Below are 57671 nucleotides of genomic sequence, written 5' to 3' on the forward strand. Positions count from 1 at the left end.
TTGGACCAGTAGGTTCAATGATGTTGAAAGTTTACTTTAGTTGTATAGAGCACTTTAAAAATGGACGAGAAGCGTCTGCCTGTGCAGGATTAACGCCTGTGCAGCATAGCTCTGGTGGCAAAGAAAAGATTGGCTCAATTTCAAAAAAATCAGCAAACAAGAAGTTACGTAGCACGTTATATCAAGGTGCACTAGCGGTTGTTTCAAATGTTATAAAAAGAGCAAGTCGCACAGAAAAGGATGAATGGCTTAAAAAGTTGATTGCAAGACGCGGTAAGAAAGTGGCAGCAATAGCATTGGCGAATAAAACAATCAGAACTGCATTTGCCATGCTAAAGAAAAACGAATGTTATCAGCCAAAGTTGTTAACAGCTTAAATTATTGTCAATAAAGAGCGTTTAAAACCAGGGTAAGACTGACCTTTAAGAGACTGTTCCGTGTTCAGGTAGAAAATACCGTCACAGAGAAAAGTCATAAAGGGGCGAATACATTAAAGTGACCAGGGGTAGCTCCCCAAATAGAGTCCGTATATAAGCCAGCATCTAATCTTTATTTAATAAATACTCCGTTGACAAAAAACGGGGAGTCCATATAAGAACACAGAGAGCATAGAGGAAGAGAACTGAGTTTTCTCTTAAGCGAAGCGCCTCTTACCCTCTTTGTGCGATTAGATCTTCGATGTAGGCGTGAAATTTATTTCGCGCGCATTCTAGTAGGTCGTGCTTTAGCGCGTCATTGGTGAAACGTATGCAATATCTTGTCGCCATAAATGACGACCTACATTAACATAATCGCAACTCGCAACTTTTACTACATCTTATTCATCTCTTTCCAACTGGCTTTTAGACTGTTGGCAAAGCTGATGAACTTTTCTTTCATGGTACGTTTAACTGAAATCTCGACTGAGCCTAGCCATACATTACCTTCAATGGTAATGGTTGGGCCTTGGCCTTTATTTAAGGCGACTGATCTGTTCTCTACACTGCCAATAACACTGAACAGCTTTGATACCACATTGACATGTTCTGGCACATAGATTTCGTCGTTACCTAAAATACAGTTCACGTAAATAGTGACATGTTGGTGCTGGAAAATCGCTTCGCTAAAATCGAGCTCAATTGAACCTAAGCAGTTTGTAAGGTGAATTTCTTTTGGCACTACCCACTGGCCGCTGCGCTCATTTGAACCCAAAATACTACGAAGCTGCAGACTTTCGTTATCGCTGCTGTGGCCATAATGAGGTTTAAATTGCGCATGCTTTTGCGATTTGTAGTCAATATCAGCTTTTAGCTCTAAGTCAGCAACAAGTTCAACGAGTACTTCGTTGCTGGTGGCTTCCATTGCTTGGTCTAAGCGGCGTTCAAATGCTTCAGCTGAAATAACAGCATGACTGTAGTTATAAATGAGTTGATCAATTACTTCTTCTCTTACTTGATCGATTGGGCGATCTTCAAGTTTAACGGCCATGGTAGTTCCCTGTTGTGATTATCAAAGTGATTTTTATGTTATTCGTAATAAAGCAAAGCTTAGGCCAAATTTTATTTTATTATAAATCAATATGTTGTGTTTTATAGTGTCAACGTTACTTAGTTAAATTAACCACAGATTAATAAAATCAGCAACTAAATGGTTATTTTTGCAATATAGTGAACTTCTTACCGAGCAGCCTGTAAATCTTTACCGAATTGAATATAAATAGTCGCTGAATGAGGGCTTAAGGTATTGAAATTAAACAAATAAATAGTTGGCATTATAGTCGCATTAGTAAAAGTGTCTTAAATCAAAAGGAGAAGATTATGAACACTTTTAACAAATCTATGATTGCCGCTTTAGTAATTGGTGCAACAGCAAGTATGTCAGCTCAGGCAAGCAGTTGGGAAAATGAAAGTAAAGATGCTTGGATTGATGGTAAGGCAGAAACTGTGCTTCTTATGAACACAAACCTTAACAACTTTGACATCAACACTGATGTAACGAATGGCAAGGTTGTACTTACAGGTAAAGTTGATAGTGAATTAGATAAAGAGCTTGCTGAAGAGCTTGTTCTTAGCCTAGATGGCGTTAGCTCTGTTGATAACAAACTAACGGTTGTTAAAAACATGAAGGCTAAGAAAATGAAAGCAGATAAAGCTGATTCAACTGAAAGCGATTTAACAGATGCGAAAATCAGTACTGTAATCACAACACGTTATTTATTTAACTCAGAAGTAGGTGGTACAGACATCGATGTTGATACCGATAACGGTGTAGTAACACTTAAAGGTACCGTTGAGTCTGATGCTGAAAAGCAATTAGCAATCAGTATCGCTGAAAACGCTGAAGACGTTCGCAAAGTAATCGATGAATTAACGATTGTTGCTGAATAACAGCAAGCCTAAATTAGCCCAGCTTTGGCTGGGCTAATAGATTTCAAGGAGTGAGTCATGGATTTAATACGTATTATTTTATCGGTTTTAATTCCACCTCTTGGCGTATTTTTACAGGTAGGTTTAGGTGCGCAGTTCTGGATTAATATTCTTTTAACCTTATTAGGGTACATTCCAGGTTTGATTCATGCTGTGTATATCATCGCTAAGCGATAATTACCGCATTAATCAGCAAGGATGAGTCAGGGAGCACAGCAAGGAGCAGCTGTAGGAGTAAAGGACGATAAACCGCAAGGAGTTTACAGTATGGACAATGTAGCACAGCAAAAAGGACAGCAAGGAAGTAACAAAGCGTTATGGAGTAGCGCACAATGGCAACGCTTTATGGATAAAGTGAACGGAGATGACAGCAAGGAATAAGCTCAGGCTTGGAGCCAAACAGGATGAAGCTAGCGTAAGGAGGTGACTATATGGAACAAGTACAAACGCAACCAACACAAGGATTGACCGACAAAGGAGTTGCTTTATGGAATAAGCAACAGTGGCATGAATTTATGGAACACGCGAAAGCGGTTGCGCCACGATTAACAGGGAAGGCTGACGATAAAAACCCGATGTCATCTTCAGGTGACATCGGGTTTTTAATAACTTCGGCAATTTATCTTTATAACTTAAACTGATTTACTGTCTTATTTAAAGACGCTGCCAATTCATTTAAATCACGTGCTTCATCTGCCAATTCATGAGCATGATCCGCAGTGCTATTAACAAGGTGGTTAATAGCCGCCAGGCTATTATTAATATCTTCTGCAACCACAGTTTGCTGTTCTGTTGAAGTCGCAATTTGATGACTCTGATCTTGTACATTTGTCACTGATTGCGCGATATCTTGCAGTGCTTGCAATACAATTTGCGTTTGCTCAACGGAGCCTTCAGCACGCTCTTGACCCTGTTGCATCATAGTTGATGCTTGTTGAGCAATTTGCTGTAAGCGACTGATCATATTTCGAATATCATCCGTTGACTCTTGCGTTCTGCTTGCTAGTGAACGAACTTCGTCAGCCACAACAGCAAAGCCTCGCCCTTGCTCACCGGCTCGTGCCGCTTCAATTGCTGCATTAAGTGCTAGTAAGTTAGTTTGCTCTGCAATTGAGTTGATTACGTCGATCACAGCGCCAATGTTGCCACTTTCTTGTTCAAGACCTGCAACCACTTTAGATGCTTCGCCGATGTGGCTTGCAAGCGCAGTCATTACTGACTGAGCTTGTGTAGAGCGCTTAGTGCCATCAACTGTAATGGCTTGCACTTCTTCGGCTGCATTATTGGTATGCTGCGCATTACGTGAAATTTCGAGTACTGTAGATGCCATTTCAGTAACAGCGGCACTTACACTATCAACTTGTTGTTTTTCTTGCTGAATTTCATCATTGGTTTTTTGCGATACAATTTTCAGCTGACTAGCTGCTTGGCTCAGCTGCTCTGCTTGCGCAGCAGTGTTGAGCATCATTGCACGTAATTTATCGATGAAGGTGTTCATATGATGAGCAAGCTGGCCAACTTCGTCCTGACTATGAATTTCAATTTTTTGTGTTAAATCGCCATCGCCTGATGCGATATCACGCATGATGTAAGTCAGTTTTGTAAGAGGTTTGGTGATCATTTGCGTGGCCCAAAAGATCATCGCAATGATAATCGCAAGGATGATGATTAATGATGTAGTGGTTGTCATCACCGCATCGTTAACTGGCTCATTAATCATGCTAGTTGGGATCAAAATCCCGACATACCAATCAAGATATGGACTTTCTAGTTCAAGGCGATTGTATACAACGTAATATTGCTCACCTTTAAATGTGACATAGCTGCTACCATCTTTTTGGCTTTTCATCGCGCGGTTTAATTCGCTAAAGCCTGATGTGTCGCTAAATTGTTTTTCGAGGGCATCTAAGCCTTCTTTACCATTAGGGCCTTCGTCAGTCACAGATAATTTATGGCCAGTACGCTCAGAGAAGTGAACAACCTTTTGATTGCCATCTAGCAAAAAGCCAAAACCTTGGCCATTAAAGCGAATGGCCTCAACCATGTCGTTGATATTGTTGAGCTGTAAATCAACCCCACCAAAACCAACAAGTTTGTTTTGTTTATTATAAACTGGTTGTTGTACAACCGCTGAGGCATTACCTGTGGTTAAATCTACAGAAATAGGGCCAACATAAAGTTTGTTGATCTTTAAAGCATCTTGCCACCAACCACGTTTATAAGCGTAATAAGGCTGGCCATTGTAGTGGGTGGTTCGCTCGTTTTCTTTAAAGTATTCGCCTGTTGTTGCTGATGCAAAGAAGGCCGATAGAATGTTGTCATCGTTACCACTGATACGAACAAAATCTTGATTAACGTTGTCGTATCCTGGTTGGTTATCAAGGCTTTGATCACGTTTAGTCCAGTTGTCAAACCAGTTTACTAAATGCGGATTTGTTACGAAGGTTTCAACAACTTTACCGTATTTAGCAAAGTAACCTTGCATTGACAGTCGTTCGCTTTGTAAGTAGCTATCAGCTTCGCGTTGAATCGCTTTGCGAGATAGGTCAGCAATATGATTAACAAAGAAACTAGACGCGATGATCAGTAGTACACTAATCGTCCCGCCAATCAGCAGTAATATTTTTTTACGTAAAGAGAGATTGTTTAACATAGGTGCACGTATTTTTATTATCGGTTAGAGTTATCTATCTAATCATATTTGCGCTTAAATCGCTACTTTGCAAAACGGTAGTTATTAATAAAATATTACAAAATACATAGGGTAAGTTACTAAATGGTTGTGAATGATAATAAAATGGTGGTGCTAGGTGCAGGTTGGTTGGGGCAAGCTCTTTGTCTTAAGGCAAAGGAATTGGCGTGGCAGGTGCAGGGGACACACCGTAGTCGCGATCACGAACATGACTTTCAGCGTCAGTTTGCACTTGAAGATGGTGTACTTAAACATGACGTATCACTTGAAGGAGCATGGTGGGTGTGTGCAATTCCACCGCGTAGCCGCAGCTCAGAAAGTAATTATTTAGATACATTGCAAGCTGGGCTTGAACTTGCCAAGCAGCTAAAGTGTAAAGGTTTTATTTTATGTTCTTCGACAGGTGTTTACCCAACTGACAATGGTTGTTACGACGAAAGCACAGAAATTAACTGCCAATCAGCACGCCAACAAACATTATACGATGCGGAGCAATTAGTGCTAAATGCGGGTGGCAAGGCATTGCGCTTAGCGGGACTTGTAGGCCCCGAACGCGACCCAGGTAAGTTTGTTGCAGGAAAAGAGCTGTCTAGCTCAAGTCAGCAAGTGGTGAACATGGTACAACAGCAAGATGTAATAGCGGCGATTTTTTCAGTGCTTGAAAACTGGTCTAACGCCAATAGCATTTATAATGTTGTAAACCCAGCGCATCCAACAAAAGCGGATTACTACCAGCAAAAATGCTCTGAACTGGGTAATCAGCCACCGACATTTACTAGCCATGATAAAGGCGAGCGCCTCATTGATGGCTCGGCGATTGAGTCACTGAGTTTTCGTTATAAAGCGCCTATTTAGTTATTTTTTAAAAGTTAGGTGGCCGCCTAGTCGGTATTTACTGCCCGGTGAGACTAAGCGTGCAAAGCTTACAATGCCATTTGCTGACCACGTTCGGCGGATCACTTGCAAACAAGGCTCTTCATTGTAGAGATTAAGCCATTCGCACATTTCTTGGTTAGGCATAATCGCCTCAACCGTATGTCTGGCCTCAGTTAATGGCGCACTGGTTGATAAATACTCATGGGGGGTTAGGCTGTTGAAATCTTGTTGTAAGTAATCTTTTGCCAGAGCCGGGTTCACAAAGCGCTCTTCTACTTGCAGAGGTTGCTCGTTCTCGTTGTGAACGATGACGCTACGATAAACGTGACTGTCTACATCAACGCCCAATGCAATTGCAATAGGGGCAATTGCACGTATTGATTCCATCACTAAAATTGTACAGCTGTAATCACTGTTACGAGCTTTAACTTCATCAGCGATGTTTTTAATTTCGAGCAATGATGATTGTGACTTAAAGCTTGCTACAAAAGTCCCTTGGCCTTGGCTACGAGTTAGTATACCGGCGTCTGTAAGTTCAGATAACGCGCGTCTGGCCGTCATGCGGCTAACCTGAAACTGGCTGGTTAATTCGTTTTCTGAGGGCACGCGGCTATTTTCTTGCCATTGACCCGATCGAATGTTTTCCAAAATATATTCTTTTATTTGCGCAAACTTAGGGACGCTCATTGTGAAAGTGCACAGGTAAGTTAACAGTGTGTTACAAGGTGGCATAATTTTCTTGTATATACAAGATGAGTTGTTAAACTTTAAGCTAATTTGATTAGGCGCTTTAAAGCTCGCAGCAGATATAAGTATAGGTGAAAAATGCATACAACGAACGATAGCCAAATGCACTGGGATTTAGTGATCACAGATGCCAATATTGCCACCATGGATCCTGCAGTTGATGCGCCATACGGTGCTATAGAAAATGCAGCGATCGTAGTAAAAGAAGGTAAAATTGCTTGGTTAGGTTCGCAAGCTGACTTACCAAACTTTGATGCATTAGCAACACCGACTATCTCAGCTAAAGGGCAATGGTTAACACCGGGATTAATTGATTGCCACACTCACTTAGTGTTTGCCGGTAGCCGCGCTGAAGAGTTCGAGCAACGGTTGCAAGGTGTTAGTTATGAGCAAATTGCTGCTAATGGCGGCGGTATTGCAAGTACAGTACGAGCAACGCGCGCAGCAGACCACGAAACCTTATTTGTCAGTGCGAAAGAGCGTTTAAATGCGTTATACGCAGAAGGCGTGACTACGGTAGAGATCAAATCTGGCTATGGTCTTGACTGCGAAAACGAAATTAAGCTACTCGAAGTGGCTCGCTTATTAGGTGAAAATCATCCGGTTGATGTTAAAACCACATTTTTAGGTGCTCACGCATTGCCACCTGAATATAAAGGCCGTAGTGATGAGTACATTGATTTGGTTTGCGGTGAGATGCTTGACCGTGTTGTTGAAGCTGATTTAGCTGATGCGGTTGATGCATTTTGTGAAAATGTCGGTTTTAGTAACGAGCAAACTCGCCGTGTATTTGAAGCGGCTAAAAAGCACAACTTACCCGTTAAGTTGCATGCTGAGCAGTTATCTAATCAACATGGTGCAGAACTTGTTGCTGAATTTAATGGCTTATCAGCCGACCATATTGAACATTTAGATGAAGCAGGCATTCAAGCAATGGCCAAAGCAGGCACTGCGGCAGTGCTGTTACCGGGGGCATTTTATTTCTTACGCGAAACAAAATATCCGCCAATTGAATTACTTCAGCAGTATCAGGTGCCTATTGCTATATCAACCGACTTCAACCCAGGAACGTCACCATTGTGTTCATTGCATTTAATGATGAATATGGCCTGTACTCTTTTTCGTATGACACCAGAGCAAGCGCTTGCAGGTGTAACACGTAATGCCGCCAAAGCCTTGGGTCTTGATGATCGAGGTGTATTAAAAGTGGGGGCACGCGCTGATATTGCTCACTGGCAAATATCCCACCCTGCGCAATTAAGTTACCAATTCGGCGTAAATAAACTGTTAAATCTGTGGATTTTGGGTAGACTTAGTTAGAAGTTATTTTTACGTATTTTTGGATTAGATGTCATTGATTGCCAGTTTAGCGAGTAACGGTGTAGGGCTCGTAAATTTAAGTAGTGATGCAGTGCCTGTGTTTTTAGCAGGCTGCGTTTTTATGGCAATGATTTGTGCGTTGTGTGTCACTCGTCATCCAATACTTAGACTCAGTTTAGTTGTTAATGGTGTGCTGGGGTTGGCAATCCTCAACTCCGCTATTCCTTGGTTAATCATTTTATTAGCAATGAGTCTTTGCTTTCATTTATGGCAAGCTTTTCGAACAAATAACTGGTTAGCGATTATTTTTACTGTCGCTGCGGCGATTACGTTTACAGTTATGTATTCTGCCCACTTATTGCTCGAAACTTCCGCGTATTGGTTAGTGATTTCAGTTATTGTTTTATCTGTGTCTGGCTTTTTTAATTTTGAAGAACCAGAAGAAAGTGAAGAAGTCATAGTTGATACTCCTTACCATGATGAAATAGACAGTACTCCACTAACTGGCTTGCCAGATCGCAGCGATTTACGACGTAGCTTTGCTAGCTGGGTTGAAGAACACTCGCATAACTGCGCCCTTGTTATGCTGCGTTTAGAGGGATTTGAAAGTGTTAACCAGCATATAGGTCGGGACTTTGGTGATTTATTACTTGCTCAGTCTGCTACTCGTATTAAACAGCAATTAGACAATGATGCAGTGCTTAATATTAGTAGTGGCGCTGGCAATATAGAAAAGCTTGCTCACTTAGGTGGATTAAATTTTGCCTTCATTTGCTCTCTTGAGGAGCAAAAGCATTTGCATGAGCAACTTATAAGTCAAATAAAACAAGTGACCTTAAAACCCTTCAATGTGGCAAATTGCACTATTGAGGTGAAAGTGCGAGCTAGCTACGTTAGCTGTAACGAGCCTGAATACAGTTTTGAAAACCTTATTTCTTTCGCTAACCTTGCACTTGATTCAAACCCAGATCGGGCTATCGTGCCATATCATCCACAAATGATGATTGAGCAGCTAGAGCAGCAAGCAAGGCTACGTGAGCTGGCGCACTTAGATTTTGCTAGTGAGCTTGAGTTGTATTTTCAACCAGTGGTTCGTAATAGTGACAACAAAATAGAGTTTTTAGAATTATTGTTACGCTGGCAGCATCCAAAACAAGGGATCTTAGCAGCTAACAAGTTTATTGATGATATTCGTGTTGCAGGCCTTAGCTATCCAGTTGCTGCTTATGTGATTGAGCGAGCAGCAGAGCTTGCTATGGCATTACGTATGGAAGGCATGCAGCTGCCACTCAGTATTAATGTTTTTGGTCCTGAGATGCTGCATGAAGAGTTTATTGAATTTGTAGACCGTATTGCCACCGAGCATCATTTAGAACCCGGCGCTTTAATTATTGAATGCCCGCTTGATCTATTTATGAGCTTGGATGATCAAGGTAAAGCCATGGTTGCAAGGCTAAGTAGCATTGGTATTAAACTGTGTGTAGATGGATTAGGTGATACCCCTGTTTGGCTATCTAAACTACCAAATTTGAATGTTGAGTATGTTAAAGTTGCAGCATCGCTTACCGCAGATTTTGCTCACCAAACTCAAATACGTAGCCTCGTTTCAGGGGTGGTGGCTATGCATAATCAAAATAATGCTAAAGTGATTTGTGAAGGGGTGGAAACCTTAGAACAACTTAATTTTATTAAGTCATTAAACACCTATGCAGCGCAAGGTTATTATTTTAATTACCCGCTTAGTAGTGTAGGTATGGTGTCATGGTTAAAGCAATGGCATTTAGAGCATCAGTAATGAAGCGAGCGAGTTTCTAGGGGAAAGTTAGCGAGCTGTTTGACTCGTTACATCGCGTTTTATCTCAAACCTTGCTTCCAATTTAAGGGGCGCGGCATAAAGCCGCTGCTACAGTTAGGGGTGAAACTTGTTTCGAGCTGACCTCCCCAAAAATCAGTCGTTATCTCGTTTCTCGCATCTTTCTAACTTGCCTCTCTTGCCTGCAAATACGCATTCACTAGGGCAGTGATAATTTGGCCGGCATCGTTCATGCCTGCTTCTAAACTAACAGGGTGTTGTGATGGTGCACCTTCACATAAATGAAGGTAGCGAGCAGTTGTTTGGCTGGCTGCTAAATGCACAAAGTGTTCTGCATCACTCACACTAAAGCCGCAATTGGTATAAGCGCTAACTGGCATTAGCGAAATACTGTCTAAGTCAACTTCGACGCCTAATGGGGCATTATCGAATTTATTAAGTGCTTGTTTACATGCGGTTGATAAGTCTATATTGCGACGAACTTGAATGTCTTGATAACTATCAAACGAGAAGTTTGCTTGAGTTAACGCATTCATAATTGCTTGATTATTCTTAAATTCGTGCAAACCCATCACATGATAATCAGCGAGATGATTTTCGCTGTAGGCATACCTAAAGCCATTACCACTATGGCGACCTTCACAGTCTCTAAAATCAGCGTGAGGGTCTAAGTTAATGGCGTTTACTGGTTTGCCATGCTGCTTACTAAGGGCACGTAATATACCTAAGCAGTTGTTGTGTCCGCCACCTATCACAATGGGCTCAAGGCCAGCTGCAAAAATCATTGCCAGTACTTGCTCAACACGGGTGTCGATATCGCCACACAGTTCACGTAGTTTGGCTAAGTCGGCGTTGTTTTTATTATCAAGGTTAGCTGCTTGTTGGTTTAAATCATCAAGCGCAACTTCACCAAGTAACAATACACGCTCATGGTTTAAAAATTGGTTATGAGTTTGATTCAAAAAGCGCTTTAAGAAAGCTAGCCATGCTTGCTGTGCACCGCCATTACCTAGGTTAGCACGAGGCCCAATATCTTCACACACGCCAACTAAAACGTAACGAATACCAAATTGTTTGGCATCAATAAGAGCCTGAGCGGCGTTTACATGTGTATCAAGAAGAGCAAGAGCTTGCCATGCTTTTTGTTCATTGGCGCGGCGGACACATAAATGCTTTACCGCCGCTTCATCATAAATTTTAAGGGGATTTATCACTGAGATTAGTCTTCTATTATTTCTAACTCTAATTCTTCAGCAGATAATATAATGCCGGTACTATCGGCGTAAACAAAGTCACCATCAAAGAAAGACACACCGGCAAAATTAACGCCTATACCATCTTCGCCTGCGCCTTCACTGTCTGCAGCAACTGGAATAGAAGCAATTGCTTGAATGCCTAGATCTAGCTCTTCAAGTTCGTCAACATGGCGAATAGCACCGTAAACGATAATCCCTTGCCAGTTATTCTCAAGGGCGATTTCTGCTAGTTCAATATCTATTAGTGCGCGTCGAGTTGAACCACCACCATCGATCAAAAGCACACTATCGGTTCCGTCCGTAGTTAAGATATCGCGGATCAGCTCGTTATTTTCAAAACATTTAACAGTTTTCACTCGGCCACTAAAGCTTGGGCGTCCACCAAAATTGATAAACATTGGCTCGAGCACATCGACCACGTCGGCAAAGTGATCGCATAAATCAGAAGTGCTGTAATCCATTTTTTCATCCTCTAAAGAGACTGTCTGTTTAGTACCCAGTATACCTTGATACAACTCAATAACAACGACTTAATACTGGTTTATTCGTTTAAATCAAAGGAATTTCGTTATCGCAACATTAGTGTCTCAAAAGCGTCACCTAATTGTTATTTTTACCGCCTAAGCTGAGATGAGTATAAAAATTAGACGCAAAGTATGACAAGGAGCTTACCATGGCAAACAACATGCTTACTAAATTGGCCAAAGTGGATGAACAGCTGTTTTTAAGTGTGTTTAACGACGCTTCGCCAAATTGGCTCAGAAAGTCAGCGCTTGGTTTATCAAAAAGCGGTGATGGCGGACTTTATGTGGTGTTGTTCCTTGGGTTTTGGTGGTTTACCGAACAACTTCATTTTCAGCAGCTTGCGATGAGTATATTGGTTGGCTTTGCAATTGAGCGACCCATTTACTTTTTAGCTAAAAAGCGAATTGCGCGGGTAAGACCTTGCGACTGCTTAGTGGAAGGTGCGTATTTAGTGCCAAGTGACCAGTTTAGCCTACCGTCGGGGCATAGTGCTGGGGCATTTGTTATAGCGACTATTTTAACCATGTATTTCCCTGAGCTTACTGTGCTGTGGCTTCTTTGGGCATCGGGAGTTGCAGCATCTCGGGTGATAATCGGTGTGCATTACCCTGCAGATGTAATTATTGGCGCAGGTATGGGGTCGAGTTGTGCAGTTTTAGCAGTCATGGTGGTGAAATCTATATGAGAATTTTGTACGGTATACAAGGAACAGGTAACGGACACATAACCCGCGCTCGCGTGATGGCAACCACCTTTAAAGCATTAGGGGTCGATGTTGACTACGTATTTTCCGGGCGCAAAGAGCAAGATTACTTTGATATGGCTGATTTTGCCGACTTTAGAACATTTAGAGGTTTATCATTTACCAGTAAATCAGGACAAGTTGATAGTTTAAGAACATTAAAAAATGCACGTCCTTTGCAGCTAATTAAAGATATTAAAAGCTTAGATTTACGTCATTATGATTTGGTTTTTAATGACTTTGAACCTATCACAGCGTGGGCAGCAAAACAGCAAGGTATTCCGGTTATTGGTATGAGTCATCAGGCTGCATTTTTGTCTGATAAAGTGCCAATGTTTGGTCGAGCTTTCTTTCGTCGTGCGTTGATCCGTAATTATGCCCCCGCGAATGTCTATCTCGGTGTTCATTGGCAACCTTATGCTGAGAATATTATTCCTCCTTTCATCGCGAGTCATCACCATGACAATCCTGTGATGGTTGAAAATAAAGTCTTAGTGTATTTACCGTTTGAGAACCTAGACAGTGTTGTCGACTACTTAAAGGACTTTCCTGAGCGTGAGTTTTACTGCTATCACCCCGATGCGCAAGATTGCTCAATCGGTAATATTCATCTGCGAGCGCCGTCACGAGTTGGGTTTCTTAACGATTTAGCTAACGCTGGTGGTGTGATTGGTAATGCAGGGTTTGAGCTTGCAAGCGAGGCATTACAGTTAGGTAAAAAGCTGTTACTCAAACCGCTTGGCAAGCAGTTTGAGCAGGGGATTAATGCACAAACGCTGCTAGGCATGGGAGCTGCCCATGTTATGAGTTACCTTAACCCCTATGCGATGGATGATTGGTTGCAATCACCACAAAATAAAAGATTGAACTTTCCGAGTGATCCCGCGCCATTAGTTGAATGGGTAAGGAAAAAGCAGTGGCAGAAATTAGATAAGTTACACCAACATTTATGGCAAAAAGTTAACTTACAGTAAATACAGTTTGTTTGTTGGTTCCTTATATTGGAAAATGCATCGCCTTTTCAGGCTACTTTTTATTAGCTGCTTCAAATAGTTTAGCTATACTTTGAAATGCATGTTGCTATAGGGCACTTTGAATGAATGTATTACAAAATTTAACTATAAAACGTCGTTTACAGTTAAACGCGCTTGTTGTTGGCCTTGCAATGGTTGTAATGCTGTGTGTAATTATTTTTGAGTCACGCATGATGCTTAAGCTCAATGAAACAATTCAAAATGCAGAGGAACTCGATATTCATGAGCTTGCCATGCGCAAGCATGAAAAAAACTTTTTGTTTTACAAAAATATCGACAGCCTTGAGCTTTTTGAAAATGAGTATACCCAGTTAAAAACCAAAATTGCTCGCCTAGATGAGTTAGTCGACGATCTTGACATGGATAGCACTAAACTTGATGAGTTTAAAGGATTAGCAAAAACTTACTATGACGACTTCAATGAGGTTGTGGTACTACAAAAGAAAATAGGTCTACACCCAAAAGATGCTTTATACGGAGAGCTAAGAAGTGCTGTGCATCAAGTCGAAACATTGCTTGATGACCGCGATAACTACAGATTACTGACATTTATGCTACAGCTGCGCCGTGCCGAAAAAGATTTTATGCTGCGCTTTGATTTGAAATATATGACTAAGTTCGATGAGCTGATTGCCAATTTCAAAACAGAAATAAAGAGTGCCGGGCTAGATGCAAACTATGAAAATAAGCTCATCAGTTTGCTTTCGACATATCAAGCTAAGTTTAAAGCCTTAGTTGATGCTCAGGTTGCGCTCGGGCTAGATTTAGAGTCAGGTGCATTAGGTGAAATGAAGCGCAGTGTTGAGATGAGTGATGCGATTGTTAATCAATTTACTGAACAAACTAAACAGTTCGTTGAATCGAGTGCTTCACAAGCTCAATTAATTGCCTTCGTTGTATTTATTCTCGCTAGTATTATTGTGATGATACTCGTGTACTTAACCAGTCGCTCTATCATAAAACCTATCGAGCGTGTTTATCACACAATTAACGAAATTCGTCGCAATAACGATTTAAGCATGTCGATTTCTCAATCAGGTAAAGATGAAATTACCACCATGACGATCGACTTTAATAGCTTGATCAGTGATTTCAAAAAGCTGATTTATGAAGTTAATACCGCGCTAAGTACCCTTAACGTGGCAACTGAGCATTTATCAGAAACGACAGCAGCAACAAGCTCAGGTATGCAAGAGCAGCTTCATGAAGCAGATATGGTTGCTACAGCTGCCACTGAAATGCAGGCGACGATTCAAGATATTTCTCACAACACAGAAGCGGCTGCGAAAAAAGCTGAGTCAACTAACTTAAGTGCGCAGCAAGGTCGTTCAGAGGTTGAATCGACGGTGGTGCAAATTAATCACCTATCAGATTCACTCGGGAATGCTTCAAGTGTGGTGTCGCAGTTAGAAAAAGACGCTGAAACGATTGGCTCTGTGTTGGATGTTATTCGTGGTATCGCTGAGCAAACTAACTTACTGGCACTCAATGCGGCCATTGAAGCTGCGCGTGCTGGTGAGCAAGGTCGTGGCTTTGCGGTCGTTGCTGATGAAGTACGTTCACTTGCCCAGCGTACCCAAGACTCAACACAAGAGATTGAGAGCATTATTTCTACCCTACAAGGTCGCACACGAGAAGTGGTGAGTATTATGCAGCAATGTCGTACACAAGGTGGCGAAAGCGCGGCGCAGGCAAGCAAAGCCGGTGAGTTACTGCGTTCAATTACCGAAGATGTACAAACCATTATGGATATGAGTACTCACATAGCCACAGCAATTGATGAACAAAGCCAAGTGGCTTCTGAGGTCAATAAAAACGTGGTACGCATTCGTGATATCGCTCAAGAGGCATCGGGTCACGCGGCAACTAATGCACAAACCAGCGAAGAGGTGTCTGAGCAAGCACGTGTGCTTTATCAGGCAATCGATAAGTTTAAAGTTTAATAATTACTTGATACTTTATACTTTACATAAAAAAGCGCGGTGATGGTTTCGTCATCGCGCTTTTTTGTTGCTTGGGTGTGTATACCGCGACAAGGTATTAAGGCACAAACTTAATAGGCACGCTGTCTTTGTTGGCTTCGTGCTCTGTGACTCTGGCTTGATATTGTTGCCAAAGCGCATCATGATTTGCTTGTAAATCAGCTAAGTAATGCCAGCTAAACAAGCCACTATTATGATTATCGCTAAATACCAGTCGAATTGCATAATGGCCAACCGGCTCAATTTTACTAATTCCTACTTGCTGTTTGCCAAGCACCAGTTTCATCTGCTCATTACCGTGGCCTTGTACTTCAGCAGATGGTGAGTGAACACGCAGAAATTCAGCACTAAATTGGGCAATAGTCTGATCATCAAAATGAACATCTAATACTTTACTAACGCTGTGATAATGCACTTTAGTGACTTCTTTCATGTGAGCCTCGAATCTACGATTTATATACTAAAAAGCCTCCAACTGGAGGCTTTTTAGTATAACGCTAATTTGTTGATTAAAGAATGAAACGGCTTAAGTCTTCATCTTCAACAAGTGCACCTAAATGCTGTTCAACGTAATTGGCATCAATTGTTAGTGTTGAACCCGCTTTTTCTGAGGCATCAAATGAAATTTCTTCCATTAGTTTTTCCATCACTGTGTGTAAGCGACGTGCACCGATGTTTTCGGTTTTTTCATTTACCTGCCAAGCCGCTTTCGCGATACGCTCAATTGCATCATCGGTAAACTCAACCTCAACTTGCTCAGTTTTTAACAGCTCACGTTGTTGCTCAGTTAATGAAGCATGAGGCTCAGTTAAGATACGTTTAAAGTCATCAGCACTTAGTGCTTCAAGCTCAACGCGGATTGGTAAACGACCTTGTAGCTCTGGGATCATGTCTGACGGTTTAGCCATTTGGAATGCGCCAGATGCAATAAACAACATGTGGTCAGTTTTAACCATGCCGTGTTTAGTGCTTACTGTTGAGCCTTCGATTAATGGTAGTAAGTCGCGCTGTACACCTTCGCGGCTAACATCAGGGCCAGACGCTTCACCACGTTTACAGATTTTATCGATCTCATCGATAAACACGATACCGTTTTGCTCTACCGCGAAGATAGCTTGCTCTTTTAACTCTTCAGGGTTAACAAGTTTTGCAGCTTCTTCTTCAACTAATAGTTTGAAGGCTTCTTTAATTTTTAACTTACGCTTACTGCGCTTGTCGCCACCCATGTTTTGGAACATGCTTTGTAGCTGGTTGGTCATTTCTTCCATACCAGGAGGTGCCATGATCTCAACATTAGGCTGAGCTTGTGCAACATCGATATCGATTTCTTTATCGTCTAATTGGCCTTCACGTAATTTCTTACGGAAAGATTGACGAGTCGAAGAGTTTTCTTCAGTTTTTGATTCACCAAAGGTGTCGCGCGCTGGTGGTAGTAGGGCATCTAAAATGCGCTCTTCTGCCGCTTCTTCAGCACGGTGCTTAAACTTCTTAGTTTGCTGTTCGCGGGTCATTTTAATTGAAATATCAACTAAATCACGGATGATAGTTTCAACTTCTTTACCAACATAGCCCACTTCGGTGAATTTGGTTGCTTCAACTTTAATGAAAGGCGCATTAGCAAGTTTTGCAAGGCGGCGAGCAATTTCAGTTTTACCCACACCAGTAGGACCAATCATTAAAATGTTTTTTGGTGTTACTTCGGCGCGTAGCTCGTCGCTTAGTTGCATACGGCGCCAGCGATTACGAAGCGCGATTGAAACTGCTTTTTTAGCTTTAGCTTGGCCGATAATGTGTTGATCTAGCTCGTGAACGATTTCTCTTGGCGTCATCTCAGACATGGCAGTTCCTATTACAATTCTTCAATAGTTTGGAAATTATTCGTGAATACGCAGATGTTGCCGGCAATAGTTAGGCTTTTCTCTACAATTTCACGTGCACTTAGGTCGGTGTTTTCAAGAAGCGCTGTGGCTGCTGATTGTGCGAAGTTACCACCACTGCCAATCGCAATTAGGTCATTTTCTGGCTGCACAACATCACCGTTACCTGTGATGATCAATGACGCAGTTTCGTCTGCAACTGCTAAGAGTGCTTCGAGTTTTCGAAGTGCACGGTCACTACGCCAATCTTTGGCCATTTCAACGGCTGCTTTAGTCAGGTTACCTTGGTGCATTTCTAGTTTACTTTCAAATCGTTCGAAAAGGGTGAAGGCATCAGCAGTACCGCCAGCGAAACCAGCGATTACTTTGCCATTATAAAGACGTCGAACTTTGCGGGCGTTGCCCTTCATTACGGTATTACCAAGTGAAACTTGGCCGTCGCCACCAATTACGACCTTGTCGTCGCGGCGTACACTTACAATAGTGGTCATGATTATTCCTCATCATCGAGCGGCAAAGCCGCTCGTAAAAAGCGATTGATGAGGTGTTTATATGGGTGAATGAACTAAAATCAAGTCCAAAGCCAAATTCCGCAGCCCATTATTTTGATACGTTTAAGTTTATTTTTATCACTTTCGGCCAAACGTTTGGTTTCGTAAGGGCCTAAACGCACTTTATACCAAACACCATTGCTGCCTTGGGTTTTCTTTACCTCGGCAACCAAGCCGGCAAAAGCGATTTTAGCTTTTAATGTTTGTGCTTGCTCTAAGGTTCTAAAAGAACCGCATTGCATTACATACGGGCCCTTTTGTTCAATCTCTTTTACTTCAACCTGAACTTCGTGCTCTTTAATCTCTTTGATAAATTCAGGTGTTTTAGGTGGCGGAATAACTGTTTCTTCTTGTTTAGTAGGATTGGCTTGTTGTTCCACAAGTTCAGGGTCAGCATTATGTTTGATATACCATAAGCCATAGCTAAACCCGCCTACTAAAATAAGCGCGATTAAAATTAGAATAATAGGAAATGGCTTTTTCGCCGGAGCCTGCTTTTTATTTCTATTTGCTGGTTTTTTATTAATGTAATCGTGTTGTGCCATGACTCTTTTATTGGCCTTTAAATCATATCTATCGGATCAACGTCTAGGCTCCAACGCACTTTTTGCGCTAATTTGCTGGTGCTTATGTAGTCGACCATTTGCGCTAAATATTGGTGCAAGTGGGAGCGTTCCTGCGCCTGAATATGTAATTGAAAGCGATACTTACCAGCCACACGTTCCAGTGGCGCAGGTATCGGACCGAGCAATTGTATACCAGATACGTTCTGGACAGGAACCAAATCAGTTAAAAAATCGACCACTTGATTAATGTTATGTCCTTCGGCGCGCACCATAGCCATATTGGTAATGGGTGGAAGCTGAGCCTCTTCGCGTTCTGTCAGGGCATAGCGGGCAAAATCCTGATAGCCATTGTTGACTAAATCTTGTAGTAATGGATGCTCAGGAAAATGGGTTTGCAATAATACTTGCCCAGGTTCACCACTTCGACCAGCACGGCCTGCCACTTGCGTGACAAGTTGCGCTAAATGCTCGGTAGCGCGAAAGTCGCACGAATATAAACCGCTGTCGACGTCTAAGATTAAAACCAGGCTAACATCAGCAAAGTGGTGGCCTTTTGCTAACATTTGCGTACCAACGAGGATACGCGCACCGCCTTGGTTAATATCATCAAGGGCTTTTTCTAAGCTGCCTTTACGACGAGTTGAATCTCGGTCGATACGACTAATCGGAATATCAGGAAAGGTTTGTGTTAAAAACTCTTCGATTTGTTCAGTACCTTTACCATTTGGAAAAATCTGCGTGCTGCCGCAATCGGGGCATTGATGAGGCACCTGATGTTGCTCACCACAGTGGTGACAAATCATCTGGCCAATGGCTTTATGAAAGGTTGCACTGGTGCTACAACGTGAGCACTCACTTAGCCAGCCACACTCATGGCATATAAGGGTAGGTGAAAAACCGCGACGGTTTAAAAACACCATTACTTGTTTGCCATGCTCTAAATGTTGGCGCATATAGGCAAGGCTAGCATGGGCAATTCCGGCTTGCTCAGGCTGACCTTTCATGTCAATTAGTTGAAACTGGTTATCGGTGCTGGTTTGGGCGCGCTCAGTGAGGCTCAACAGCTGATATTTGTTATTAATTGCTTTATGTAAGGTCTCAAGTGCCGGCGTGGCACTACCTAGAACGAGCACAATATTATGCTGGTATGCTCTATAAGCGGCTAGGTCTCTAGCATGATAGCGCAATGTATCTTGTTGCTTAAACGAGCTGTCGTGCTCTTCATCAACGATGATCATGCCAAGTGATAAAAAAGGTAAGAAAATACTCGAACGTGTGCCGATCACTATGGCGCAGCTGCCTTTTTCACAGAAACGCCAGGTCTGTAAGCGTTCGTTATCTGTCAGTGCGGAGTGCCAGAGCATAATCGGTGTATCAGGAAAGCGGCGACGAAAACGATTAACCGTTTGTGGTGTTAAGCCAATTTCAGGCACTAATACTAGGGCTTGTTGGCCCTTTTTAAGTACTTCTTCTAGGCATTGCAAATACACTTCGGTTTTACCACTTCCGGTAACCCCTTCAAGTAAAAAGCTGGTAAAGCCGTTAGCTTGATTAATGCTGGTACACGCCACAGCTTGTTCTTTATTAAGTACAGGTTTGCTACCTACCGTCGGCGGGCGTTGCTGCCACTGGTTATCATGTTCGATAAACTGAGTGATCAGTTGTTTGTCGAGCAGGCTATCGATGGTTTTTTTTGTAAATCCGAGTGCTTTTAATTCTGTAACCGATGATTTGCCCGATTCGGCTAGCTGCTTTAATAAACTTAACTGGGTTTTTGCTTTTAGCGACGGCAGCTTTGCACCTTTTTCGGTCAGCTCAACCATGTTAATGCTGGTTTTATCAGGGCATTCGCCTTGTCTTAATGCAGCCGGAAGTGCCGTATGAATGGTTTCACCCAATGGATAACAGTAGTAGCGTGCAGTGAATTTCAGAAGCGCTAAATGTTGCTCAGATAAAACTGGCGTGTCGTCTATTACGTCTATAATCGGCTTTATTTTGTCAGCGGGAACATCGGTTGATGTTTTTAGAGCCAACACCACTGCAACCTTTTTTTGACTACCAAATGGCACGCGAACGCGCATGCCTGGCTTTAACTCAGGGCTGTGCAGCAGCTGTTCAACTTTATAATCGAAGGTACGCTGTAAAGGGACTTTTATGGCAACTTCTACAAAGTGCATAACAACTCTACTGAAACAAAGACGGAAAGATAATGTACTAAAATTACGGTTAAAAACCTACCAACAAATACTGAACAACAAGCCACTTGATTATTTTTTTAGCGAAATATGTATTTAAAGCTTGTCGCAAGGTCACTTGAGCTATAAAATACGCGGCCTATTAATTGTATTAACTGCGTATGGTGCCAGACTTCGGGTTTGGAGAGCGATACGGCCTTAACTAGAGGTTCCCTATGAAAGAAGGTATTCACCCTAAGTACGAAGCTATCACTGCAACTTGTTCATGTGGTAACAAATTCGAAACTAGCTCAACTCTTTGTAAAGACATCCACTTAGACGTATGTTCTGAGTGTCACCCGTTTTACACTGGTAAGCAAAAGATTTTAGACACTGGCGGCCGTGTTGATCGTTTCAACAAGCGCTTCGGTGCACTTAGCAGCAAGAAGTAATTTCTGCTGTTTAGTTAAAAGAAGCACCTTAGGGTGCTTTTTTTATGGCTAAAATTCACAAAATTCGTTATTAACGCTGACACTTACTTATCATCTTCACTCATTTCCTTTGCATAACTATTTCTGGCTGTTATGCCCATTATGTCGTTAATTGTAGAGACAAAGTGCCACCCCTTGGCTATATTCTTTTTTGTATAAATGAGTATACCAATCCGCAATAATACTTAATCATTTTGAGGGATTAAACCTGTCGCTACCTGCGTTAAAAATTTCTGATTTAGAACACAACTAAATAACGAAATTTTTGCCTTGCTATCAACAAGGTTTCATTGCCTCAAAATAGACTACTTAATTAAGCGTATTGGTATCTAAAAGTTATTAAAAATAATAAATTTAAATAATTTCGTGAGTAAATGCTGTGAACTTCGTTGAAATGGCTGTTTTAGGCTAATTTCGGCTATTTGCAGTGTTCGTGCATATAAAATACAAAATCACGCGCTTAAAAGGCCATAAATAGGTTGATTTTTATGTTTGATTAATCGCAACTATGCACAGAAATTGTTGGGAAATCCTTTAAAATTAAGCGATATAGCTTATAACAGGATAGACCTGATAATACTTGGAATTTTTATACATTACAGGTATCGTACAGATGCAAGCTCTCTCACTTTTTAACTTTTTGCAGGATACTATCGCGTTATGTCAGATTTTCGTGAAAAAGCATTACATTACCACGCTCACCCCGTTCCAGGTAAAATTAGTGTTGAACTAACTAAGCCAGCCGAAACGGTTAACGATCTCGCTTTAGCTTATAGCCCAGGTGTGGCTGAACCGGTCCGCGAAATTGCTGCTGATCCAGCAAATGCCTATAAGTACACAGGTAAAGGTAACATGGTTGCGGTTATTTCAAACGGTACCGCAATTCTAGGATTAGGTAACTTGGGCCCGCTTGCATCAAAACCTGTAATGGAAGGTAAAGCGTTACTATTCAAACGTTTTGCTGGCCTTGATTCAATTGATATTGAAGTAAAACATCGCACAACAGAAGACTTCATTAATACGGTTGCTAACATCGCTGATACGTTTGGTGGTATCAATCTAGAAGATATTAAAGCGCCAGAGTGTTTTGAAATCGAAAAAGCGCTTATCGAGCGTTGCGATATTCCAGTTTTCCACGATGACCAACATGGCACTGCTATTGTTACCGCTGCTGGTATGCTTAATGCCCTTGAAGTACAAGGTAAAGACATCGAAGATGCAATTATCGTATGTTTAGGTGCCGGTGCAGCTGCAGTTGCTTGTATGGAGCTATTAATAAAATGTGGCGCACTGCGTGAGCACATCTATATGCTTGACCGTAAAGGTGTGATCCACACTCGTCGTGATGACTTAAATGAGTATAAGCAATTATTTGCTAACAATACTGATAAGCGTACATTACAAGACGTTATTGCTGATGCTGATGTGTTTGTAGGTGTATCTGGTCCTAATCTATTAACTGCCGATGATCTTAAACTGATGGCAGATAAGCCAGTGGTGTTTGCGTGTTCAAACCCAGATCCTGAGATTGCTCCGGAAGTTGCACACAGTGCACGTAACGATTTAATTATGGCAACGGGTCGTTCAGACTTCCCTAACCAAGTGAATAACGTGCTTTGTTTCCCGTTTATTTTCCGTGGTGCGCTAGATGTGCGAGCAACGGCTATTAATGATGAAATGAAAATTGCAGCTGTGCATGCTATTCGAAGCATTGCAAAAGAGCCTGTACCAAGCGAAGTATTAAAAGCGGCTGGCGTTGAGTCACTAGAGTTTGGTGCCGAGTACATCATTCCTAAGCCAATGGACCCGCGTTTATTACCACGTATTGCTCGTGCTGTTGCTGAGGCGGCAGTAGAGTCAGGGGTTGCGCAAATTGAGATGCCAGAAGATTACATGCGTTAAACTTAATTAACGCTAATAAAAAAACTCAGCCTAAGCTGAGTTTTTTTATGCCTGTGGCTATCGGCGGTGATCCGATGGCCGAAATACTTACTCTGAATCAAGAACAGGGATATCTAACCCCATTTCTTGCATAATCTTTTTAACTTCTTCTGGCACCTTTTCAGGGTTGTCTTTACGAAGGTCATCGTCATTTGGTAATGGTTGGCCTGTAAAAGCATGTAGGAAAGCTTCACACAATAACTCACTATTCGTCGCATGACGTAAGTTATTGATCTGACGACGTGTACGCTCATCAGTTAATACTTTTAATACATTAAGTGGGATCGATACGGTAATCTTTTTTACTTGTTCTGATTTTTTACCGTGTTCTGCATATGGGTGAATGTATTCACCGTTCCATTTAGCCATAAGTTATTTCGTTGCCTCGGTTGTCAGTTATTTACGCGAGATACCAATTCAAAATAGAACACTTCGTAAAGGTAATTAGTATTTCTCATCGCGCAAGATGCGGAAATTCTATCTCTTTAAAAAAGATAGTCAAATACTAGTTATTTAGCCATCTAGTAGTGTAAATGTATAAACTTCTATTGTGAGCTATAAATACTTTGACTTCTCATAGTCGATCATCTAACCTTTTAGACGTCTAAACATCCAATTTATGAATAGGTGATGAAATGAGTGAAAAAAATAAAGCGACGATAGCGGTTCGTCACGGCATCGAAGCCGATAAGCATCATGGTGCGGTTGTGCCACCTCTATACTTATCAACCACCTATTCATTTGCTGACTTTGATACTAAACGCCAGTATGACTATGGCCGCAGTGGTAATCCGAATCGCGATATCTTAGCTGAAACTTTAGCTGAGCTTGAAGGGGGTGCAAGAGGCATTATTACTGCAACAGGTATGTCTGCAGTGCATTTAGCAACTCAGCTGTTAAACAGTGACGATACGTTAGTGATCCCACATGACTGTTATGGCGGTAGTTACCGTTTATTCACCTCGCTTGAAAAACGTGGCCTGTTAAAACTAAAAGTTTTGGATTTAACTAAAACTGAAAATCTCCAAGAAATTTTAGCGATTAAACCTAAGTTGATTTGGATTGAAACGCCAAGTAACCCAATCTTGCGTTTAACAGATATTAAAGCAATTACTAGTATTGCTAAGCAGTGTGGTGCTTTGGTTGCGGCTGATAACACCTTCTTATCACCTGCATTACAAAACCCCATTGAGTTTGGTGTTGATATTGTTGTGCACTCAACCACTAAATATATTAATGGTCACTCTGATGTAGTGGGCGGTGCAGTGATTGCTGCAACGCAAGAGCTAGGCGATAAGCTTGCTTGGTGGGCGAATAACATTGGTATTACTGGTGCACCATTTGATAGCTACTTAACACTTCGTGGTTTACGTACTTTAAATGTACGTTTGAAGCAGCACCAAGAAAATGCCTTTGCAATTGCTGAGTATTTAGAAAACTCACCTTATGTAAGCCAAGTTTATTACCCAGGCCTTGCATCACACCCACAGCATGAGCTTGCTAAAGCACAGCAACGCGGTTTTGGTGGTATGGTGAGCTTTGATATTAAAGGCGACATTAACGATGCAGCAGCGTTTTTAACCAGCCTTAAAGATTTTAGCCTTGCTGAGTCACTAGGTGGGGTAGAAAGCTTGATTTGTCACCCTGCAACGATGACACACGCAGGTATGGAGCCTAAAGCCCGTCTTGAAGCTGGTGTCGGTGATACCCTTATTCGTATTTCTGTAGGCATTGAAGACGTAAAAGACCTTATTGCCGATTTAGACCGTGTTTTTAATTTAGTAAAACCAGGTCAAGGCCAGCAAGTTACAAAAGCTGAAGTTAAGCAAACACAGCAAAATACACAACAAAACGCGTCATTTAAGTTAACGCCAGCACATACGGCATTGTGGTAGAAAAATGGTAAATATTGTTCATAAATTTGGTGGCTCAAGCTTAAGCTCGGCAGAACGCTATCATGCGGTGGCTAACATTGTTTTAGCGAATACGGAGCAGGGCGATTGCGTTGTTGTGTCGGCATCGGGTAAAACAACCGATACTTTAGTAAAGCTTTGGCAAAGTTACCATCAGCAAGATAGTCAAGCTGTTAGTGATATTCTACTGCTTATTGATAATAATCAACGTGCGCTTATTGAGCAGTTACTTACAGGCCAAAATAAACAACAGGCGTTGGCACAGTTAAAAGATGAACTTGCTGTATTAAACGAATTAATTAGTCAGCAACAGTTACTTGAAGCACCTTTACTTGCACATGGTGAAGTGTGGTCGGCGCGCTTGTTGGCGGCTTACTTAAATCAGTTGGGTATTGCTGCACAAGATGTTGATGCAAGGCAGCTATTTACTTTAAATGATGGCCAGCTTTTACATCAAAAAAACCAGCAGCAATGCAGTGATACGATTAGCAAATCACATATCAACGTAGTAACGGGCTTCATTGCCGCAGATTGCCAAGGTAATACGGTTACTTTAGGCCGTAATGGCAGTGATTACAGCGCCACATTACTGGCCAGTTATACTTTTGCTAAACAAGTGTCTATTTGGACAGACACACAAGGGGTATTTAGCACTGACCCTCGTAAGGTTAAAAATGCGGTTAAATACGCCAAGGTATGTCGTGAGCAAGCAAACTTATTAGCGCGCTTAGGCAACCCAGTACTGCATGCAAAGACGTTATCGCCGTTAAAAGACTCAGAAATCAAACTCGTAGTTAGAAGTAGTTTTGATTGCGATGCCACGCCAACCGAAGTGGTAAAAGAAGGCTATAGCAAAGCAAAACGTTTTATTACTACCTTAGATAACATCGATTTATTACGCGTTGATAAACTAAGTAGTGGTGAAGTAGGTGAGCTAAGCCAGTTAATTCAACACAGCTTGCATCACTTTGTTAAAGAAGGTGATACTTACTTGTTAGTGCCTGGTCAAAGTACTCATCAGATTGTCAGCCATTTAGCGGGTCGCGCCAATATTGTAGAGTCTAATTTAAGCGGTTGTGCGGTAGTTGCACCGACTGCTGATATCGGCGCTCTTGCAGAGCAAGCAACAGCGCTTTTAAAAGAGCAAAGCATTCATCCTCGTTTTGTACAGCAAGACGATAACTATGTGTTGATCTTAAATGATCAAGCAATTGATAGTGATGTTTTAACTCTTCTACATGACAAGTTGGTAAACAAAGGCCAAGAGCTGGCCATTATAGTTGCTGGCCTTGGTAATGTGGGTGAAGTGTTCTTATCGCAACTTCAAGCTCAGTTTGCTCGTTTATCTGCCCATTATAAAGTAAAGGTGGTTGCTCTTCTTCGCTCTAAGCAAATGCTATTTAGTGCCAGTGGTTTAAATACTGAAACATGGCAGGAGCAGTGGCACAATGAAGCGCAAAGCTACGACAAAGCTGAATTATTAGCGCGTATCAATGAGCTTGATTATGAGCATAAAGTGATAATTGATATCACTGCGAGTGAGGCTTTTAGTCAGTTGTATCCTGATTTTGTAGAGCTTAACTGTCATCTGATCAGTGCAAATAAATATGCGGGTACCGCTGCAAACGATTGGTATCAAGCACTGCGTAGTCAATTAGCTGAGCGAAATCTGTTATGGCGTTATAACACCAGTGTTGGCGCAGGTTTACCGATTAACTTTGCTTTGGCTGATTTACAAAATAGTGGTGACAGCATTAACCGTATTGAAGGGGTATTCTCGGGTACTTTATCGTGGTTATGTAGCAGTTATGATGGCAAGGTGCCGTTTTCTGATTTAGTGCTACAAGCACAGCAAATGGGTTACACAGAGCCTGATCCTCGTGAAGATTTATCTGGCCGCGATATGCAGCGTAAACTACTGATTTTAGCGCGTGATCTAGGCCTTGATTTAGAGCTAGATGATATTGCTTTGACACCACTTATGCCTGAACAGCTTGCTGCAGGTAGCTGGCAAGATTTTCTTGCAAACAAACAGCTGCTCGATGAATTCATGACAGAAAAAGCAGCCAAAGCTGCGGCAGAAGATAAAGTAGTGCGCTACACAGGTGCTATCACACTTGTTGATGGCAAGGTTCAGGCACAGGTAGGTTTAGTCTATGTTAGCAAAGATGATGTGCTAGCAAGTCTTAAACCGGGCGATAACATCTTTGTGATTAATTCACAGTGGTATACAGACAATGCATTAGTGATCCAAGGGCCAGGAGCGGGTAAAGAAGTTACCGCGGCAGGAGTTCATTCAGATCTGTATTGGCTGGTGAATAACTTAAAATAATTTTGCTGATCTTAGTTTTTATGGCTAAGCAAAAAGCGCCCCATGGGCGCTTTTTTATTGTCTAAAATTAATATAGTAATTAGAACAGTTCTTCTTCTGTACTCAGTTTTTCTTCAAATACATCTGTTGGCTCTTCTGTAACATACTTTGTAGGTGCAGTGCCTTTAATAAAGTATTCGAAGCGGCTGGTATAGTCATTTTTGTGGCTCAATAAGCCCGTTGCTAAATCAATACGAACCGAGACTAAGCCTTCAGGAAGTTCGATAGGAGCTTCTGGCATACCGTCAAGCGCTGCGCGCATAAAGTCGACCCACGCTGGTTGTGCGGTTTTTGCACCTGACTCAGCCCCAGAAATTTGTGAATTATCTAAGTTTTTATTTCTAGCACTACGGCCAAGTGTAATGCCAGGATTGTCAAAACCTACCCATACGGAGGTTAGTACATTGCGATTAAAACCACTGAACCAAGTATCAACAGAATCATTAGTGGTACCTGTTTTACCAGCTAGGTCGCGTCGGTCTAAAGCTTGAGCACGCCAACCGGTTCCACTCCAACCTGTTTTATGACTCCAACTACCGCCGCCCCAAATGGCACTGTGCATAGCTTGCGAGATTAAGAATGCATTTTGCTTTGAAATAATACGCGGGGCACAACGCTGGACTGGTGTTTGCTCTGTTTCAGTGATGCTAAGTTGGCTCGAATCGCGCGCTGCAAGCTCAACAGTGGCAGCCGGTTTTGGGCTATCACAAGCCAATTGAGGATTAGCCTTAAATAATGTATTGCCTGCTGAATCTTGGATTTCAGTAATAAAATAAGGCTTAATTAGGTGGCCACCGTTTGCAAAAGCGCTCATACCGCGTGCAAGTTCAAGCGGGGTAATCGAGGCACTACCAAGGGCTAACGACTCACTGCGATTAATATCACTATTTAAAAACCCAAACTTAAGCAAGTGATCTGCAGTGCGCTCTAGGCCAACACCACGCAGTAAACGAACAGAAATTACGTTTTTTGATTGTGCCAGTGCTCTGCGAATACGAATTGGGCCATTATAAACAGCTGGGCTGTTTTTAGGTCGCCATGCAACGCCTTGGCTTTTATCCCACTGATTAATAGGTGCATCATTCAAAATAGAAGCGAGTGTATAACCATTCTCAAGAGCTGCTGAATAAATGAATGGTTTAATGTTTGAACCCACTTGGCGTTTTGCTTGCACTGCACGGTTGTATTGGCTTTGTTCAAAGCTGTAACCACCTACAATGGCTTTAATTCGACCATCTTGCGGATCAAGCGAAACTAATGCACTCGATGCTTCAGGTATTTGGCTTAATATATAGCTATTGTCTGGATTTTTACGTAACCAAATTTGAGCGCCTGCTGTGAGAATGTCGCCAGCTGTTTCTGGTGCAAAACTTTGGCGGTAGCGCGTAATATATTTACGAGCCCACTTTAAACCATCCCATTCAACATTAACTTGTTCGCCACTTTTTAATAAAACAGAGATTGATTGCTCAGCTACTTGAGTGACAACACCAGCTAATAAAGGGCCAAACTCTTTTACATCTTTAAGTTTGTTTAAAATCGCGTCTCGAGTTAATGGCGTGTCGGTTTCACTATCCCATAAATGAGCGGTTGCTCCTCTATAGCCATGGCGCATATCGTAGGCATGTAAGTTGTTTACAAGCGCATCTTGTGCCGCCTGTTGGATATTTGAATCTACACTGGTGTAAACCTTGAAGCCTGTATTATAAGCTCGTTCATGGCCATAACGCTCAACCATTTCGGCGCGAACCATCTCAGAAATATAAGGCGCATATACTTCAATTTCAGCACCGTGGAATTTTGCCGTAATAGGCGCGTTAACGGCGTCTTGATACTCTGACTGACTAATATATTTTTCAGTTAGCATACGACCAAGTACAACATTACGACGTGCCTTGGCTCTCACAGGGTTACGAATTGGGTTTAGTGCAGAAGGAGCTTTAGGTAAACCAGCAATCATTGCCATTTGGGCTAACGTAAGTTCATTTAATTCTTTGCCATAATAAACTTGGGCTGCTGCACCAATACCAAAAGCACGATTCCCCAATTCAATTTTATTTAAATATAATTCGAGTATTTCATCTTTAGTTAATATACTTTCAATATGCAATGCGATGAATATCTCTTTGACTTTACGGATATAAGCCTTTTCTCGGGTTAAGAAAAAGTTACGGGCAAGCTGCATAGTTATGGTACTTGCGCCTTGTTTCTTTTCACCTGTAGATATGAGTACAATGGCTGACCGAACGATACCAATTGGGTCTATACCAATGTGTTCGTAAAAACGATTGTCTTCGGTCGCTAAAATCGCATCGATTAACGGTTGGGGGATTTGATCTATTGTGACGGGAATGCGGCGTTTTTCACCAAATTGATTAATCAATAAACCATCGCGTGAAAAAACTTGCATAGGTGTCTGTAATTGAACGTCTTTTAAAACCTGTACGCTAGGAATGTCAGGTTTAACGTAATAGTATAGACCAACTAAAGTGATTAGCCCTAAGAATGAGCAAATGATAAAAAATTGTAAAGTTCGTTTTAATAAAATCACTTATATTTTCCCTAAATGGACTCCCAATTAGAATCGGAGACTGCTAGTATATATTGATTAAAAAATGAATAATATTTTTTCAGATAAAAATTATAACTTGTTTATTATTAAAACAAAGGCAAAGTTGCAATCATGCTAAGTCAGCTATTAAAAAAGCCTTCATCTATGATGGTAGGGATCGACATCGGATCTCACTGCATTAAAGCAGTGTTGTTGCAAGAGACAGACGCAGGTTTGCGGCTTGAGGCATTAGCTATTGAACCTATGCCAAAAGGGGCTATGTCTGAACGCTCAATTCAAGACATTGAAGCTATCGGCAACGTTGTTGCTAAATTAAAACGAAAATTGCCTAAAACAGTCCAAAGTGCCGCCGTTGCAGTGTCTGGGCAAACTGTGATCACAAAGGTTATTTTCATGGATGTATCATTAACTGATGCTGAATTAGAATCGCAAATAGCCATTGAAGCAGACAGCTTAATTCCATACCCACTCGACGAAGTGAACATAGACTTTGAAAAGCTCGCCATTAATGAAGCCGATCCGAGTAAAGTTAATGTACTTTTATCTGCAGCACGCACAGAAAGTGTTGAGGCTCGCATTGGTGTATTAGAAGCTGCAAATCTAACTGCTAAAGTAGTTGATGTTGAAAGCTACGCGTTGAGCCGTTCGTTAGATGTGTACTACCAACAATTGCCTAGCGATGCCTATGATAAGTGTGTGGCAATTGTAGATATTGGTGCAGTGCTAATGCTTGTGAGTGTGGTTCAAGCCGGTGAGACTATTTACACTCGGGATCAGGTTTTTGGTGGCGACCAATACACAAACAGTATTGTCGCTTATTACAACAAAAGCTTCGATGAAGCAGAAATAGGTAAAACCACAGGCGACTTACCTCCTAATTATACGTTTGAAGTACTTGCACCTTTTCAGACTTCGCTGCTACAACAAGTAAGACGTGCCGTACAAATGTTCTTAACGACGAGCGGTAAAGATCAAGTCGATTATATTGTTTTAACCGGTGGCACAGCCATGATTGAAGGCTTAGACCGATTGTTAATTGAAGAGTTAGGGATACATACAGTGGTTGCTGAACCCTTTGCAAATATAGAAATTGCTCCAAAGGTAGACCGTAATATTTTACAGCGTCATAGAACACAGTTCGCGATAGCCACAGGATTGGCGTTGAGGAGCTTTTCATCATGCCACATATAAATCTACTGCCTTGGCGCGAACAAAAACGAAAAGAATCGCAAAATAAATTTGTTACTTTGCTGTTCGCTGTTGTTGTAGTGAGTTTTTTAAGTATGTATATGTTGAGTTCTTTCTATTCAGGATTGCGTGAAGGACAAAATGTAAAAAATAACTTTTTAAGCAACGAAATTGCACTACTTGATCAACGCATTCGTGAAATCAACGAATTGGATAAAAAGAAAGAAAACCTACAGCAGCGAATGCGCTTAATTGAGGAGTTACAAAGCAATCGAAATCTTGGTACACAAATTATGGATGAGGTTGCGAAGATTGTGCCTTCAGGTGTTTATTTAACTAAGCTAGAACGTCGTGATGACCGCATACATGTATCGGGACGTAGTGAATCTAATAATCGACTATCGACTATGTTGCGCCAAGTTCAGGGCTCTTATCTTCTAGAGCGACCTGTTATGCAAGGTATTGTGGCTGGTGAGCAAACGTCGAGGTTACTAAGTGACTTTAATATGGATTTTTATGTTAAACCATTTGATAAAATAGGTGAGGTACGCAATGAACCTTGATATCAAATCGTTAACTGAAATAGATTGGAACGAAATAGAGCTCGAAAATATGGGCGATTGGCCCATTGCTGTAAAAGTAATGTGTTGTACTTTTGTTGCTGCAATCGTGCTTTATTTTAGTTATAGCTTGCTAGTGTCTGATGAAATAGCTAATTATCACAGTTCAGTAGCCAAAGAGACTGAGCTGAGAAATACTTACAAAGCTAAATATGCTGTTGCGAGTAACCTAGACTTATATCGCCAGCAAATGATTGAGATGGAAGATAAGTTTTCGCAACTATTAAAGCGCTTACCCACCTCTAATGAAACACCAGGTTTACTTGACGATTTGTCTTATGTTGGCACGACAAGTGGTTTAACGTTTTTAAAAATTGGCTGGTTACCAGAAATAGAAAAAGAGTTTTACACTGAGCTGCCAATTAAGATAGAAGTTGTGGGCTCATATCATGAGTTTGGTGAGTTTGTTGGTAAAGTTGCACAATTACCGCGTATCGTAAGTTTGCATGACTTTACTATTCAAACCCTTGATGATGGTGAACTTACTTTTAGTGTTGTTGCTAAAACCTATCGTTATGAGGGAGGCACTCAGAAATGATGAGAAAGCTTCCGTTAGTTATTATTATGACTTTTGCACTGAGTGCATGTAACGATGATACATCAGAGCAAAAAGAATTTATCGATCAGGTAAAGGCAAGCACTACACCAAAAGTAGAGCCTATTCCTCAGATCGCAAAGTTTGAATATTTTGAATACAGTGCCAGTAAGTTGCGTAGCCCATTTGTTGCACCAAGACCTGAAATTATTCAAAACAACTTAGTACAAGTTAAAAACTGCTTACATCCAGATCCTAGCCGAGTTCGCCAGCCTCTAGAGAAGTACCCGCTTGAAAATTTATTAATGAAAGGGACTATCGGTCAAGCTGATAATAGCTGGGCATTGATTAAAGCGGCAGACGATACACTTTATCGTGTCACAGTAGGTAATTATCTTGGTTTGTATCATGGTGAGATTAAAGAAGTGCATGACAACTACATTGAATTATTAGAATTAATCCCTGATGGGGCTGGTTGCTGGAAAGAGCGCCTGACCAAGCTAGAAATGTTAGAGGCAGGTACAAATGGTGCAGATTAATCATATAAAAGGTAAAAATAAAATGCATAAAGGAATGGCTTGGTTAAAGCACATGCGAAAATACATGTTCGCTGCATTAACCTTACTGGTAGCGCAGTCGGTAGTCGCTGCACCTGTACTTTATGATGTGCGTTACAATCCAATCATGAAGGATGAAACGCAGCTGCAGCTAGTCTTTGATGAAGCCCTTACATTTGAGCCTAAAGTTCAGGTTTATAACGCACCAGCTCGGATAGAAATGTTATTTGACGATGTCGGTGTTGATAAAGAAGTTCAGACTGTAAATATAAACCAAGCAGGTATTCAGCAAGTCACTAGCACAATGACAACGGACGGTTTAAAAGTTGTTGTTATGTTGGATAAATTGAAAATTTATAAAACAACAGCTAAAGACAATGTTTACACGCTGCATGTTTCAGATAACCCAATTGCCAGTGATGAATCGACTGATCCCTTATCAGCCTCAAGTAACTTTATAAATACTGTACAATCCATTGATTTTCGTCGTACTGAAAAAGATGAAGCTCGCTTATTGGTGTTTTTGCAAGGTACTCAAGCTGCGATTGATGTACATGAAAGCGGTGGTAAAATTATTGCAGAATTCCATCATACGGATATTTTAGACGAGCTTCTGTATGAACTAGACGTTATTGACTTTGGTACCGTTGTAAGCAAAATCGAGACCTTCAAAGAAGGAACAATGACTCGTATAGTGGTAGAGCCAAATGCTGCGTTTAAATTTACTCACCAACAAATAGAGAACATCTTTACGTTAACAGTTGAAAAAGATGATACTCAACGTGCATACCTAGACGGCGGTATTGAATATCAAGGTCGTCCTATGAGCCTTAACTTCCAAGATATTCCAATTCGCTCTGTGCTACAGATTATTGCGGGCTATAACGACTTTAACTTAGTAACAAGCGACTCTGTAACAGGCAATATTACGCTTCGTCTAGAAGGTGTTCCTTGGGATCAGGCTTTGGATGTTGTGCTTAAAATTAAAGGTTTGGATAAACGCATGGATGGTTCTATTTTGATGGTTGCACCATCTGAAGAACTGGCAGCGCGTGAAGCCAAAGAGCTTAAGGCTAAACAGCAAGTCGAAGATTTAGAGCCTTTATACAGTGAATATATTCGCCTTAATTATGCTAAAGCTGAAGAGTTTGCTGATTTATTAAAAACCGATACCAACAGCATCATTTCTTCACGAGGCAGTGTTTCGGTTGATAAACGTACTAACACATTATTAATTAAAGATACTTCTAAAAGTATTGATAGTGTTCGCCGTATGGTTGAAACCCTTGATATTCCAGTAAAGCAAGTGGTGATTGAATCACGTATGGTTACTGTGAATGATAACGTGCAAGAAGACTTAGGCGTACGTTGGGGCATAAGCGATGTAGGCAGTGACGGTGCTATCTCTGGGACTCTTGAAGGCGCTGGAGGCATGTTTGGTGCTGGCTCTTACAATAACATTCCAAGTTTAGCTGACCGATTAAATGTAAACTTACCAATTTCAAGCCCTGCGGGAAGTATTGGTGTACAAGTTGCCAAATTAGCTAACGGCACCATTTTAGATTTAGAGCTCAGTGCTTTAGAAGAGGAAAACCGAGGTGAGATCATCGCAAGTCCGCGCATCACTACGGCTAACCAACAAAAAGCACGTATTGAGCAAGGTACCGAAATTCCTTATGTTGAAGCTGCATCAAGTGGTGCAACAACGGTTACCTTTAAAAAAGCGGTATTAAGTTTAGAAGTAACGCCACACATTACGCCTGACAATAAGGTGATTTTAGACCTAGTTATCACACAAGATACACGCGGTGATACGGTGCAAACACCAACGGGTTCCGCGGTGGCGATTAATACTCAAGAAATCCAAACACAAGTGTTAGTAGAGAATGGCCAAACAGTTGTTCTTGGTGGTATCTTCCAACAGCAAATTGTTAACTCAACGAAGAAAGTTCCTGTACTTGGAGACATTCCATATTTAGGAACCTTATTCAAAAGCACCAGTGAGTTTAATGAAAAGAAAGAGCTGTTAATCTTTGTAACACCAAAAATTCAATTGGATTAAGTGATTTTTTCTTAAGCAACGAGCAATTAGCATGTTTAATTGCTCGTTATATGGCTTTTTATGCTAATTGACTTGAAATACCCAAGCAATTACTGAGATAATCCCCTCCTTAATTTTGGGGCCAGGTCGTTAGGCGGGGTTTTATTTCAAATTTTAGAGTTCGTTTGTACTAAAAAGATATGGCTGAGAAACGTAATATATTTCTAGTGGGCCCTATGGGGGCTGGCAAAAGCACAATTGGTCGTCACATTGCTGACCAATTACACCTTGAATTTTTCGATTCAGATCAAGAGATCGAGCGACGCACAGGAGCAGATATTGCTTGGGTGTTCGACCTTGAGGGTGAAGAGGGCTTCCGACTTCGTGAAGAAACTGTTATTTCAGACCTAACTGAGATGCAAGGTATTGTACTTGCAACAGGTGGTGGCTCTGTGATCAGTAAAGAAGTACGTAATAAGCTTTCTGCTCGCGGTATTGTTGTATACCTAGAGACACCTATCGAAAAGCAAGTTGCACGCACGCAGCGCGACAAGCGTCGCCCATTATTGCAAACAGAAGAAGCACCGCGTGATGTATTAGAGCGCTTAGCTGAAGAACGCGAACCGTTATACAAAGAAGTGGCTGATTTTGTTGTCCGCACTGATGAGCAAAGCGCTAAAGTTGTTGCTAATCAAATCATTGAGAAATTAGATTTTTAAAACCAATAATTAAAAAGGAAACTAGCGATGCTTGAATTAACTGTTAATTTGGACGAGCGAAGTTATCCTATTTATATTGGTCAATCTGCTCTTAAAGACACAGGTCGATTACGCGAACACATTGGCGATTGTCGACCTATCATTATCACCAACGACACCATTGCACCTCTATACCTTGATGATGTAATGGCGTCATTGGCTGATCTTAACCCGTTATCTTTTTCTATACCTGATGGTGAACAATATAAGTCACTAGAGTGGTTTGAGAAAATTTCGGCATTCTTACTCGAACATAACTGTGGTCGTGACACCTGCCTTATTGCATTAGGTGGTGGTGTTGTGGGCGACTTAACCGGTTTTGTTGCTGCCTGTTATCAACGCGGTGTGCCTTTTATTCAAGTGCCTACTACCTTGCTATCACAAGTTGATTCATCAGTTGGTGGTAAAACTGCTGTTAATCATCCGCTTGGCAAAAACATGATTGGTGCGTTTTACCAACCGCAAGCCGTTTTTATCGATACCCAATCACTACATACTTTACCTGAGCGAGAGTTCGCAGCAGGCATGGCTGAAGTGATCAAGTACGGTTTAATCTATGACACAGAACTATTTGCTTATTTAGAGCAAAATATCGCTAATCTTAAATCACTCGATGAGCAAACATTACAGCATGTTATTTATCGTTGCTGTGAAATCAAAGCCTTGATTGTTGCGCAAGATGAAAAAGAAGCAGGTTTGCGTGCGTTATTAAACCTGGGTCATACTTTTGGTCACGCTATTGAAGCGCAAATGGGCTATGGTAATTGGTTACACGGCGAAGCTGTTGCTGTTGGGATGGTGTTAGCAGCACGTTTAGCGCAAACTCGCGGTGATTTAACTGCAGCTGAAGTTGAGCGCATAGTGCAATTGATTGCTCATTACGATTTACCTGTTGATATTCCAGCTGAAATGACTAGCGAGCAGTTTTTAACGCATATGCGTAAAGATAAGAAAAACAAGAAAGGCACGATCCGGTTTATTCTTCCTACCCAATTTGGTCAGTGCGCGCTGGTAAGCGATGTTACCGATCAGCAGGTTTGTGATTTAATAGCGCGCTAATGCAATCGCAAATATTGCCTAGCCGTGCTGCGCTAGTTGATCGAATCGCTCTGCAGTTTGAATATGGGCAGAATTTAATTTGCTTACTTGGCCCTTCAGGGCTAGGTAAAAGTTACTTACTAGAAACATTCATCACTGATAAGTACGCTGAGTTTAACAAAGCATTTGTACAATTGTCTGGCAAAATGACAGATCAACAGCTGCTTACAGAGCTACTCGAACAAAGCTTTAGTAACCCACTTATCGATCATACCCAAACGTTATCAGAAAACTTTTATAACCTGTATAAGCAGCAACCTTGTGGTGATTGCTTGTGGGTGATTGATGGCGGGCGTCATTTATCTGAGGAGATGGTTCATCAACTCGAGATACTGGCAAAGAAAAGCCCAAGTACCTTATATATTTTGATAGCATCTCAGTCTGTTGGGCAATTCACACAAGCTGTTGAAATTCACCTAGAGGCACTTAATCTTAGTGAAAGTAAGCAGTTGATGCGTTGGTTTTTCGATAGCCTTCCGGTAGAAGAAGATCCTGTTTTTCGAACCTTTTTGCAAGAAGCTCATGGTAATCCTGCATTATTACTTGCATGGCAACCAGATCAACAAACTGCAGATATTCGCCCTCCAGAAAAGAGCTACAAACCGTTGTATTTAACTCTGTTGTTAATAACAACTATGTTATTAATTATTGGCTTTTTGTACAAAGCAGATATGACCCAATGGTGGAAAGAACATTATCAACAAGAGGAGAGTGCCACTATTGCTACGGCTCTCCCAGCAGAAAAGGTTACTGCGGCTCAACAGAACAGCGATGAAACGCTATCAGAGCCGAGCAGTGCGTCAATAGAGCTTGATAATAATACTGTGACAGTTCAACAGTCAGAAGCTTCAGCAGTAAGCCATGAAAATAATATTGCTGCAATTGTTGATAGTCTTGCTAGTGCAAAACCTGAAGAGCAACAGGCCAAACCAAGTAGCGAAGAAATTGCCGCAGTATTGACTGACGACGACTTAAATCCTCCTCTAGCTGATATTGAGGCCGTTAATACTGAAACAGTTGAAAAAGCGCCGACAGTGAGTGCAAATGCATGGTACTTAGCAGAGCCAGACGAGCATTTTGTAATACAGCTGTTAGCTGTTACTAAAAAAGAAATCACTGATAAGTTTATTACAGAGAACTCATTAGAAGGGCAAGTTAATACGTATCAAACTTTGCGAGGTGGCAAAGTGTGGTGGATTGTAACTTATGGTAGCTATGCCACCTTAAACGACGCGAAAAATGCGTTATCGACACTACCGAATAAAGTGCGTAAAAATCAGCCTTTTTATAAAAAAATAAGTAAAATTAAGCAAGAAATTGCTTCACAGGATCAGTAAATTAAAACTGATTAGTGTAGAATCGCGCAATATCGAATTGAAGTTAAGAGCAGATGCAGCAAAAGACCAGAGCCTTCCTTAAATGGGCAGGTGGAAAATACAGCCTAGTTGAAGATATTCATGCCCGCTTAAAACAAGCGAGTTTGGATGCTGATACTTTAGTTGAACCTTTTGTTGGCGCTGGCTCTGTATTCCTCAATACTGACTTTAAGCATTATATTTTAAATGATATCAATGCTGATTTGATCAACCTGTACACAGAGCTTAAACGCACGCCGGATGAATTTATTAGCGATGCAAAAAAGTTATTTGTTGAGCTAAATAATCACCCAGAAGCTTACTACGAATACCGTGTTCAATTTAATCAAAGCAGTGATGTATATGAACGTGCAATTTTGTTCTTATACATGAACCGTCACGGGTACAACGGCCTATGTCGTTATAACCTAAAAGGGATTTTTAATGTTCCTTTTGGAAAATATAAGCGCCCATACTTTCCAGAGAAAGAAATGAATTTCTTTGCTGAAAAAGCGCAACAAGCAACTTTTACCTGCTTAGGTTATGACGAAGTGTTTAAGCTTATTCCTGAAAACGCAGTAGTGTATTGTGATCCACCCTATGTACCACTCAGTAAAACGGCGTCGTTTACTTCTTACGCTAAAGGCGGCTTTAATTTAGATGACCAAGCTAACTTGGCTAATTTAGCTGAGCAGGCTGCATTCGAAAATAATACGCCCGTACTTATTTCTAATCACGATACAGTGTGGACTCGCAAAATCTACAGCCAAGCATCACTTGATGAGATTAAGGTGAAGCGGACAATAAGCCCTAAGGGTGGTTCACGAAATAAAGTGAATGAATTGATGGCTATGTATTTAGCACCAAAGAAACCGCGAAATAAATAGCAGCAATAAAAATAATAAACAAAATGACTGCAATCACAATGATAGCCAGTGGTGAATGCTCTTTGAAGTCAGCTTGACGTTTTTGCTCTGACTGCACACCAAAAAATGCCGCAAAGACACTTTGTAATGCACTAATAAAGCTGCTCATGTAATTAGAATTTTGAGCTTAAACTACTAACGTTCTTTGACTCTTCGCTACTTGTTAAAAGCTCAAGTAAATCGAGGTAATGGAATTGTGCGCTACGGCTGTCACCAGTCAACCAAGAAAACCATCCAGTTTCTTGTTCTGCTTTCATACATTGAGCAGAAGATGATGATGCGTTTAGCGTATTGCATGAGCAACCAGACGCCGTTGCTAAAAACTCGTCTTCATCGGCAGATGAAAAAGATACAAACGTAGCAACAGTAAGTGCGGACGCGATTAAGATCCCTATTTTAAAAGCACGCATGAGAATAACCCTTGTTTGTGTTATTTAAACAAGCATACCTAATAATTGCTCAAATAACAAACTTAATTCATGCTGAATTGATTAAAAAATTAATAAAATTAGCGCGTTAAAGTTAATTTTATGTTTAATTTTTGTTTTGTTTTTTGGTTCTTTTGACATGTTTAATCGGTTTAGGTAGCAGGTCAGCTAGTTAATAGTTCTTATATTCGAATGATCTTAAAGGCTTTCTACTATTTAGCTAAGTATTTACCCTGTGTCGTACTGTTTTAATCAGTAAGCGATTAGGTTACATTAAGCGCTCCTTTAGCGTAGCAAATTATTATTGGATCTCTCATGTTAGAAACCTTACAAAAGTATTTAATAGCCCCTTCAATTTTATCGGCTGACTTTGCTCGCTTAGGTGACGATGTCGATCGTGTTCTTGCAAGTGGTGCTGACGTTATACATTTTGATGTAATGGATAACCATTACGTGCCTAACCTCACATTTGGACCAATGATTTGTAAAGCGCTGCGAGATTACGGCATCACAGCACCAATTGATGTACATCTGATGGTAAAGCCCGTTGACCGCATTATTCCTGATTTTGCTGAAGCAGGGGCGTCGATTATCAGTTTTCACCCAGAAGCCAGTGAGCATATAGACCGCACTTTGCAATTAATTAAAGATAACGGCTGCCAAGCGGGATTAGTGTTTAATCCTGCAACAAGTTTAAGTTACCTTGAACATGTGCTTGATAAAGTTGATGTAGTGCTATTAATGTCGGTTAACCCTGGCTTTGGTGGCCAAAGTTTTATTCCACATACTCTCGAAAAGCTCCGCCAAGCACGTAAAATTATTGATGCTTCAGGTCGCAATATTCGTTTAGAAGTTGATGGTGGTGTCGGTGTTGATAACATTGCCGAAATAGCAGAAGCGGGCGCTGATATGTTTGTATCAGGCTCTGCAATTTTTAATCAACCAGATTACAAAGCGGTCATCGATGCGATGCGCAGCGAACTTGCGAAGGTTGAATAATGAAATACGATGCGGCATTTTTCGATTTAGATGGCACCTTGGTCGATAGCGTTTATGATTTATACATTGCGATGAACCTGACTTTAACCGATTTAGCGTTTCCGGTTGTTACACAAAAGCTAGTAGAAAGCTGGGTCGGCAATGGTATTGAAACCTTAGTTAAGCGTGCTTTGAGCGGTGACATGCAAGTAAGCGAGCATTTGGATGAAGCCCTTGCAGAGCGTGCTATTAATTTGTTTTATCAGCACTATGACCAGGTTGTGGGTGACTATAGTGCGCTTTATCAACATGTTGAAACGGGGCTTGCTGCACTTGCTGGTGTTCCTAAGGTGGTGATCACCAATAAGGCACGTCGTTTTACCGAAAAGCTACTTGATAAACTCTCATTGACCAGTCATTTTCAGTTTATTGTCTGTGGCGATGATATGGCAAAAAAACCATCACCTGAACCATTGCAATATGCTTGTCAGCAACTCGATGTCAGCCATGAAAAAGCGGTTATGATCGGCGACTCAAAAAGTGATATTTTGGCAGCAAAAGCTGCGAATGTTGACGTTGTTGCACTCGGTTATGGCTATAACCAAGGTGAAAACCTCGCTGATTTCAATCCAGAGTACCTCTGCGAGAATTTCTTAGATATAATACCCGTTCTTACCCAAAGGTAAGTGCATTTTAAATTCGTCTTTTTAGTTTAGTAAAAATATAAAGGAACATCATGAGTAAACCAGTAGTGTTAAGTGGCATTCAGCCAACCGGTGGTATGACAATAGGCAACTATGTTGGCGCTATTAACCAGTGGCTTAAGCTACAGGAAGACCACGAAAGTTTCTTTATGTTAGTAGATTTGCACGCCATTACAGTTCGCCAAGATCCAGAGCAATTACGCTCGCGCGTGCTGGACGGTATTGCGCTATATGCTGCATGCGGTATCGACCCAGAGAAAGCTGCGTTATTCGTGCAATCTCAAGTGCCAGAACATGCACAGCTGAGCTGGGTATTAAACTGTTACGCGCAAATGGGTGAGCTTAACCGTATGACGCAGTTTAAAGATAAGTCATCTAAACATGCGAATAACGTGAATGTGGGCTTATTCTCTTACCCAGTGCTGCAAGCGGCAGATATCTTGTTATACCAAGCGGATCAAGTGCCAGTGGGTGAAGATCAAAAGCAACACCTTGAATTAACACGTGATATCGCAACACGTTTTAACAACCTATACGGTGACGTGTTCAAACTACCTGAGCCGTATATTCCTGAGTTCGGCGCACGTGTAATGAGCTTACAAGATCCGCTGAAGAAAATGTCTAAGTCAGATGAAAATCCAAACGGTTACATCATGTTATTGGATGAGCCGAAGAAGATTGAAAAGAAACTGAAAAAAGCAGTAACCGATTCAGACGAACAAGCACGTATTTACTTTGATCGTGACGAAAAACCAGGTGTATCTAACCTACTTACTTTATTATCAGTTGCAACTAAGCGCTCAATCGAAGACTTAGTTCCTGAATACGAAGACAAAATGTATGGTCACCTGAAAAAAGACACCGCAGCAGCGGTTGTTAATATGATTGAGCCAATTCAAGCACGCTTTAAAGAGATCCGTGAAGATCAATCACTACTTGATAGCATTATGAAATCAGGTGCTGAAAAGGCGAGTATTCGCGCTGAAAAAACATTAAAAGCTGTGTACGATGCGGTAGGTTTTATTCCTCGCCCGTAAGCTTGCAACAAATAATTGAAATAAAAATACCGCTTAACAGCGGTATTTTTTTTATTCATTAAAAACTCAGCACAATTAAAACAGTAAAAAAACACATCAGCGCGGCAGCAGTTTTGTCTGTTTTTTCCATTTTTTTATTCCTCATCTGTGTTCAACTGTTTAATTGCATAGCCTTTATTTTTTAATAGGCCTAACAAGCTATCTTCACCAGCCAAATGGGCTGCACCAACGAGCACCAGCTCTTTTTGATGATTAGTAAAATAGCGCTCTATCTTACTAAGCCAGGTTAAATTACGTTGCTTAATTAACATTTCATAAGTAAGGGGATCACGTTGTTTTAGCGGTAGGGTAGTAAGCTTAGCCATTGCTTGCATATCGCCATTTCGCCATGCATCGAGCATTTCAACATACAGTTGCTGGAAGTCAGAAACTTGTGCCAATAGTGATTCTATAAAGGCATTCTCATCTTCATTGCCTCATTGTTTAAACAAATTTAACTGGAAAGCTAAGGTTTCAAGGTAAGCTATTTTTTTATTATCTTGTTTGGCCAGTTTCGCAAGATAGCTATCGACGCCCTCACCTAAGAGCTGCTGTTTTTGTAACTCTAACGACATGATTAGCAAGCTCACCATAAAAGGTCGAAAGCTATCCAGTTCATAGAGATGCATGCCATAGCTATTAAGCTGTAATTTTAATTGTTGCTTAACTTTTTCTGTCAGTTTGCTACTTAAGGTTTCACCTGCTTGATAGCTAAGAGCTTTAAGCAGGGTTAGTTGTGCCGAGCTATCGCTTGGTGCAGGTACATCGGCTTCAAGCACTAAGGTATCTATCAGTTTATAAGCCTGATTAAATTCAGTGGGAAGTGGCAGCTCTTTAGAAGGTAAAATATGAATTGAACCAGCAAGATAAATATATTCATCACCTTTACTTACCTGCCAAATGGCACTTTTAGCGATGCTAAAACTACTTGCTAATAAGCCTGATGTAGCAATGAATGAGATGAGCAAGTATCGAGTTAATGTTTTCATTATTTTAGCCTGTTAATTGATGAGGTTTGCCCAGCATGCTGGGCAAACTAGCTGTTAGTTATTGAGCTGTTGTTCAATTTGGTGATCAATTTTATTGTTCATTTGCTCAATAGAGGCGGCTATAGATGTCTCTAACTGTTGATCTAGTTTTTGAGCACCTTGATTATTTAGTAAAGTGTTCGGTGCTGTAATAACGAGTGCAGCGACTGCTAGTAGTGGCATCATTTTTAAAATTGAATTGCTCATAATGTAATTCCCTTAATTGGTTGATTGGTTTTATCAACGAGGCAAAAGTGGTTGGTAGCCCGTTGATGGAAACTACAATAGCGAGGAATTCGGATAGAGTCGCTTATCTAGTTCTAAGCGATTTATTTATAAGGTTTTTAAAATTTAATTCAAACAATTTCAATGGTTTAAATCCAATCCTTATGGGCCGAAATAAGGTTTTAAAGGATATTATTTTTGAGGGTTTGCTTTATCGAGGGCTATTATTCTTTCACTGGCTGGCAGAAGCGCAGCAAGCCTCATTAATAAAAGAGGATTACTGCGTTACTTTGCAACAGGGGTAACACCTGGCGAGTCACACGCAATGACTTCAAATCGATAGCCATATTCAGCATTGTGATCAGGGGTTACTTGCACTATTTCGTAATCATTCAGCTCAACAGCTTTACTGTTTTCAGCCTTTAAACAGCGCGAATAACTATCGGCCTCAAAGCTGTAAGCAAACATGGCAATTAAGCGTTTGCTGCGCTCAAAGTAACCCTTACTATCCAAAAACTGACGTAGATTTTCAGCCGTTTCGTTATCAGCTTGTATGTTTATATCACGGCTAGGTACCTGAGCTTCTTCGTTGATGTCAGGAATTTGTTGCTCAATTTTTTCACTGAGTTCTTCAACCGCTTTTTGCTGCTCTTCACCTGACTCTTTGGCAATGACTTTGCTATCGATAAAGGTACTGACCATGTTGTCGAGCACTTCTTCAGGTGGCTTGTCATCAAGAAACGAAATTAAGTTAATAAATACTACGGTTGCTAAAATAAAACGCACGATGGCGGTTAATAGCGGCGAATAGCTTTGACTTATAAATTTAACTCGCTCAGAGCCAAATGGTTTTATCAGCAATAGAATAAAAATATAAAAAGGCAAAAAGAGTTGAAATAACAATAATGTACCTAGTGTTATTCCCAGCGCCCAAGGCGGTAAATATAACAGTGTGGCAAAGTTATGTGTGTAGTTAAAATGATTGGCAGAAACATGGGTTACATCATTTACTATGCCGCTTGCACCTGCCAACACAAAGTTAGCGATACTAGCATAGAAGATTAAAATCAGTGCCTTGCCGGCAAGTGAATGCCAAAGTTGATTAAATTTAGGCCAAAATTCAATAACAAGCGCAATAATGGTGATGGTGGCACTTAACCAGCCTGATGGCACAACAATCAGGCTGCTTAATGCCAAAAGATAGAGCTTTTGTGCGGTACTTAAGTTAAACCAAATGGCTTGTAAACGTTCAACCAACCTTGTTTTATGAGGTTGCCAGCTACGTTGCTGTTGTTGAAACTGTTTATTAGCGCGCCATTTTGCAATTTTTAAATACCTACGCACGCAATATCCTTTTTATAGTAGTGGTTTTAAGTACCTGCCTGTGTGTGAACGCTCACAATCGGCGACGTCTTCAGGTGTACCAGAAATTAAAATTTCACCACCGCCAGAGCCACCTTCAGGGCCTAAATCGACAATCCAGTCTGCGGTTTTGATCACATCAAGGTTATGCTCAATAACAACAATGGTATTACCGTGATCGCGTAAGCGGTGCAGTACTACTAATAATTGCTGAATATCAGCAAAGTGTAAACCCGTAGTTGGTTCATCAAGGATATACAGTGTTTTACCGGTATCGCGTTTTGAAAGTTCACGAGCCAGTTTCACACGCTGTGCTTCACCACCTGAGAGGGTTGTTGCAGCTTGACCTAAGCGAATATACGACAAGCCAACATCCATTAACGTTTGCAGTTTACGTGCAATGGCCGGGATTTTATCAAAGTAGTCACGGGCATCTTCAACGGTCATTTCGAGTACTTGGTGAATGTTTTTACCTTTGTACTGTACTTCTAGGGTTTCACGATTGTAGCGCTGACCTTTACATACATCACAAGGCACATATACATCTGGTAAAAAGTGCATTTCTACCTTGATCACGCCATCGCCTTGGCAAGCTTCACAACGGCCACCTTTAACGTTAAAGCTAAAGCGACCGACTTTATAACCACGCGAACGGGCTTCTTGAGTGCCTGCAAATAGCTCACGAATACCGGTAAAAATACCAGTGTAAGTTGCAGGGTTTGAGCGCGGAGTACGGCCAATTGGGCTTTGGTCAATATCAATCACTTTATCAAAATGATTCAATCCCTTAATTGACTTATACGGTGCTGCTTCTGCGGTCGTTGCGCCATTTAACTCGGTATGAGCCAGCTTAAATAAAGTGTCGTTGATAAGTGTCGATTTACCTGAGCCCGATACACCTGTGATACAGGTCATTAAGCCAAATGGAATACGTAAATCAACGTTCTTTAAGTTGTTACCTGTGGCACCAAATAGCTCAAGCCATTTTTCGTTGGTTTGATGGCGAGCCGCCGGTACTTCGATTTTCTTTTCACCAGAGAGATACTGACCGGTGATAGAATCTTTACTTGCTAGAATATCATCATGGGTACCTTGTGCAATAACATGGCCGCCATGAACACCAGCACCTGGGCCGATATCGATAATATGATCGGCAGCGCGAATGGCATCTTCGTCATGCTCAACCACAATGACGGTGTTGCCTAAATCACGTAAGTGAATAAGGGTTTTTAGTAGGCGGTCGTTATCGCGTTGGTGCAAACCAATTGATGGTTCATCCAGTACGTACATAACACCAACAAGGCCTGCACCAATTTGGCTTGCTAAACGAATACGCTGAGCTTCACCACCTGAGAGGGTGTCAGCGCTTCGCTCAAGTGATAAGTAATTAAGGCCTACATTAATTAGGAAAGATAAACGGTCGCGAATTTCTTTGAGGATTTTATCGGCAATTTGGGCACGCTGACCAGTTAGGCTTAAGCTATCAAAAAATGCCATGCTTTCACCAATACTCATTGTGGTGATGGCAGGTAGATTGGTTTGGCCAATAAATACATGGCGAGCTTCTTCGCGTAATCGAGAGCCATGACAGCTTGGACACGCTTGGCTCGTTTGGTATTTAGCGAGCTCTTCGCGCACCGAGTTTGATTCTGTTTCGCGGTAGCGGCGGTTCATATTATTTAAAACGCCTTCAAACTCGTGGTTACGCGTAATTAAATCGCCACGGTCATTGCGGTAATTAAAAGCAATTTTAGTCTTGCCTGAACCTTCAAGAATAACTTTTTGTGCTTCTTTACTCAGATTTTGAAACGGCGCTTCTAAATCAAACTTGTAATGCTCCGCAACGGCTTGCAGCATTTGGAAATAATAAAAGCTGCGTTTGTCCCATCCTTTAATTGCGCCGCCCGACAAGCTTAGCTCTGGGTTTTGCACTACACGGTTTGGATCAAAATACTGACGTACACCTAAACCATCACAGCTTTGGCATGCACCTGCTGGGTTATTAAACGAGAATAAACGCGGTTCAAGCTCGCCCATTGCATAGCCACAGGTTGGGCAAGCAAAGTTAGCTGAAAACAGCATGTCTTCGCTAAGAGAGTCATCCATTGCCGCTACATGAGCTATACCGCTTGAAAGCTCAAGCGCCGTTTCGAATGATTCAGCTAAACGCTGTTGTTGGCCATCTTTTACTTTAAAGCGGTCAACCACAACTTCGATAGTGTGCTTTTTATGAAGCTCAAGGGTTGGTGGATCTGATAAGTCACAAACTTCGCCATCGATACGGGCACGAATAAAGCCTTGGCTTGCAAGTTGCTCAAGCAGCTTAACATGTTCACCTTTTCGGTCTTTCACAACTGGTGCTAATAGCATTAGCTTGCTACCTTCAGGTAGCGCTAAAACCGTATCGACCATTTGGCTGATAGTTTGTGCTGCAAGTGGTAAGTCGTGAGTAGGACAGCGTGGCTCACCTACACGGGCAAATAATAAACGTAGGTAATCGTAAATTTCGGTGATGGTTCCGACTGTTGAGCGCGGGTTATGCGAGGTTGATTTTTGCTCAATAGAGATTGCAGGCGATAAACCTTCGATGTGATCCACATCGGGTTTTTCCATCAGCGATAAGAACTGCCTTGCATACGCAGAGAGTGATTCAACATAACGACGTTGCCCTTCTGCATAAAGCGTATCAAACGCTAAAGACGATTTTCCTGAACCAGATAGGCCAGTGATAACTATCAGCTTATCACGGGGAATGGTTAGGCTGATGTCTTTTAAATTGTGCGTACGGGCGCCTCGGACTTCAATGTTTTCCATGCTATCTCGTTTTGTTACCTAATTATTTTTTCAGTATCTCACAATACGCGATAAGATTAATCCTTGATCAAAGAAAAAATCATCACTCACAGGTGATTATTTAGTTTTTGCTTGTGGTAGAATCCACGCTCACATTTTAACAGACAGCAAGATCAGTAATTCATGACAGCATCTTCACTCAACTCTCGAGAAAAACGCGCTGCCGTTTCGTTGGCGAGCGTATTTGCATTTCGCATGCTTGGCCTATTTATGCTGATGCCAGTATTGGCAATTTATGGTCAGCAGCTAGAAGGGTTTTCGCCACTATGGATTGGCTTTGCTATCGGTGCTTATGGTTTAACGCAAGCTGTATTACAGATACCTATGGGCTGGTTATCGGACAAAATTGGTCGTAAAAAAGTCATTATTGGTGGTCTTTGTGTGTTTGCGCTTGGTTCTGTGATAGCGGCAACAGCTGAGTCAGTACAAATGGTGACGTTAGGGCGTGCATTACAAGGCATGGGCGCAATAGCCAGTGCATTGTTAGCACTGGCTTCTGATCTAAGTCGTGATGAACAGCGTCCAAAAGTAATGGCCGTCATTGGTATGTGTATTGGTATGAGCTTTGCCGTTGCTATGTTACTTGGGCCAATAGTAGCCGCATCATGGGGTGTTGCAGGAGTATTTTGGCTTACCGCAGGGCTGGCGCTTTTAGGTATTTTTATCGTGTTGTTCTTAGTGCCCAATGCAGTTAGTAAAGCCCCAAAAGGCGATACGCTTGCAACACTTGATGACATTAAGCAACTTATTAAACACCCACAATTAGCGCGCCTTGATTTTGGGGTGATGCTGCTTCATCTTACATTAACTACCGTATTTGTAGCATTACCAGGTCAGCTTATTAAAGATGGATTGATTGCAGATCATCATTGGTATTTATACATACCTGTATTATTTTTAGCATTTTTCTTGATGGCACCTATGATGATAGTGGCGATTCGCAAAGAAAAAGAAAAACAAGCATTCATTGCTTCAATCGCACTGCTGGTGTTAAGCATGTTAGCCATGTCGCTATGGGTTGATTCGGTGATTGGCATTGGTATTTGTATGTTGGTTTACTTTATTGCTTTTAACTTTTTAGAAGCCACCATGCCAGCTCTTGTTTCGCGTATTGCCCCTGCAAACCAGAAAGGTTCTGCGATGGGGGTGTTCTCATCAACGCAGTTTTTTGGTGCCTTTTTAGGCGGTTTATTGGGTGGCTATGTTGCTCAAGCATTAAGTGCGCAAGCAGTGTTTGCGGCAGCGGCACTTGTTGGGGTAATATGGCTTATCATTGCTTGGAATATGCAAGTCCCACCAAGAAGTAAAATAATTAGCTTAATGACCGAATTAAGTTCAGAGCAGCAAGCACAAGCACTTGCTTCTCGTCTTGTTGCTTTACCGGGCGTCATTGAAGCAACGGTTGTTTGTGATGAAAATCGCAGCTATTTAAAGATTAATGACAAAGAATTTGACCTAGACCAAGCACGTAAAGTTGCTGGTTTAATCTAACGTTTTATAGGAGAAGTTCCATGGCACGCGGTGTGAACAAAGTTATCTTGGTTGGTAATTTAGGCCAAGATCCAGAAGTACGTTATATGCCTAATGGCAATGGTGTAGCGAATATCAGCATTGCTACGACTGATAGCTGGAAAGATAAAAACACAGGGCAAATGCAAGAGCGTACTGAATGGCACCGTGTTGTGTTATTTGGCAAACTAGCTGAAGTTGCTGGTGAGTATCTTCGCAAGGGCTCACAAGTTTATATTGAAGGCCGTTTACAAACGCGTAAATGGACTGATCAATCAGGCCAAGAAAAATACACCACAGAAATCGTGGTAGATATGGGCGGTCAAATGCAAATGTTAGGTGGCCGTGGTGGCGATCAACAGGGTGGCGGCTATCAAGGTGGTCAATCACAAGGCGGTTACCAAGGTGGTCAACAGCAAGGTGGCGGTTACGGTGGTGGCTCACAACAAGCACAAAGCAATAATAGCTATGCACCACAGCAACAGTCTGCACCAGCACCACAGCAACAACGTCCACAGCAGTCAGCGCCGCAACAACAAAACAATAACCAATACGGTGGCGGTTATGGTGCTCCACAGCAAAGCAGTGCACCACAACAAGGCGGTTTTGCTCCTAAGCCACAAAATGCACCACAAGGCGGCGCATCAAACCCAATGGAACCACCAATCGACTTTGATGACGATATCCCGTTCTAGACAAAGACAAAATTGAAAATGTATAAGAGAGCCGCTAAATAGCGGCTCTTTTTTTAACTAAAAATAATGTTGAAAAATAACTTAGGATGCATGCTGGCCGCACAAATTTACCCACTCATTTTGTCCTTTACTTTGCATTGAATCGTTTATCTTTTAATTGAGTCTGTGAAGCTAGGATTAGTGCTTACGTTCTTTTTTATGGCTGCAAGTATGCCTGGAGCAGAGTTACAAATACTGGCGATATCAATCGTATGGTCTAAGTTTAATAAAAAACTTTATTCCTACACCCATGAAAATACTTAGTAAGATAAGCTTTCAACAAGCGCTAGCAGCAGTGATTGCATTTGCTTTGGTTGTGATGCTTACAACATCTTATATTGTTATTGATGCGTCCCTGCAAAAAAAGCAGCTTGTGAGTCAAGATGCTGAATTTATCAGCGAAGTATTGATGATAGATAAAATAGCGCATGAAACGGCAGTCGAAAGGGGATTAACTGCTGGCTTTATTGGTTCAGGGTATCGCAAAAACGGTGACAAAGTTGCTAAGCAACGCTTGATTGTTGATAAAGTTTTTAACGAATTTTCTAATTATACTCAAACGAAAAAACACTCAATAGCCCTATTTACTGCAGTGTTAGAAAAGCACAAAAATATAAAAGCGTTAAGAGAAAATATCGATAGGCAGCAAGGAAAATCAGCGTTTGCCGTTTATTCTAATGCCAACCAGTTTATGTTGGATGTTGCTAACAGCCGGGTTTCACACATTAGACAATCCGAAGCAATCTCTTCAGGTTTAGCTATTATCAGAATGTCTTTGTTAAAGGAGAGGTTAGGCCAGATTAGAGGAAAGGTGAATGGTATTTTATCATTACAATCAATATCTAAAGATAGTCAGGTTCAAGTTGCTGGCTATTTTAATAATATTGAAGAAAGTTTGGCTATGCTCGCTTTAACACTCACCGCAAAAGAAGATAAAGCATGGCTATCAGAATTGACTAATTCACAAGCCTTTAAAGGTATTAAGGCAATTATCGAAAACCTAAATCAAGAAAGTGGCAAGCTGGCTTTGTCTTACCCAGAACCTTCGGACTGGTTTAGTTTGTCAACGGACTTAATTGGCAAAATTCACAAGCGTATTACTGAAAAACAAAGCGCGTTAGAGTCGCTTATCGAGGAAAAGCACGTTGATGCTAAAATGGAGGCTGTGGTAACGGTAGGTCTTGCGATATTTTTTATTACTTTTTTTATCGCCTTCGGTTTATTTGTAATCAAGGCACTTGCTAAAAAAGTTAGAAAAGTACGAGATTTAATTGGAAAAATTGCTTCAAGCCATGATTTAACAGTGAGGATTGATGACCAATCGAGTGATGAAATAGGTGCAATTTCTAGAAGTGTTGATGAGTTGGTAGATACCCTCACTAAGTTGATACGGCAAGTGCAACAAGCAAACAGCAGTAGCGAATCCAGTGTTAAATCATTAATCACTTTTGCAACAGAACTTTCAGAGTTAGTTGAGAGTGTTAATTCAACCACATCGGTGCTTCAAGATAGCTTCGCGAGGCTATCTAACCAGATCGAGCAAATTGCACTGTCAGCAGATGAAAGCTCTAAAAATACAGCAAAGGCAAATGACTTATCGAATAATACAAAGCAAATAATTGGCACAAATAAAGTGAGCATTAACTCACTATCTACGCTGATTCAGCAGGCTCATCAGCAATCAGATTCGTTAAGTGCAAAAACGAACAGTATTCAATCAGTGCTTGATACAATTTCGAGTATTGCTGAACAAACTAATTTACTAGCCCTTAATGCTGCTATTGAAGCTGCTCGAGCGGGTGAACAAGGGCGTGGTTTTGCTGTTGTTGCAGACGAAGTGCGGGGTTTAGCAACGCGTAGCCAAGATTCAACATCAGAAATATCTTCAGTGCTTGATGACATAAAGCAGCAAGTGCAACAACTTCAGGCGTATATGGAAAATACCTCTGAATCAACGCAGAAGGTGAGTGAAAATAGTGAAAATGCGCTCAAGAATATCGATATTTTGACAACTAATATCACTGAGGTGAGCGGCCAAACAAACATGGTGTCATCAGCGATTGAATCACAAAATCAGTTAGCTGAAGAAGCGAGTAAGGCAAGCCAAAATATCACTGAAAATATGCAGGAAGTACAAACCGAATTGGCGCTATTATCTAAATTGATAAAAGATTTAGAACAAGCTCAATATAAGACATCAAATGCTATAAATGTATTTAGAGTAAATACATCTTCATGAGCCTGGTGTGCATCAGCTACGCTGTCATGATGGCGCTTATTTTTGCGGGTAATGCGCATCTACGAAGGCTAAATAATAATGCCTTTCATCATTACAAACAGTTATCTTGGGGTTGATTACAGGTTACTGTAAAAGTTTGCGTATCTTTATTTAACTCTGTTGCAGAGATTCAGTTGCGACTTTTTGAATTGTTGATTACAAAATAATTCTCATTACCAGTAAATGCTAGGTTGTTAAATTTACGGAATTTTTGACAGCGTTGGTATTAGGATTCTTCTGAAATTACTTTTAATCAGCCTGTAGCCTTGTATTTATGGGGTTCTTGAACAACACTTTGTATATCTTTGGGCAACAAAATTGTGAAATGAAAAAAGACTTTGCTTCACAGATCAAGCGACCAGTGGTCATTTATGTGACGATTGTGCTTTTGCTTGTGGTTGTTTTTAACATTTTTCTTAATGATGTACTTCATGACAAGGTTCATCATACTGGCACTGAGCTGGCTAAAGAAGTATATGAATTAAACTTAGATCCTATCACCTCGCAAGACATTATCGCGTCTATTGTAAAAAGTCAGGGTTTTGTCTTGGATGTAGCTGACTTGCCGCAAAACTTTGCAAATTTTATTGATGTAGAGCAAGAAGTATTTAGTTATAAAACAGTCAGTTTACGATTGTTTCATTGGCCAGCTTGGTTACTAGAAAGCCACTTATTTATTCTATTAAACCTTATTTTACTAGCAACAGGCTATTGGGCTGGGCGTTGGTGGCGAAGTATGGCTAAGTCTACGGCTATTAAAGAGCAACCTGTTATCAAACCGCAAGCATCAGCAGATGCACAAATTGAACCCCAATTTAAATCACAAAAGCTAGCATCGCCAAGGCCTTTACCGCGACAAGACCTCAATATTCTTTATGGGGTGCCAACAAGTTATAACCATTTATTTGCTTTGTTCTTTTGGAAAACACCTTTTCCATCTAACCTGGATGTTGATAACTACTTTAAATTAGTAATTGCGAAAGGTTTTGGTGAGTTGGTTAATCGTTCCGTTAAGTTGCTTCCTTCAGGTGGCATCGCGGTTACTTTAAATAACATCCCTGCAACTGAGCTTGATAAATACACCAAACGGCTTCATCAAGTTATTTACCAAGCGTGCTTAAACTATCGCAGTGATTTATCACGTGCTGATGTCAAGATCGGTGTTTGTAATTACCGAACAGGAGCAGACCAAGCTGTTGTATATCAGCTAACTAAATCAGCATTGGCTATGGCTAAACAAAGTGCATGGCAACATATTCATCGCTTGCCGTTCGGGCATACCCAATCAAGCATGTTAGCAGACAGTAAAGAGCACTTGTTTGAGTACATTAAAAACAAACATTTTATGTTGTTTTTTCAACCTTTGTTCGATTTACAAACAGGTGAAATTTTACAGCATGAAGCGTTAATTCGCATTCGCCATAAAAATTTGGGGTTATTGGCAGCTCGGCATTTTATTCCTCACATGAGCAGTAAAAATGACGTGTTGTTTTTAGATAAAATCGTTATTACTCAAGTGAAGAGAATACTCTCTAACGAAGCTGGTGCAATCACAGTCAGTATAAACCTACATGCTATGAACTGGTTCAATGACAAGTTTTGGGTTTGGTTTAAAGAACATATGAGTGACTATGAGGGAATTAGTAAACTTCAATTTGAACTCAGTGAAGATGATTATCTACGCCAACATAAAAAATTAATCTCACAGTTTAAGTGTTTAGAGAAACTGTCGGCTGGTGTGGTAATTGATAACGTGAGAAGTGCAGAGCACTTAGCTACTTATGCGCAGCTTAATAATATACGCAGTATTAAACTGGCCTATGAGCTAATACATAATATAGATACAAATGCTCAACAACAGAAGATCGTAAAACAGATTATCAATAAGGGCAGCGAATTAAGCTTTCCTGTTTATGCGGTGGGGGTCGAGACGCAAAATGAACTTGCGACCCTCAAAAACTTAGGGGTGGTTGCAGCTCAAGGCTTTTACTTTGCTGAGCCCTTACAAAAGTTAGCAGATATAACACCGCATAGCTAATACAGCTAATTAGTCGATTAAATTGCGGTATCGCAAGCCATCTAAACCTTGTAGCCCACCTGTATGAATCGCAATAATGTGTGTGTGTGGAGCAAAAAAGCCCTGCTCAATGAGTTGCCATAGTGCATACATCATTTTGCCACTGTAAATAGGTTCAAGAGGAATGTCGTGCTGGTGGTTAAATGCTTGACAAAACTGCCACAAATTAGCACTAAACTTGCCATAACCGCCATCATGAAAGTCACATAACAGCTGCCAGTTTTGTTGTTGTTTGGCGCGGTTGCTCAATTGTTTAATGTCAGTTATTAAATACTCAGCTTGCTTAAGTACAGCCACCCCTAATACTGTTGTACTTTGTGATGCGCCCTCAATTAAACCTGCTAGTGTTCCGCCACTTCCCGTAGGGCATATAATATAGTCTGCTGGGGGAAGGCTTTCGGCCAACTCTTTGCAGCCTAGAAGGGCTGCTGAATTAGTGCCGCCTTCAGGTAAAATATAAGCATTAGGAAATTGATGTTGTAATTCAGCTAAGTAATTTTGATCATGCCTCAACCGGTAAGTAACACGGTCAACTGGATGTAAATTCATGCCACATTGCTTTGCATAGCGCAGTGTTGGATTTTCGCTATCAAGTTCGGGACCCCGAATTATACCATGAGTAGTAAAACCAAATAGTTTCCCCGCAGCAGCGCTGGCATGGATATGATTTGAAAAAGCACCACCAAAAGTGAGTAATTCAGATTTTCCAAGTTGTTGCATTGCGGCTAAATTAAACTTTAGTTTACGCCACTTATTGCCACTAATTTGCGGGTGAATAAGATCATCTCGCTTTATGGTGAGCTGAATTTTACGAGCAGCCAATAAGGGATGGTTTATGGTTTGTAAAGGTGACTCAAAAGAACTATACACAGCAGCAATTTTAATAAAAAACACGCTCTATTGTAGCAAACTGATCATCAACTAAGAAATTAAACTAAAATGATTTTGTTATTTACTGGCATCAACTAAGGTAATAGTTGTAAACTCAGATAATAATTGAACAAAGCTTGTGTTTTGCTTTCCAAGTACATAGCATAAGAGTTTAATTATAAAAAAATAATAATGACCAAATAATTGCCGCTTTTTGGGAATGGAATATATGCGAATCGCTCCTTTATCTCTATTTATTTCAGTTAGTTTGCTAGCAACTAGTGCATTTGCACAAGATACTGCTACGGTAACTGGTATAGAGTCAGAGATCAGTAAAAAACAAGCCGAGTACGATAACTCGACTGTTATCCTTGAAAAACACCTAAAAGAAGAAAGTCAGTTACAGAAGCAACTCGAATTATTGCGCGCACGCTCGACAGAGTTAGACAAAGAAAAAAACCAAGCGCTAGATGCAATGAACGAGATGTATCGCCGACTTATTGATGATCCAACAATAGACATTAGCAATGCACAAGCACGCTATCAAAAGGCAGTTGTTGATCACAAACAGAATAAAGATGATATTTCGATGCAATTGGCGGCAATTGCATCGCATAGAAAAGACATTGAGCAAATTCGCGTAGCTAAACATACCCAACTCAATACATTAGAAAGTTTAAAAGAACAACTCGCAACGGCGCGTGTTGAGCGTTTACGTAATGAGTTTACACGTGAAGGTACATTAGAAGTTAATCACACCATCAATTGTAAACGCACCGAAACGCTTGCTGCCTGTGAGCAGCGCGGTCAGCAAATGGGCTTGCAAAAAGCAACTAAACGTTTTGTTGATCAAATTTTTGCTAACTTAACTGAAGAGCGATTGGTTGAACCAAAACGCAATCTTGCGGGTGCGCAAGTTAAGGTGTTAAGTAGCCATGTTGTCAACAGTGCATTTAGCGGTCAAGGTAACTATAACGTCAACTTAAGCGTGACCATGCGCGGTGATGTAAATAGCAGCCGCTTATGTAGTTTACTTAATTTAGATAACCGATTCTGCGCTGATTATGGCTCGCCACTTGCAGGCAACTATCAGTCTAATTACTCGGCATCTTACCCTGATAGTCAGTTAACATTCAGTGACCCTTTGGATAATAGTCAGGTGGTATCGGTATCACGTATGACTAATGAGCCTGTTAGCGATTATTCATCAAAAAAGCCAGTAAAGGTTGAACCGTTACCTGATTTGAAAAAATCTAAAATGGTTGAGCTAACACTTCGTTCTAATGTGTATGATGATGAAGTGTTTATCGATGGCGTGAGTTTTGGTGCGACAAAATTAACCACTTCGTTGCCTGTAGGTTTTCATGAAGTTGAAATTCGCAAGCGTGGTTATAAAAGCTATAAAGCGCGTATTGATCTTCGCAAAGCGCAAACAATTCATGCAAATTTGGTAAAAGAACCAGAGCCAGTTGTTGCAGCGGTTACAGCAGCTGAAAAACCAGCAACGTCTTCACCAGTTGCAAGTATCGTCAATAAAAACAATTCAGCAGGTATCGTTGTTATTCCTGCAGGCAAATTTAAGATGGGCGATATTAACGGCAATGGTTTAGCCAACGAGCGTCCAGTGGTAGAAAAGACCATTGCTAATTCGTTTGCAATGCAAAGCAAGGAAGTGACTGTTGCAGAGTATGAGCGTTTTGTTGCAAATACAGGTTACAAAACAGAAGCTGAAAAAAATCGTGGTTGTGCTTATTACTTAAATGGTGAACCAGTATGGGAAGCTACGTTAAATTGGCGTAACCCAGGTTTCGAGCAAGAAAGTGATTTTCCGGCGGTATGTTTAACCTATAACGATGCAAAAGCATACGCAGATTGGTTATCGGGGCAAACGGGTCAGTTATTTCGCTTACCAAACGAGGTTGAGTGGGAGTATGCTGCGCGAGCTGGTACTGAAACCGAGTACCCTTGGGGTAACGAAATCGGTAAAAACTTAGCGAACTGTGGTTGGTGTGGGAGCGAATGGTCAAATAAAAGCGCTGCACCGACAGGGTCGTTTTCTCCTAATGCATTTGGCCTATTTGATACAGTAGGTAATGTATGGGAATGGACATATAAAAAGCCAGGACAGTCTGATGTAACGGTTCGTGGTGGTGCTTGGAACTTTGCGCCTAGCTTAGCCCGCGTATCAACACGCCTAATTTTAGCGCCAGACTTTCGTGCAAACTATATCGGCTTTCGTTTAGTACGCGAGCGATAAATATTTAAAAAGGAAGCGCTATAAGCTTCCTTTTTTAGCAATTAATTTAAGGCAGTTGCGCTTTTTCATGATTAGCATGATAGAGTGAGAGCAGCTAGTATAAGAACGTATTTTCAAAGGTCATCCAGCCTCATGTTTAAAAAACTCCGTGGTATTTTTTCAAACGATCTATCGATCGACTTGGGTACAGCCAATACCCTAATTTATGTAAAAGAAGAAGGTATTGTATTAAATGAACCTTCTGTAGTTGCTATTCGCCAAGAGCGAGCTGGTGGCCCGAAAAGTGTGGCATCAGTGGGTACAGAAGCAAAGCAAATGTTAGGCCGTACACCGGGTAACATTAAAGCGATTCGTCCTATGAAAGAC

The 57671-nt window shown here is 41.1% G+C and carries 50 protein-coding genes and 1 pseudogene (1 of these 51 running past the window's edge); 32 read left to right on the forward strand and 19 right to left on the reverse strand.

The features are described 5' to 3' along the window. Positions 1-377, forward strand: a 377-nt coding sequence (locus L1267_RS04175) for a transposase (RefSeq protein ID WP_235382185.1), incomplete at its 5' end; no start/stop codon positions are given. 433 nt (positions 378-810) lie between these two features. On the opposite strand, the gene L1267_RS04180 is transcribed toward L1267_RS04175, so the two are convergent. After that, positions 811-1467 (reverse strand): LiaF domain-containing protein, encoded by a 657-nt coding sequence (locus tag L1267_RS04180; protein WP_135922766.1) that lies wholly within the window; start codon positions 1465-1467, stop codon positions 811-813. Positions 1468-1796: 329 nt separating this feature from the next. Between L1267_RS04180 and L1267_RS04185 the strand changes: the two genes are divergently transcribed. The 3 genes from L1267_RS04185 (at position 1797) to L1267_RS04195 (ending at position 3046) form a co-directional block, all read left to right on the forward strand. Then, a complete protein-coding gene (locus L1267_RS04185) occupies positions 1797-2366 on the forward strand; it encodes a BON domain-containing protein (protein ID WP_135922765.1) in 570 nt (189 codons plus the stop codon). Between the two features lie 57 nt (positions 2367-2423). Beyond that, positions 2424-2582 carry a YqaE/Pmp3 family membrane protein gene (locus L1267_RS04190; protein WP_064971745.1) on the forward strand — a complete coding sequence of 53 codons (159 nt, stop codon included), beginning with the start codon at positions 2424-2426 and terminating at the stop codon, positions 2580-2582. A 254-nt stretch (positions 2583-2836) separates the two neighbouring features. Then, the gene (locus L1267_RS04195; protein ID WP_135922764.1) at positions 2837-3046 is read left to right on the forward strand and encodes a hypothetical protein; all 210 of its coding nucleotides are present in this window, start codon (positions 2837-2839) and stop codon (positions 3044-3046) included. On the opposite strand, the gene L1267_RS04200 is transcribed toward L1267_RS04195, so the two are convergent. Further along, a complete protein-coding gene (locus L1267_RS04200) occupies positions 3031-5058 on the reverse strand; it encodes a methyl-accepting chemotaxis protein (RefSeq protein ID WP_235382186.1) in 2028 nt (675 codons plus the stop codon). The two genes, L1267_RS04195 and L1267_RS04200, sit on opposite strands and share 16 nt — an antisense overlap. A 123-nt stretch (positions 5059-5181) precedes the next feature. Here L1267_RS04200 and L1267_RS04205 point away from each other — a divergent pair, with 123 nt between their 5' ends. Continuing rightward, the gene (locus L1267_RS04205) at positions 5182-5952 is read left to right on the forward strand and encodes an NADP-binding protein (protein WP_235382187.1); all 771 of its coding nucleotides are present in this window, start codon (positions 5182-5184) and stop codon (positions 5950-5952) included. On the opposite strand, the gene hutC is transcribed toward L1267_RS04205, so the two are convergent. Next, positions 5953-6660 carry a histidine utilization repressor gene (gene hutC / locus L1267_RS04210; RefSeq protein WP_235382188.1) on the reverse strand — a complete coding sequence of 236 codons (708 nt, stop codon included), beginning with the start codon at positions 6658-6660 and terminating at the stop codon, positions 5953-5955. Positions 6661-6798: 138 nt separating this feature from the next. On the opposite strand from hutC, the gene hutI reads away from it, so the two are divergent. Together hutI and L1267_RS04220 are read left to right on the forward strand one after the other, a co-directional pair. After that, complete coding sequence (gene hutI, locus L1267_RS04215; protein ID WP_235382189.1) at positions 6799-8040, forward strand: imidazolonepropionase; 1242 nt, start codon at positions 6799-6801, stop codon at positions 8038-8040. A gap of 121 nt (positions 8041-8161) precedes the next feature. Beyond that, positions 8162-9835, forward strand: a complete 1674-nt coding sequence (locus L1267_RS04220) for an EAL domain-containing protein (protein WP_171040432.1) — start codon at positions 8162-8164, stop codon at positions 9833-9835. Between the two features lie 182 nt (positions 9836-10017). Here the strand turns inward: L1267_RS04220 and L1267_RS04225 are convergent, their stop codons facing one another. Both L1267_RS04225 and rraA read right to left on the reverse strand, forming a co-directional pair. After that, positions 10018-11067: a formimidoylglutamase gene (locus L1267_RS04225; RefSeq protein ID WP_235382190.1), complete on the reverse strand. Its 1050-nt coding sequence runs from the start codon at positions 11065-11067 to the stop codon at positions 10018-10020. Positions 11068-11072: 5 nt separating this feature from the next. Next, positions 11073-11570: a ribonuclease E activity regulator RraA gene (rraA, locus tag L1267_RS04230; protein WP_135922757.1), complete on the reverse strand. Its 498-nt coding sequence runs from the start codon at positions 11568-11570 to the stop codon at positions 11073-11075. Positions 11571-11782: 212 nt separating this feature from the next. Between rraA and L1267_RS04235 the strand changes: the two genes are divergently transcribed. The 3 genes from L1267_RS04235 to L1267_RS04245 all read left to right on the forward strand — a co-directional run bounded on the left by L1267_RS04235 (position 11783) and on the right by L1267_RS04245 (position 15353). After that, the gene (locus L1267_RS04235) at positions 11783-12319 is read left to right on the forward strand and encodes a phosphatase PAP2 family protein (protein ID WP_235382191.1); all 537 of its coding nucleotides are present in this window, start codon (positions 11783-11785) and stop codon (positions 12317-12319) included. After that, entirely contained in the window at positions 12316-13350 is a 1035-nt protein-coding gene (locus tag L1267_RS04240) for an MJ1255/VC2487 family glycosyltransferase (protein ID WP_138558029.1), read from the forward strand. The genes L1267_RS04235 and L1267_RS04240 overlap by 4 nt, the downstream gene beginning before the upstream one ends. Positions 13351-13472: 122 nt before the next feature. Further along, complete coding sequence (locus L1267_RS04245) at positions 13473-15353, forward strand: methyl-accepting chemotaxis protein (RefSeq protein WP_235382192.1); 1881 nt, start codon at positions 13473-13475, stop codon at positions 15351-15353. A gap of 97 nt (positions 15354-15450) precedes the next feature. Here L1267_RS04245 and L1267_RS04250 read toward each other — a convergent pair whose 3' ends face one another. From L1267_RS04250 to priA, 5 genes are all read right to left on the reverse strand, one after another. Then, positions 15451-15825 carry a gamma-butyrobetaine hydroxylase-like domain-containing protein gene (locus L1267_RS04250; protein ID WP_135922754.1) on the reverse strand — a complete coding sequence of 125 codons (375 nt, stop codon included), beginning with the start codon at positions 15823-15825 and terminating at the stop codon, positions 15451-15453. Between the two features lie 76 nt (positions 15826-15901). Beyond that, complete coding sequence (hslU, locus tag L1267_RS04255) at positions 15902-17230, reverse strand: HslU--HslV peptidase ATPase subunit (RefSeq protein ID WP_135922753.1); 1329 nt, start codon at positions 17228-17230, stop codon at positions 15902-15904. Between the two features lie 11 nt (positions 17231-17241). Beyond that, positions 17242-17760, reverse strand: a complete 519-nt coding sequence (gene hslV / locus L1267_RS04260) for an ATP-dependent protease subunit HslV (protein ID WP_008115012.1) — start codon at positions 17758-17760, stop codon at positions 17242-17244. Between the two features lie 80 nt (positions 17761-17840). Then, positions 17841-18365: an SPOR domain-containing protein gene (locus L1267_RS04265; protein ID WP_135922752.1), complete on the reverse strand. Its 525-nt coding sequence runs from the start codon at positions 18363-18365 to the stop codon at positions 17841-17843. A gap of 17 nt (positions 18366-18382) precedes the next feature. Then, positions 18383-20563: a primosomal protein N' gene (gene priA, locus L1267_RS04270; protein WP_235382193.1), complete on the reverse strand. Its 2181-nt coding sequence runs from the start codon at positions 20561-20563 to the stop codon at positions 18383-18385. A gap of 233 nt (positions 20564-20796) precedes the next feature. On the opposite strand from priA, the gene rpmE reads away from it, so the two are divergent. Together rpmE and L1267_RS04280 are read left to right on the forward strand one after the other, a co-directional pair. Next, positions 20797-21012 (forward strand): 50S ribosomal protein L31, encoded by a 216-nt coding sequence (rpmE, locus tag L1267_RS04275; RefSeq protein ID WP_036973208.1) that lies wholly within the window; start codon positions 20797-20799, stop codon positions 21010-21012. A 699-nt stretch (positions 21013-21711) separates the two neighbouring features. Further along, the gene (locus L1267_RS04280) at positions 21712-22953 is read left to right on the forward strand and encodes a malic enzyme-like NAD(P)-binding protein (RefSeq protein WP_135922750.1); all 1242 of its coding nucleotides are present in this window, start codon (positions 21712-21714) and stop codon (positions 22951-22953) included. Between the two features lie 87 nt (positions 22954-23040). Here the strand turns inward: L1267_RS04280 and metJ are convergent, their stop codons facing one another. Continuing rightward, complete coding sequence (gene metJ / locus L1267_RS04285) at positions 23041-23361, reverse strand: met regulon transcriptional regulator MetJ (protein WP_054563330.1); 321 nt, start codon at positions 23359-23361, stop codon at positions 23041-23043. A gap of 266 nt (positions 23362-23627) precedes the next feature. Between metJ and metB the strand changes: the two genes are divergently transcribed. Both metB and metL read left to right on the forward strand, forming a co-directional pair. Then, on the forward strand, positions 23628-24887 hold the full coding sequence (metB, locus tag L1267_RS04290) for a cystathionine gamma-synthase (protein ID WP_235382194.1): 1260 nt from the start codon (positions 23628-23630) through the stop codon (positions 24885-24887). 4 nt (positions 24888-24891) lie between these two features. After that, positions 24892-27237: a bifunctional aspartate kinase/homoserine dehydrogenase II gene (gene metL / locus L1267_RS04295; RefSeq protein ID WP_235382195.1), complete on the forward strand. Its 2346-nt coding sequence runs from the start codon at positions 24892-24894 to the stop codon at positions 27235-27237. 79 nt (positions 27238-27316) lie between these two features. Here the strand turns inward: metL and L1267_RS04300 are convergent, their stop codons facing one another. Further along, entirely contained in the window at positions 27317-29827 is a 2511-nt protein-coding gene (locus L1267_RS04300) for a penicillin-binding protein 1A (protein WP_138557077.1), read from the reverse strand. 132 nt (positions 29828-29959) lie between these two features. On the opposite strand from L1267_RS04300, the gene L1267_RS04305 reads away from it, so the two are divergent. The 9 genes from L1267_RS04305 (at position 29960) to L1267_RS04345 (ending at position 38887) form a co-directional block, all read left to right on the forward strand. After that, a complete protein-coding gene (locus tag L1267_RS04305) occupies positions 29960-31039 on the forward strand; it encodes a pilus assembly protein PilM (protein WP_135922746.1) in 1080 nt (359 codons plus the stop codon). Continuing rightward, positions 31027-31599 carry a PilN domain-containing protein gene (locus L1267_RS04310; RefSeq protein WP_135922745.1) on the forward strand — a complete coding sequence of 191 codons (573 nt, stop codon included), beginning with the start codon at positions 31027-31029 and terminating at the stop codon, positions 31597-31599. The genes L1267_RS04305 and L1267_RS04310 overlap by 13 nt, the downstream gene beginning before the upstream one ends. After that, a complete protein-coding gene (locus L1267_RS04315; protein ID WP_135922744.1) occupies positions 31589-32194 on the forward strand; it encodes a type 4a pilus biogenesis protein PilO in 606 nt (201 codons plus the stop codon). The genes L1267_RS04310 and L1267_RS04315 overlap by 11 nt, the downstream gene beginning before the upstream one ends. Beyond that, positions 32194-32730, forward strand: coding sequence for a pilus assembly protein PilP (locus tag L1267_RS04320; protein WP_135926194.1), 537 nt, complete (start codon positions 32194-32196; stop codon positions 32728-32730). Before L1267_RS04315 ends, L1267_RS04320 begins: the two co-directional genes overlap by 1 nt. Positions 32731-32782: 52 nt before the next feature. Continuing rightward, on the forward strand, positions 32783-34810 hold the full coding sequence (locus L1267_RS04325) for a type IV pilus secretin PilQ (protein WP_442960550.1): 2028 nt from the start codon (positions 32783-32785) through the stop codon (positions 34808-34810). Positions 34811-34989: 179 nt separating this feature from the next. After that, positions 34990-35508: a shikimate kinase AroK gene (gene aroK / locus L1267_RS04330; protein ID WP_036973192.1), complete on the forward strand. Its 519-nt coding sequence runs from the start codon at positions 34990-34992 to the stop codon at positions 35506-35508. A gap of 27 nt (positions 35509-35535) precedes the next feature. Then, positions 35536-36606, forward strand: a complete 1071-nt coding sequence (aroB, locus tag L1267_RS04335; RefSeq protein ID WP_235382197.1) for a 3-dehydroquinate synthase — start codon at positions 35536-35538, stop codon at positions 36604-36606. Next, positions 36606-37982, forward strand: a complete 1377-nt coding sequence (locus L1267_RS04340) for an AAA family ATPase (RefSeq protein ID WP_235382198.1) — start codon at positions 36606-36608, stop codon at positions 37980-37982. The genes aroB and L1267_RS04340 overlap by 1 nt, the downstream gene beginning before the upstream one ends. Before the next feature lie 53 nt (positions 37983-38035). After that, positions 38036-38887 carry a Dam family site-specific DNA-(adenine-N6)-methyltransferase gene (locus tag L1267_RS04345; protein ID WP_138557075.1) on the forward strand — a complete coding sequence of 284 codons (852 nt, stop codon included), beginning with the start codon at positions 38036-38038 and terminating at the stop codon, positions 38885-38887. Here the strand turns inward: L1267_RS04345 and L1267_RS04350 are convergent. Both L1267_RS04350 and L1267_RS04355 read right to left on the reverse strand, forming a co-directional pair. Continuing rightward, positions 38850-39035 carry a DUF2970 domain-containing protein gene (locus L1267_RS04350; protein WP_135922739.1) on the reverse strand — a complete coding sequence of 62 codons (186 nt, stop codon included), beginning with the start codon at positions 39033-39035 and terminating at the stop codon, positions 38850-38852. The genes L1267_RS04345 and L1267_RS04350 overlap by 38 nt on opposite strands. A 4-nt stretch (positions 39036-39039) precedes the next feature. Further along, positions 39040-39336, reverse strand: a complete 297-nt coding sequence (locus L1267_RS04355; protein ID WP_135922738.1) for a hypothetical protein — start codon at positions 39334-39336, stop codon at positions 39040-39042. 333 nt (positions 39337-39669) lie between these two features. On the opposite strand from L1267_RS04355, the gene rpe reads away from it, so the two are divergent. The 3 genes from rpe to trpS are packed head-to-tail and all read left to right on the forward strand — an operon-like array spanning position 39670 to position 42073. After that, positions 39670-40353, forward strand: a complete 684-nt coding sequence (rpe, locus tag L1267_RS04360) for a ribulose-phosphate 3-epimerase (protein ID WP_135922737.1) — start codon at positions 39670-39672, stop codon at positions 40351-40353. Further along, positions 40353-41018: a phosphoglycolate phosphatase gene (locus L1267_RS04365; RefSeq protein WP_235382199.1), complete on the forward strand. Its 666-nt coding sequence runs from the start codon at positions 40353-40355 to the stop codon at positions 41016-41018. The genes rpe and L1267_RS04365 overlap by 1 nt, the downstream gene beginning before the upstream one ends. A 50-nt stretch (positions 41019-41068) precedes the next feature. Continuing rightward, positions 41069-42073: a tryptophan--tRNA ligase gene (gene trpS / locus L1267_RS04370; protein ID WP_063699907.1), complete on the forward strand. Its 1005-nt coding sequence runs from the start codon at positions 41069-41071 to the stop codon at positions 42071-42073. Positions 42074-42207: 134 nt separating this feature from the next. On the opposite strand, the pseudogene L1267_RS04375 reads toward trpS, so the two are convergent. From L1267_RS04375 to uvrA, 4 genes and pseudogenes are all read right to left on the reverse strand, one after another. Continuing rightward, positions 42208-43101: pseudogene (locus tag L1267_RS04375) on the reverse strand (TraB/GumN family protein). Between the two features lie 54 nt (positions 43102-43155). Continuing rightward, complete coding sequence (locus tag L1267_RS04380; RefSeq protein ID WP_135922734.1) at positions 43156-43347, reverse strand: hypothetical protein; 192 nt, start codon at positions 43345-43347, stop codon at positions 43156-43158. 303 nt (positions 43348-43650) lie between these two features. Continuing rightward, positions 43651-44709, reverse strand: coding sequence for a hypothetical protein (locus tag L1267_RS04385; RefSeq protein WP_235382200.1), 1059 nt, complete (start codon positions 44707-44709; stop codon positions 43651-43653). 12 nt (positions 44710-44721) lie between these two features. Further along, positions 44722-47541, reverse strand: coding sequence for an excinuclease ABC subunit UvrA (uvrA, locus tag L1267_RS04390; protein WP_235382201.1), 2820 nt, complete (start codon positions 47539-47541; stop codon positions 44722-44724). A 162-nt stretch (positions 47542-47703) separates the two neighbouring features. Here uvrA and L1267_RS04395 point away from each other — a divergent pair, with 162 nt between their 5' ends. The 4 genes from L1267_RS04395 (at position 47704) to L1267_RS04410 (ending at position 54139) form a co-directional block, all read left to right on the forward strand. Then, a complete protein-coding gene (locus tag L1267_RS04395) occupies positions 47704-49071 on the forward strand; it encodes an MFS transporter (RefSeq protein ID WP_199527303.1) in 1368 nt (455 codons plus the stop codon). 20 nt (positions 49072-49091) lie between these two features. Further along, positions 49092-49784, forward strand: coding sequence for a single-stranded DNA-binding protein (ssb, locus tag L1267_RS04400; protein WP_135922730.1), 693 nt, complete (start codon positions 49092-49094; stop codon positions 49782-49784). A gap of 289 nt (positions 49785-50073) precedes the next feature. Beyond that, positions 50074-52062, forward strand: coding sequence for a methyl-accepting chemotaxis protein (locus L1267_RS04405; RefSeq protein ID WP_235382202.1), 1989 nt, complete (start codon positions 50074-50076; stop codon positions 52060-52062). 364 nt (positions 52063-52426) lie between these two features. Then, positions 52427-54139 carry an EAL domain-containing protein gene (locus tag L1267_RS04410; protein ID WP_199527305.1) on the forward strand — a complete coding sequence of 571 codons (1713 nt, stop codon included), beginning with the start codon at positions 52427-52429 and terminating at the stop codon, positions 54137-54139. A gap of 9 nt (positions 54140-54148) precedes the next feature. On the opposite strand, the gene L1267_RS04415 is transcribed toward L1267_RS04410, so the two are convergent. Continuing rightward, on the reverse strand, positions 54149-55072 hold the full coding sequence (locus L1267_RS04415) for a 1-aminocyclopropane-1-carboxylate deaminase/D-cysteine desulfhydrase (protein WP_442960549.1): 924 nt from the start codon (positions 55070-55072) through the stop codon (positions 54149-54151). A 205-nt stretch (positions 55073-55277) separates the two neighbouring features. Between L1267_RS04415 and L1267_RS04420 the strand changes: the two genes are divergently transcribed. After that, on the forward strand, positions 55278-57305 hold the full coding sequence (locus L1267_RS04420; RefSeq protein WP_235382203.1) for an SUMF1/EgtB/PvdO family nonheme iron enzyme: 2028 nt from the start codon (positions 55278-55280) through the stop codon (positions 57303-57305). A gap of 132 nt (positions 57306-57437) precedes the next feature. Next, positions 57438-57671, forward strand: the 5' portion of a protein-coding gene (locus L1267_RS04425) for a rod shape-determining protein (protein ID WP_054552787.1). 810 nt of this gene lie beyond the right edge of the window; the window shows 234 of its 1044 coding nt (coding positions 1-234); its start codon is at positions 57438-57440; the stop codon falls past the right edge of the window.

The sequence above is a fragment of the Pseudoalteromonas sp. OFAV1 genome (assembly GCF_021532595.1).
Taxonomy (GTDB): Bacteria; Pseudomonadota; Gammaproteobacteria; order Enterobacterales; family Alteromonadaceae; genus Pseudoalteromonas; species Pseudoalteromonas lipolytica_C.

What these genes read in the sequence shown, in the direction of transcription:
- L1267_RS04180 (WP_135922766.1), bottom strand. Translation starts at nt 1,467, where the DNA reads ATGGCCGTTAAACTTGAAGATCGCCCAATCGATCAAGTAAGAGAAGAA.
- L1267_RS04185 (WP_135922765.1), top strand. Translation starts at nt 1,797, where the DNA reads ATGAACACTTTTAACAAATCTATGATTGCCGCTTTAGTAATTGGTGCA.
- L1267_RS04190 (WP_064971745.1), top strand. Translation starts at nt 2,424, where the DNA reads ATGGATTTAATACGTATTATTTTATCGGTTTTAATTCCACCTCTTGGC.
- L1267_RS04195 (WP_135922764.1), top strand. Translation starts at nt 2,837, where the DNA reads ATGGAACAAGTACAAACGCAACCAACACAAGGATTGACCGACAAAGGA.
- L1267_RS04200 (WP_235382186.1), bottom strand. Translation starts at nt 5,058, where the DNA reads ATGTTAAACAATCTCTCTTTACGTAAAAAAATATTACTGCTGATTGGC.
- L1267_RS04205 (WP_235382187.1), top strand. Translation starts at nt 5,182, where the DNA reads ATGGTTGTGAATGATAATAAAATGGTGGTGCTAGGTGCAGGTTGGTTG.
- hutC (WP_235382188.1), bottom strand. Translation starts at nt 6,660, where the DNA reads ATGAGCGTCCCTAAGTTTGCGCAAATAAAAGAATATATTTTGGAAAAC.
- hutI (WP_235382189.1), top strand. Translation starts at nt 6,799, where the DNA reads ATGCATACAACGAACGATAGCCAAATGCACTGGGATTTAGTGATCACA.
- L1267_RS04220 (WP_171040432.1), top strand. Translation starts at nt 8,162, where the DNA reads ATGGCAATGATTTGTGCGTTGTGTGTCACTCGTCATCCAATACTTAGA.
- rraA (WP_135922757.1), bottom strand. Translation starts at nt 11,570, where the DNA reads ATGGATTACAGCACTTCTGATTTATGCGATCACTTTGCCGACGTGGTC.
- L1267_RS04235 (WP_235382191.1), top strand. Translation starts at nt 11,783, where the DNA reads ATGGCAAACAACATGCTTACTAAATTGGCCAAAGTGGATGAACAGCTG.
- L1267_RS04240 (WP_138558029.1), top strand. Translation starts at nt 12,316, where the DNA reads ATGAGAATTTTGTACGGTATACAAGGAACAGGTAACGGACACATAACC.
- L1267_RS04245 (WP_235382192.1), top strand. Translation starts at nt 13,473, where the DNA reads ATGAATGTATTACAAAATTTAACTATAAAACGTCGTTTACAGTTAAAC.
- L1267_RS04250 (WP_135922754.1), bottom strand. Translation starts at nt 15,825, where the DNA reads ATGAAAGAAGTCACTAAAGTGCATTATCACAGCGTTAGTAAAGTATTA.
- hslU (WP_135922753.1), bottom strand. Translation starts at nt 17,230, where the DNA reads ATGTCTGAGATGACGCCAAGAGAAATCGTTCACGAGCTAGATCAACAC.
- hslV (WP_008115012.1), bottom strand. Translation starts at nt 17,760, where the DNA reads ATGACCACTATTGTAAGTGTACGCCGCGACGACAAGGTCGTAATTGGT.
- L1267_RS04265 (WP_135922752.1), bottom strand. Translation starts at nt 18,365, where the DNA reads ATGGCACAACACGATTACATTAATAAAAAACCAGCAAATAGAAATAAA.
- priA (WP_235382193.1), bottom strand. Translation starts at nt 20,563, where the DNA reads ATGCACTTTGTAGAAGTTGCCATAAAAGTCCCTTTACAGCGTACCTTC.
- rpmE (WP_036973208.1), top strand. Translation starts at nt 20,797, where the DNA reads ATGAAAGAAGGTATTCACCCTAAGTACGAAGCTATCACTGCAACTTGT.
- L1267_RS04280 (WP_135922750.1), top strand. Translation starts at nt 21,712, where the DNA reads ATGTCAGATTTTCGTGAAAAAGCATTACATTACCACGCTCACCCCGTT.
- metJ (WP_054563330.1), bottom strand. Translation starts at nt 23,361, where the DNA reads ATGGCTAAATGGAACGGTGAATACATTCACCCATATGCAGAACACGGT.
- metB (WP_235382194.1), top strand. Translation starts at nt 23,628, where the DNA reads ATGAGTGAAAAAAATAAAGCGACGATAGCGGTTCGTCACGGCATCGAA.
- metL (WP_235382195.1), top strand. Translation starts at nt 24,892, where the DNA reads ATGGTAAATATTGTTCATAAATTTGGTGGCTCAAGCTTAAGCTCGGCA.
- L1267_RS04305 (WP_135922746.1), top strand. Translation starts at nt 29,960, where the DNA reads ATGCTAAGTCAGCTATTAAAAAAGCCTTCATCTATGATGGTAGGGATC.
- L1267_RS04310 (WP_135922745.1), top strand. Translation starts at nt 31,027, where the DNA reads ATGCCACATATAAATCTACTGCCTTGGCGCGAACAAAAACGAAAAGAA.
- L1267_RS04315 (WP_135922744.1), top strand. Translation starts at nt 31,589, where the DNA reads ATGAACCTTGATATCAAATCGTTAACTGAAATAGATTGGAACGAAATA.
- L1267_RS04320 (WP_135926194.1), top strand. Translation starts at nt 32,194, where the DNA reads ATGAGAAAGCTTCCGTTAGTTATTATTATGACTTTTGCACTGAGTGCA.
- L1267_RS04325 (WP_442960550.1), top strand. Translation starts at nt 32,783, where the DNA reads ATGCGAAAATACATGTTCGCTGCATTAACCTTACTGGTAGCGCAGTCG.
- aroK (WP_036973192.1), top strand. Translation starts at nt 34,990, where the DNA reads ATGGCTGAGAAACGTAATATATTTCTAGTGGGCCCTATGGGGGCTGGC.
- aroB (WP_235382197.1), top strand. Translation starts at nt 35,536, where the DNA reads ATGCTTGAATTAACTGTTAATTTGGACGAGCGAAGTTATCCTATTTAT.
- L1267_RS04340 (WP_235382198.1), top strand. Translation starts at nt 36,606, where the DNA reads ATGCAATCGCAAATATTGCCTAGCCGTGCTGCGCTAGTTGATCGAATC.
- L1267_RS04345 (WP_138557075.1), top strand. Translation starts at nt 38,036, where the DNA reads ATGCAGCAAAAGACCAGAGCCTTCCTTAAATGGGCAGGTGGAAAATAC.
- L1267_RS04350 (WP_135922739.1), bottom strand. Translation starts at nt 39,035, where the DNA reads ATGAGCAGCTTTATTAGTGCATTACAAAGTGTCTTTGCGGCATTTTTT.
- L1267_RS04355 (WP_135922738.1), bottom strand. Translation starts at nt 39,336, where the DNA reads ATGCGTGCTTTTAAAATAGGGATCTTAATCGCGTCCGCACTTACTGTT.
- rpe (WP_135922737.1), top strand. Translation starts at nt 39,670, where the DNA reads ATGTTAGAAACCTTACAAAAGTATTTAATAGCCCCTTCAATTTTATCG.
- L1267_RS04365 (WP_235382199.1), top strand. Translation starts at nt 40,353, where the DNA reads ATGAAATACGATGCGGCATTTTTCGATTTAGATGGCACCTTGGTCGAT.
- trpS (WP_063699907.1), top strand. Translation starts at nt 41,069, where the DNA reads ATGAGTAAACCAGTAGTGTTAAGTGGCATTCAGCCAACCGGTGGTATG.
- L1267_RS04380 (WP_135922734.1), bottom strand. Translation starts at nt 43,347, where the DNA reads ATGAGCAATTCAATTTTAAAAATGATGCCACTACTAGCAGTCGCTGCA.
- uvrA (WP_235382201.1), bottom strand. Translation starts at nt 47,541, where the DNA reads ATGGAAAACATTGAAGTCCGAGGCGCCCGTACGCACAATTTAAAAGAC.
- L1267_RS04395 (WP_199527303.1), top strand. Translation starts at nt 47,704, where the DNA reads ATGACAGCATCTTCACTCAACTCTCGAGAAAAACGCGCTGCCGTTTCG.
- ssb (WP_135922730.1), top strand. Translation starts at nt 49,092, where the DNA reads ATGGCACGCGGTGTGAACAAAGTTATCTTGGTTGGTAATTTAGGCCAA.
- L1267_RS04405 (WP_235382202.1), top strand. Translation starts at nt 50,074, where the DNA reads ATGAAAATACTTAGTAAGATAAGCTTTCAACAAGCGCTAGCAGCAGTG.
- L1267_RS04410 (WP_199527305.1), top strand. Translation starts at nt 52,427, where the DNA reads ATGAAAAAAGACTTTGCTTCACAGATCAAGCGACCAGTGGTCATTTAT.
- L1267_RS04420 (WP_235382203.1), top strand. Translation starts at nt 55,278, where the DNA reads ATGCGAATCGCTCCTTTATCTCTATTTATTTCAGTTAGTTTGCTAGCA.